The sequence below is a fragment of the Carboxydocella thermautotrophica genome (assembly GCA_003054495.1).
GTDB lineage: Bacteria > Bacillota.
Genome location: CP028514.1, coordinates 340767 through 398437 on the forward strand (window position 1 = coordinate 340767; position 57671 = coordinate 398437).

Here is a 57671-nt window from a genome sequence, read left to right on the forward strand (position 1 = left end):
GTCTTTACGGGAATATTTTCGGGCACGAGCTGGTAGTAGGTACTTTGCTGGCTTTGGCTCCCGCCATTGTTCCCGTGCCGATGCAGCTTTTAGGGGTTTTGACAGGGGCTATCCAGGCTTTCGTCTTTACCCTGCTGGCTGCCAGCTACATCGGTGGTGCTACCGAGAAGCACCACTAACGAGGTTCGAAGTTCGAGGTTCGAACTTTGGGCAGTAATCCTAAGCCTATAAACCAATGAGGCTGTTTAGAAGCGAGTATGGCAAGGTGCCAACAGCGGAGAGGCCGGAGGCGTACTGGAAGTGCGTCGAGGACCTCGGAGCTGGTGGCAACGCAGCCAGACGAAGCCTATAAACAACCGAACTAACCCGGCGTACTGATCCCTTAATCATAATTCCATACAACTTGTAGCCACCTTGGAAAGGGGGGAAACGGAATGGTAGCAGGTCTGATTGCTATCGGCGCTGGTCTGGCTGTTGGTATTGCAGCTGTTGGCGCTGGTATTGGTCAAGGTATCGCTGCTGGCAAAGCTTTTGAATCCATCGCTCGTCAGCCTGAAGTCACCGGCACTGTCCGGACCCTGTTGTTCATCGCCTTGGCATTTATGGAAACTCTGACCATCTATGGTCTGGTAGTAGCACTCATGCTGGTTACTGGCAAAATGTAAGGCGAGAACATTCAGCAGGCGGGGGAGGTCTAACCTCCTTCCGCCTGCAATGGTACCTTGACCCTCACTGAAAGGAGGCAATTGGCTAATGGAATTTAATCTCTCGACCTTTGTCTGGTCGTTTATCAACTTTTTTGTCCTCTTAGCCATTTTAAATAAATTACTCTATAAACCGATGTTGCAAATGCTGGAGGAAAGAAAGAAAACCATTTCTGAATCCATGCAACAGGCTGAGCAGGCAAGGGCCGAAGCCGAACGGATTAAGCAGGAATATGCTGAACAACTGGCTCAGGCCAAGAAGGAATCCCAGGAAATCATCGCCCGGGCTGAGCGCATGGGCGAGGAAATGAGGGAAGAGCTGGTGCGCAATGCCAGGGCTGAAGCCGATAAGGCCCTGAAAGCAGCCCAGGAAGAAATCGCTCGCGAAAAAGCCAAAGCTGTTGCCCAGCTGCGGGCTGAAGTGGCTAACCTGGCGGTGCTGGCGGCCGGCAAGGTGGTGGGCAAGTCCATCACCGTCGAGGACCATGAAAAAATGGTCAAGGAATTCATCGATGAGGTAGGGGATCTCCCATGCTAAACAAGGCAGTAGCCCGCCGCTATGCTGCCGCTTTTTTCAGCCTGGCTCTGGAAAAAGGGCTGATCGACAGCCTGGAGCAGGAGCTGGCCCAGGTAGTACAGACGGTGGAAGAGAATCCTGAATTGCAGCGTTTCCTGGACAACCCGATGGTGGTTGTGGCGGAAAAGAAGAAGCTCGTTGATGAGGTTTTCGGCGGCCGGGTGTCCGACCTGACCCTGGATTTCCTGAAGGTGGTACTGGACAAGCGGCGGGAAGCCTATCTCAAGGAAATTTACAATGAGTATGTGAAACGGGCCAATGAAGCCCGCAATCTGGTGGATGTGGAAGTTACCTCGGCCAGGGAGCTGTCCCAGTCCGACCTCACTGCCCTGGAAGCCCGCCTGGTCAAATTGACCGGCAAGCAGGTACGGATTACCACCAAGGTGGACCCGGCTCTGATTGGTGGTCTGGTGGTACGCATTGGGGACAAGGTAATCGATGGCAGTGTAACCAAGCGGCTGGAGCTCCTCCGGGAAGCTCTTTTGCAAGCATAAGTTGAAGAGTTAGGGGTGAGCGAGTACAATGTCTATCCGTCCGGAAGAAATCAGTTCTATTATTAAACAACGGATTGAACAGTACCGCACCGATGTGGCCGTTACTGATGTAGGAACGGTTATTCAGGTAGGTGACGGTATTGCCCGGGTTTATGGTCTGGAAGAATGTATGGCCGGTGAGCTGCTGGAATTCCCAGGCGGCATTTTCGGCATGGCCCTCAACCTGGAAGAGGATAATATCGGTTGCGTTATTCTCGGTCCTTACACTGGTATTAAAGAAGGCGACACCGTTAAGCGAACCGGCCGTATCGTTGAAGTACCGGTAGGCGAAGCCCTGATTGGCCGGGTGGTAAACGCCATGGGTCAGCCGATCGATGGCAAAGGCCCCATTGTCACCGACCGCTCTCGTCCAGTTGAACGGGTAGCACCTGGTGTTATTACCCGTAAATCAGTGCATCAGCCTCTGCAAACCGGTTTGAAGGCTATTGATAGTATGGTCCCCATCGGTCGGGGCCAGCGGGAGCTGATCATCGGTGACCGCCAGACCGGTAAAACTGCAGTTGCGATCGATACTATTATTAACCAGAAGAATACCGATGTAATCTGTATATATGTGGCTATTGGACAAAAAGCTTCCACTGTAGCCAACGTGGTCAAGACACTGGAAGATCACGGTGCTATGGATTACACCATCGTTGTGGCTGCTACCGCTTCTGAACCTGCACCGATGCTCTACATTGCTCCCTATGCCGGCTGCGCTATGGGTGAAGAGTTTATGGAGCAGGGCAAGCATGTGTTAATCGTCTATGATGACCTGTCCAAGCAAGCTGTGGCTTACCGGGAATTGTCCCTCTTGCTGCGCCGTCCTCCCGGCCGGGAAGCTTATCCGGGTGATGTTTTCTACCTGCATTCCCGTTTGCTGGAGCGCGCTGCTAAATTGAATGATGAACTGGGTGGCGGTTCCCTGACCGCTCTGCCGATTATCGAAACCCAGGCTGGTGACGTTTCCGCCTACATTCCGACCAACGTTATTTCCATCACTGACGGTCAGATCTTCCTGGAGTCCGACCTGTTCTATGCTGGTATCCGCCCGGCTATCAACGTCGGTCTCTCTGTATCACGGGTTGGTGGTGCCGCTCAGATCAAGGCGATGAAGCAGGTTGCCGGTACTCTGCGTCTGGACCTGGCCCAGTACCGGGAGCTGGCTGCATTCGCTCAGTTCGGTTCTGACCTGGATAAGGCCACCCAGGCCCGGCTGCTGCGGGGTGAAAAACTGGTTGAACTGTTGAAACAGCCTCAGTATAAGCCCATGGCCGTTGAAGACCAGGTTATGTCCATCTTCGCTGCCGTCAATGGCTACCTGGATGATGTGGAAACTTCCCGGGTCCTGAAGTTCGAAGAAGAATTCCTGAAGTTCATGCACAGTCAGAAGGCGGACATCGTTGAGGCCATTCGCGAACAAAAGACTCTGACTGATGAGATTAGAGAAAAACTGAAAGCCGCCATTGTCGAGTTCAAGAAGATGTTCTAAGCTGTCCCGGTCTGAATGGGACGAAAAAGGTGGTGAACAGCAGGAATGCCCAGCATGCGGGATATTAAACGACGCATCAAGAGTATCAAGAACACAGAACAGATCACCAAGGCCATGAAGATGGTGGCGGCAGCCAAGCTGCGCAAGGCCCAGGATAAAGTGTTTCAGGCCCGGCCTTATGCCAGGGAACTGGCTGGCACCTTGAGCCGGTTGGCCGGCGCGGCTCTGGACTCCACCCATCCCCTGATGGTAAAACGGGAAGTAAAGAAAGTGGCTTTTGTGGTGGTTACCGCTGACCGCGGTCTGTGTGGTGGATATAATGCCAATATCATCCGGAAAGTGCGGAGTGAAATCAGTGCTTTCAATGATGTCAGTCTGATTTGCGTAGGCCGCAAGGGCCGCGACTTTTTCCGCCGTATTGGTGTGCCCATCATTGCAGAGTTTACCGGTCTGGGGGAAGAGGCTCGCTATCAGGATGCCAAGCTGATTGCGGAGACCATTGTGGACTTATATCTTAAAGGGGAATTTGATGAAGTTTATGTCGTCTATACTGAGTTTTTCTCCGCTCTGACCCAGAGACCGAAAACCATCAAGCTCTTGCCTGTGGAGGCCCCGGCGGAAGAAGGAGCCAAAGTCGACTATATTTACGAGCCCAATGCGGAAACCGTGCTGTCGGCCTTGTTGCCCAAGTATCTCAATACCACCATGTTCAGGGCCATGCTGGAAGCCAAGGCTTCAGAACATGGTGCCCGGATGACTGCTATGGGTTCAGCAACCGACAACGCCAAGGAAATGATCGCCAAGTTAACCTTGAACTACAACCGGGCCCGGCAGGCCGCCATTACCAAGGAGATTTCCGAAATCGTGGGTGGCGCTGCCGCTCTGGAATAAACGCAAGGAGGGAAATGGCTGAATGAACGTCGGTAAAGTCAAGCAGGTTATCGGTCCCGTCGTTGACGTGGAATTCGAGCCTGGCAAGTTGCCTGCTATTTATAATGCTGTTATCATTCGCAGTGCCGACCAGGATAAGCCCACTGCTTATGATATTGATTTGACCCTGGAAGTTGCCCAGCACCTGGGGAACAATGTGGCTCGCTGTGTTGCCATGTCTTCCACCGACGGTCTGGTTCGGGGCATGAAGGCCATCGATACCGGCGCTCCTATCAGTGTGCCGGTAGGTCCTGTTACCCAGGGCCGGCTCTTCAATGTTCTGGGTAAGGTGGTTGACGGCAAGGAGCCCGTTAAATCCGATAAATACTATCCCATTCACCGTCCGGCTCCGACCTTTACCCAGCAGTCCACCAAGGCGGAAGTGCTGGAGACCGGGATCAAGGTCGTTGACCTGCTGGCCCCCTACCTGAAGGGTGGTAAGATCGGCCTCTTCGGCGGTGCCGGTGTTGGTAAGACCGTTTTGATCATGGAATTGATTAACAATATTGCCAAGCAACACGGTGGTATCTCCGTTTTCGCCGGTGTAGGTGAGCGAACCCGGGAAGGGAACGACCTCTACCATGAAATGATGGAATCCGGCGTTATCGACAAGACGGTGATGGTGTTCGGTCAGATGAACGAACCTCCGGGCGCCCGTCTGCGGGTAGGTCTGACCGGTTTGACCATGGCTGAATATTTCCGGGACGAAGAAGGCAAGGACGTGTTGCTGTTTATCGATAACATCTTCCGTTTCACCCAGGCCGGTTCCGAGGTGTCCGCTCTCTTAGGCCGGATGCCTTCTGCCGTGGGTTACCAGCCCACTCTGGCCACCGAAATGGGTGCTCTGCAGGAACGGATTACCTCTACCACTAAAGGGTCTATCACCTCCGTCCAGGCTATCTACGTGCCGGCGGACGACCTGACTGACCCTGCTCCGGCCACAACCTTCGCTCACCTGGACGCGACCACCGTTTTGTCCCGTTCCATTGCCGAGCTGGGGATTTATCCGGCTGTGGACCCGCTGGATTCCACGTCCCGGATTCTGGACCCCAATATCGTAGGTCAGGAGCATTATCAGGTAGCCCGGGGTGTGCAGAAGGTGCTGCAGCGTTATAAGGAACTGCAGGACATCATCGCTATTCTGGGTATGGACGAACTGTCCGAAGAAGACAAGCTGATCGTAGCCCGGGCCCGGAAGATTCAACGTTTCCTGTCCCAGCCCTTCTTCGTGGCTGAAGCCTTCACCGGTACTCCTGGTAAATATGTGCCTTTGAAAGAAACCATCCGTGGCTTCAAGGAAATCATTGAAGGTAAACACGATGACCTGCCGGAAGCAGCCTTCTATATGGTCGGGACCATTGAAGAAGCCGTGGAAAAGGCCAAAACCCTGTAAGGATGTGACGGAAAATGGCCGAGAATACCATTAAACTGGAAGTGGTTACCCCTGACCGCAAGGTGGTTTCCGAGGAAGTGGAGATGGTGGTAGCGCCGGCGGCCGAGGGTTACCTGGGCATTCTGGCCAACCACGCTCCCCTGATCACCAGCTTGCAGATCGGTGTCCTCAAGTACACTGCTGGTGGTCAGGAGCAGAAACTGGCCATCAGTGGCGGCTTCCTGGAGGTAAAAGATAACCGGGCGGTGGTGCTGGCTGAAGCAGCAGAACGTCCGGAAGAAATCGATGTGCAGCGGGCGCTGGCAGCTAAAGAGCGGGCCGAACGCCGTCTGGCTGAACGCTCAGCTGACATTGACATGGTGCGGGCTGAGGTTGCCTTGAAGCGAGCCCTCAACCGCCTCAAAGTTGCAGGTAAAATAGAATAGGTATCGACAACCGGCACAGTATGTGCCGGTTTGTTTTCGGAAAATAGTTCGGGTCAGAACTAATTTTAAGGGGTGGGAATATGGCTGCCAATAGAAAAACACTGCTGGTGAGTATTTTTCTGATGATGGTTGTAGTCCTGGCCGGGGTCAGCGGTTATTACTGGTATGAAAATACCTACTTTGTCAGTACGGAAGATGCCCGCGTAGCCGGAGACATAGTTAAGGTATACCCGCTGCTTGTGGCCAAACTGGCGGAAGTTAGGGCTGCCGAGGGCCAGAAAGTGGTAAAAGGAGAAGTGCTGGCCCGGCAGGAACTGAATAACCTCCCGGACAGCAGTGCGGAACAGACATTGCTGCGCGCACCGGTGGATGGCATTATTATCAGGAAGCAGGGAACAGAGGGAGAAGTGGCAACACCAGGACAGGCTGTCTTCTGGCTGGTTGACCCCCATAAACTCTATGTGTCGGCTAATATAGAGGAGACGAAGATAAGCAGGATTAAACCTGGACAACTGGTGGAAGTTACTCTCGACCTTTACCCCGGGCGGACTTTCAACGGACGGGTGCAGGAAATCGGACAGGCTACTACTGCTACCTTTTCGGTTTTACCCCAGACGACCAGCAGCAATTTTACCAAAGTTACCCAGAAAGTGCCGGTAAAAATTCAGCTCACTGACCTGGAGAATTTACAATTGATACCTGGCACCAGTGCTGTGGTTAAAATCAGGGTCAGGTGATGAATGGTGACAGGTAGAAGGATTGATAACAGCAGAAAGTGGCTGGTTCTGGCGGTGCTGGTGCTGGGAACATTTATGGCTATCCTGGATACCAGCATTGTCAATATAGCCATTCCCAAGATGATGGCCGTGTTTGGCGTAGGGACAGAGCAAATTCAGTGGGTACTTACGGCTTATATGCTGACCATGGGGGCCATTATTCCCCTGACCGGATATTTAAGCGACAGGTTTGGCAGCAAAAAAGTATATATTTGGGCCCTGATAGCCTTTACTCTGGGTTCAGCTTTTTGTGGCCTGGCCTGGAGCAACCCCTCGATGGTAGTGGCCCGGGTTATTCAGGCACTGGGTGGAGGCATGATCATGCCTGTCAGTATGAGCATCCTCTATCAGGTTATTCCCCAGCAGGAGCGGGGGTTGGCGCTGGGGATCTGGGGAATTGCCGCCATGGCGGCACCGGCTATTGGCCCAACGTTGAGCGGCTATATTGTCGAGCATCTGGACTGGCGCCTGATTTTCACCATCAATATCCCCGTCGGGATTGTGGCCGTGATTTTTTCGTTTATCCTCTTACCGGAGATACCGCGCCGCCCGGTGGGCAAGTTTGATTACCTGGGCGTACTCTTTGCTTCTGTGGGTTTGGTGTCTATTCTCTATGTTCTGGGTGAGGGGGCTTCTATTGACTGGAATGATATTAAAAACATCTTTTTACTGATTTTCGGCGGATTTTTCCTCCTGCTCTTTACGGTTAATGAATTAACCCACAGTGACCCTTTGCTGGACTTGCGGGTATTAAAAATAGGGCCTTTTACCTTGAGTATTGTGATAGCAAGCATCACTAATATCGCTTTGTTTGGCGGGATTTTTCTACTGCCACTATTTTTGCAAAATTTGCGGGGATATACGGCAATGCAGACCGGGATTATCATGTTTCCGTCGGCAGTGGCTACCGGGCTGATGATGCCCATTGGCGGTAAACTCCTGGACCGCCTTGGACCAAAACCAGTAGTGATACCAGGCCTGGCCATCCTGGCTCTGGCAACCTATGAACTGGCCCACTTATCGATGGAGACACCGCAAACCACCATTACCTGGTTGCTGGTCCTGCGGGGCCTGGGACTGGGTCTGGCCATGATGCCGGCTTCTACGGCGGGCATGAACGCGGTACCTTTGCCGCTGGTGGCCCGGGCTTCCGCTCTCTCCAACGTGGTGCGCCAGGTGGCAGGCTCACTGGGAATCACTATTCTCACCACATTTATGCAGAGAAGACAGGCTCTGCATTACAGTGAACTGGCTGCCCGGGTGACGGAATTTAATGGCCAGGAACTGTATCTATACTGGCTCTACGGCTCGGTACAGAAGGAAGCCTTGATTACAGCTATCAATGATACACTGGCACTGACGGCTGTTATCAGCTGTGTTGCCCTGTTTTTTGCCTTCTGGCTGAAAAAGGGGCAAACCCCTGCCGGCAAGGAACAGGTGATAATCAGTGAGTAAAGAAAAGCGAACTGTACAGGCAGAGGAAATTAACTTGCTCCTGAAAAGCATTATCGGGCATTTTCGCAAATTTGTCTCCAACCATATTAAAGACCTGGGTTTGACTGTTCCTCAGTTACTATTGTTGCGGGTCCTCTACCAGCAGCCGGAACAGACCCTTTCGGAATTATGCCAGCAGCTGGGATTGGCTAAAAGCACTGTTTCCGATCTGGTAGATCGCCTGGAAAAACAGGAACTGGTTGTCAAGCGTAGAGGAGAGCAGGACCGGCGCACCGTCAGGATCAGCCTGGCGGAAAAAACCATGGCTCTGGGGGAGACTATCCAGGCCATCAAAACCGACTACTGGTCTGCCTTGCTCAGTCAGCTGACACCTGCCGAAGTGGAAGAAATTTTACGGGCTCTGCGCAAGCTGCAGGGATTAATTTCTGCCTCCCCTTCTCATACTAAGGGCGAGGTGAAAGTTCATGATAACAGAGGACAAACAGGCGCAACAGGAACTGGTCCAGCTGGCCCTCAATCTGGGGGAGTTTCCTGACCAGGTATTGGTTCGTCTGACCGATGATGAAGTAAAAGCGAAAGGCATTGACCCCCGCGTTAAAGCGGCTCTACAACAGCCCGAAGCTAAAAGAATGCTATTGCGGGCCCGGCTGCTGGAGGAAGGATATAAGTACTGGGAGCTGGCAGAGCAGGCAGGGGTGGAACCGGTAGTGGTGGAAGACCCTGGCTTTCACCCTGATACGGGTTTAGTTGTGGTACGGGATTAAATTGATGTTTAAATCCTCCTTTTAGCGGGAACACTATCAGTAACGAATAGGATTCCTGAGGAGAAGGAGGAAGGCAAATGCGCAGATTTCTGGTGCTGCTGGGTCTAATATTGGCAGCGGTCTGGCTGGTAAAACACCCAGTCCTGCCTACCCTGGGACAGGGGTTGAGCGGGGAGAACAAACTGATTCTGGCTTTTCGGGAGAGCAAGGCGCGCTTTGAGGACTACACCATTAATGGCTGGGCCAGGGTGAACCGAAAATTTATGACCTTTGCGGAAATGGAGGAACTGGCCTGGCAGGCAGCAAGGGTATTTCCCTATCGGGAAGGGAACCTGCGTCTGGACAAACAGGAGGACACCGGTTTTCGCAGTTTGCGCCTGGCTGGCAAGCTGGGGGAAAAAACGGAACTGGAAATCTGGATCCAGTCCATGGCCGGGGTTAAAACCAGGATAGGCCAGGAGGAAACCGGTCAAGAAGCAGAAACTTATGCAGTTATTACTATTAAAGAACTCGGGGACCTGGATAAACTAAGTCAGGATCGGCTCACAGTGGATGCTGCTTTCAGGAGAATCGCAAGTAGTGCCAAAGTGTCCGAGGTAGTGGCCGGCTGGTTGCCCCAGCTAGTAGACCAGCAGCAGGGGCGGGAAATCGTTGCCTCTATCTTTAAGGAACTGGATGGTAAAAAAATCGAAGGGTATGAAGAAGGGGCAGTGGTCAGCTGGACCGGATACAGTAATGAACTCAAGGATAACCTGCGCCTGGGCAACCGGGTGGTTAACCTCAATGTGGCAGTTCGGACAGTGCCCGGGGAACAGCGCAGTTATCTGGTAATAGGCACCCCTTTGATTACTACCGAATATTAATAAAAATAATGCAGAAGTAGAGGAAGGAGGGGCGCCGGTGGAACGACTGGTGCTAACCGGTGGTACCCCATTATCCGGCCGGGTTCGGGTAGGAGGCGCCAAAAATGCTGTCCTGCCCATCCTGGCCGCTTGCCTCTTGACTGACCAGGTCTGCCAGCTGGAGGATGTTCCCCGGCTGGCTGATGTCCGCACCATGCTGATGGTATTAAGCCGGCTGGGGACGGAAGTGGCCTGGGTTGGACATTCTCATACCCTGGTGGTCAAGACTCCCAGGCTGGAAACGGGAGAAGCACCCTATGAATATGTACGGCAAATGCGCGCCTCTATTCTGGTGATGGGGCCGCTCCTGGCCCGATTGGGTTATGCCCGGCTTACCCTGCCGGGGGGATGTGCTATTGGGAGTCGCCCCATAGACTTGCATTTAAAGGGGTTTCAGGCACTGGGGGCAGAAGTGAGCTGGGGGCCAGGTCAAGTGGAAGTAAGATGCCAGCGCCTCAAAGGGAATACCGTCTACCTGGATTTTCCCAGTGTAGGGGCAACGGAGAATATCATGCTGGCAGCTACCCTGGCGGAAGGGACAACAATTATTGAAAACGCTGCGGAAGAACCTGAAATCGTGGACCTGGCCCTCTTTCTCAATGCCATGGGGGCCAGAATCAGCGGGGCTGGCACAGCGGTGATCAAGATCGAGGGTGTAAGTAAACTGCAGGGAGCCAGGCATACTGTCATCCCTGACCGCATTGAAGCCGGCACCTTTCTGGTGGCAGGAGCGATTACTGGCGGGGAAATAACAGTGGAAAATGTGATTGTGGAACACATCAAGCCGGTGATTGCCAAACTGCAGGAAGCAGGGGCGGAAATCACGGAGACGGCCCAGGGGCTGCAGCTAAAAGCCCCGACCCGCATTAAGGCCACTGACATCAAGACTTTGCCCTATCCCGGGTTTCCCACCGATATGCAGGCCCAGATGATGGCCATGCTGACTCTGGCTGAGGGTACCAGTGTGATTACCGAAACCGTTTTTGAAAATCGCTTTATGCATGTAGATGAACTGCGCCGCATGGGAGCGGATATTAAAATCGAGGGTCGGACCGCAGTGGTTCGCGGGGTGGAGCAGCTGTTAGGGACCCAGGTCAAGGCTACTGACCTGCGAGCGGGGGCGGCCCTGGTCCTGGCCGGGCTGGCGGCCCGGGGGGAAACGGAAGTCATCCATTTACATCATATTGACCGGGGTTATGAACGATTTGCGGAAAAGTTACAAAGACTGGGAGCTAAAATCAACCGCCTGCGCATATAATTTTCCCGGGAGGGGAAGACATGCGCAAAGGCGGTCTTTTTTTAGTTGTACGCAACTATCAAAAAAGTCATGAGCTAATTGCGCTGTCAGATAATCCTGACAGGCCAAGGGATAAGCGAAAGGTCGAAAATAAATTTACCCCAGAAAAAGTGTATAGAAAAGGGTTTTTAGCGCAAAACAAGAGGCTGAGGGAAAAATTCACCCCAGCCTCTAAATGTTGTAAAAATAGGCAAAAGGCATCCACCTGTGGTTTTCATCATTTGCCAAACACAAAAATCAAAAGGGAGAAACAGACGGTCGCCGGGATACAGAAGCGGATTATGGCAGGAAGGAATATAGAGGGGTGCACGAGAACGGTAAGACATGGGAGAAGATCGTGAAATGGTTTGGGTACAAACTGCATCTGATTGTAGACGCAACCTAGGCGGCAGATAGAGGCTATGATGATACGAAACTAATAACAAAGTGCTGGGATAAATACCGAATAAAGCCTGTTATTGACATACGTAACTTGTGGAGAGATGGGGATAAAACTAGGCTACTGACCAATTACAAGAACGTGGCCTACAATTACAAGGGCAATGTATATTGCTATTGTCCGGAAACCGGAACGCAACGAGAAATGAGTAATGGTGGTTTTGAAAAAGACAGAGGTACACTAAAGAAGTTATATCCGGCAAAGCGATACGGAATCAAGTGCCAGGGAATGGAACAGTGTTCAGTTAGTCATGGAATACGTATACCGCTAGCGGAAGACCGTCGGATATTCACGCCGATCGACCGGGCAAGTTATAAGTGGGAAAAAGAATATAAAAAACGCACAGCAGTAGAACGGGTAAATAGCAGACTCGACGTATCCTTTGGATTCGAACTGCATACCATTCGGGGCATGGCCAAAATGAAGCTGCGGTGTGGACTGGCCCTGTGTGTTATGCTAGCAATGGCGATAGGGCGAATCCGGGAAAATCAGGCAGAGAAGATGCGGAGCCTAGTAGCTTAAAAAGGAGAAGAAAAGCATCTCTAATATGGGCAAAAAGTTACAGGCCGGATGATTAAGAAGTCATTTTAGGGCTAGTGGGATTAGTGCGCCCTTTTTTAGGATTTAAAAAAAGAGAGATACCGTTATCCTTGCTAAACAACTGAATGATAATGTTTAAAAAAATTTATTTATAATATTTTTAGCAATTTTCATTCTGAAAAAGGGTACATTGCAAAAAGCATGTCATTAAAATATATTGCAAAAAAAGAAAAATAATGTTAATATGTTATTTGTAAATAAGCATATATTACAAAAAAGGAGCTTTCCTGTAATAAAAAATCTGGTCTTTGAAAAAAGAAGATACCTCGATTAGAATATGTCTGTGCCAGAGGAATGCACAATCGCTAATTCTATTGATGACTGATATTTAACGGCCGATGATGGCAGCAGCGTAAAAAAATACCCACCGCATGAGGCTATAATACGCTGCGCTCTTTTTTGCCTGTCAAGGTAGAAATTAAAATCTTATTGAGGGAGTGGTGTGTATGAAGAAAAGTCAAAGATTAATACTTTTTTTATTAACAATTATTATTTTTAATACATTAACGCCTGTATACGCAAGTGATGCCGATATTTATCGAGCAGCCCTTAATGCAGGGAAAAAGGCAAGAAAAGATCTAAAGATAGGAATAAAGAAAGGCAAAGAAAATTTTATTAAAGGAGCAATAACTGGAATTAAAAGTATAGATAAACAGTTAAAAAACGGAGAGATAAGTGCAGGCACTGTCGGAGTATTATATTTAAAAGGGCTGGTATCTGAGGAGTTTGCCAAAAAACATATGCCGCAAAGGCAATTTAAGGCATTAAAAAAAGCAACACAACAATCAGATCTAATAACGTTTTTTTCGCCTTCAAACTGGGTAGGTGATAGACCGAAAAATATACCGGAGGCTTTAAAACTAATATTTGAAAAATCAACGGATATTAAAGATTTTATTGATACTTATAGGGAATTAAAAGATGATGAAAATCCATTGAAAATCTCAGAAAAAGAATTAAATAAATTTTTAAAAAAGTGATTACAGGGTAAATATCAGGCTGCTAAGCGCATATAATTTTCCCGGGAGGGGAAGACATGCGCAAAGGCGGTCTTTTTTTATTGTTACTGACCACTATCCTGTTTTTACTGCCGATTATCATCGGCTGGATGCTGTACAGGCAGGAACCTGGTTTGCCTGGACCTGAAATCAAAATCTACAGTCACCGAGAACAAAAGGTGTTGACTCTGAGCCTGGAGGAATATGTAGTGGGTGTGGTAGGGGCAGAAATGCCGGCGGCTTTTCACCCGGAGGCTCTAAAAGCCCAGGCGGTAGCGGCCCGGACTTACGCCTGGGAAAGGCTGCAGCGGGCCGGGGAACTGGGGGATTTTGCCCATGACCATGGCGGGGCCGTCCTCTGTGATGACCCGACCCACACCATGGCCTGGCTGGAGGAAAAGGAAATACTGGCCAAATGGCCCCGCAGCCAGGCAGGACGCTATTATCAGAAAATCCGGGAAGCAGTCAGCGCTACTGCCGGACAAATACTTCTCTATCAGGGAAAACCCATTCAGGCTCTTTTTCATGCATCCTGTAGCGGGCTGGGCACGGAATCAGCGCTTGAAGTCCGGGGGCAGGATATTCCCTACCTGGCAGGAGCAGCCTGTCCGAAAACTGAGGCTCAGGATTTTCCGCCTCAGCGTCAGCGTGTACCGGCAGCCATCAGTGTCCTCAGTACCAGTCAGCATGGCACGGTGCTGCAGGCTCAGGTTAATGACCGTTCGGTAGCAGGAAGGGAGATCCGTAATCGCTTTCAGCTGCCATCAGCCCGCTTCCGGGTGCTGGAGGTAAGGGCCGGGGTAAGTTTGCTGGAAATCAGCGGTTATGGCCATGGGCTGGGGCTATGCCAGCGGGGGGCCAATCTCTGGAGCCAGCAGGGCTGGGATTATCAGCGGATATTGCAACATTATTACCAAGGGACAGAAATAAAAAAATTGTATTGACTTTCTGAAAACGTTTTCCTATAATAAAATTAGAAAGGGGGAGGGTAATGCCAGTAACGATCAAAGATGTTGCCAGAGAGGCGGGAGTATCGGTTTCTACCGTTTCCCGGGTACTAAATAACAGCAAACCGGTAAGTTCGGAAATCCGGGCCCGGGTTCTGGCGGCAGTAAATAAATTGAATTTTCAGCCCAACTCCCTGGCCCGCAGTCTGGTTCTGAAAAAAACCAGGCTGATCGGGGTTTTGGTCCCGGATATTGCTAACCCCTTTTTCCCGGTGGCTATCGCCGGGATTGAGGAAATTGCCAGTATGTATGGCTACAATATCCTGTTGTTCAACACTTTCGGGCAGATTGAGAAAGAATTGCAATATCTCAATATTTTAAAGGAAAAACAGGTAGATGGTATCATCAAAATGAGTACACAGGTTACAGAAAAACACGAGGAATATTTTGCATGCACTTCTATTCCTATGGTAGTTACCAGCAATTGTACCGAACGGGAAGATGTGCCCTGTGTAGTAATCGATGATGTGAGAGCTGCCTATGATGCTACCTCCTATCTGATTTCCCTGGGACATAAGCGAATCGGCATGATTAGCGGCCCTCTGGATGACAGTGCCGGACGGGATCGTTTTTTGGGCTATCAGCAGGCAATGCTGGAACACAAACTTAATATTGACTTCAACTTGCTCAAACAGGGGAACTTCAAGGTGGAGAGCGGCAAAAAGGCAATGGAAGAAATTTTGCGGACAGTAGCCAGAGAGGAGTTGCCAACCGCCATTTTTGCTGCCAATGATGAAATGGCGATAGGTGCTATCGGAGTGCTACTGGATAATGGGCTAGGAGTGCCGGAAGATATTTCGGTGATGGGTTTTGATGATATTTTTATTGCCCCTGTATTCCGACCGGCTTTGACCACAGTGAAGCAGCCTATATATGATATCGGGGCGGTAGCCGCCAGAAAACTGGTAAAGCTAATTGAAGGAGAAAAATTAAGTGAAACAAAGACAGTCTTGCCCTATCACATAATAGAACGTAATTCTTGCCGTAGAATATAAATTTTTTTAAGGTGTAGGAAAACGGTTTCCTAATTAGGGGGTGAGATGGCAAATAAAAAGGTGATGTTTAGTTTCATTTAAAAATCAATTTAGATGGAGGAGGAGCAGAAATGTCGAAGTGGAGAAAGGTAACCAGTATCGCCCTTGCCGCTGTCATGGCTTTTTCTCTCACTGCCTGCGGTACAGGCAAGCAAGCAGCAGAAGCACCCAAAACTGAGAACAAGCAAGCTACTGAACAACCGGCAGAAAAGGTAAAACTCATTTACGCTCGGGGTAAAGATGTCACCGGTGCTACCGAAAAAATTGTCGAGGCCTTCGAAAAGAAATACCCCAACATTGATGTGGAATTCCGGGAAATGCCGGCTGATACCGGGCAAAGCCATGACCAGTATGTAACCATGTTCAGTGCCAAATCTTCTGAAATCGATGTTTTTGACCTGGACGTAATTTGGCCTGCTGAATTCGCTCAAGCTGGCTATCTCTTGCCCCTGGATCGGTTTATTGAAAAAGATCAGATTGATATGAGTAAGTACATCAAAGGTGCTGTCGAAGCCGGTAACTACAATGGTCAGCAGTGGACCATGCCCAAGTTTATTGATACCGGTTTGCTCTACTACCGGAAAGATATCGTGAAGCAGCCGCCCAAAACCTGGGATGAGCTGATCGCTCAAGCTCGTCAGTACAAAGGGAAAGGCGGAACTCAGTTTGGCTACCTGATGCAAGCCAAGCAATATGAAGGTCTGGTCTGTAATTTTGTAGAGTTCAATGCTGCTTATGGTGGTAAGATTCTGGACGAAAATGGCAATGTAGTCATCAATAACCCCAATAGCATCAAAGCCTTAAAGAAAATGATGGAAATCGTCAAGTCTGACATTGTGCCCAGGAATATCACTACCTTTACCGAACTGGAATCTCACACTGCCTTCATTGAAGGACAGGCACCTTTCATCCGCAACTGGCCCTATATGTATGCCCTGGCCCAGGACAAAACCCAGTCCAAAGTTGTAGACAAAGTGGCTATCGCTCCGCTGCCGGCAGGGGATGCTGGTTCTGCTGCTACCCTGGGTGGCTGGATGACCGGTATTAACAAGTACACCAAACATCCCAAGGAAGCCTGGGAGTTTGTTAAGTTCATGACTGGTCCGGAAGGCCAGAAGATCACTGCTATCTATGGCGGTTCTGCTCCTACTCTGTTGCCTGTTTATGATGATCCGGAAGTGCAAAAAGCCAGCCCGCTCTTCGCCAATAAAGACTTCATTAATGGTGTAAGTGCAGCTGTGCCGCGTCCTAGTTCCCCCATCTATCCCAAGATTTCTGAAATCATCCAGATCGAAGTCTCCAAGGCTCTGGCCGGTCAGCAAACTGCTGAGCAGGCAGTTCAGAACATGGAGAAGAAAATGAAAGAGGCCATTGGCAAATAAAATACCATGAAAGCGCTGTTGAGGGAGGGATTTCCTCCTCCCTCAACAGCGGGTTTTCATGGTTTTTTTTCTCACCTGAAAGGTTGTAAAAAACAGGAAGTTGGTGAATGCGATGAAACCGGGTAAAGGCAAAGGCTTATCGGAAAAACAGATAGGTTATCTGATGGTATTGCCTGCACTCCTGATGATTACGGTTATTGCCATCTGGCCAGTGCTGCGTTCTTTCTGGCTGAGTATGTTTGATATTCGCCTCAATGACCCGGCCCGGACGGCTGTACATCTCAATTACGGGCTGGATATGGAAAGATATGTGGAAACCATGCCGGCTCTAATCCGGGTGTTAAATAAAAAGAGCGCAGAGGCAGCCGGAGAGGCTCTAACTGCCCTGACGGATTTGAAAACAGCAGCGGAAAATTTGCAAAAGGAATTGAACCGGGATCCAGAAATTGCTAAAAGATATGAAGAGATTGACAAACTGCTCTATGATTTTCAGCCTGTGCCTGAACAGTTAAAATATCTGGAAGTAAAAAAAGAACAAGCAATCTTGATTAAAACCCAGCTGGCCAGTATGCAGGAAAAAATTGATGCCTTAAGCAAAGCTAAAACCATCGAAAAACCCGAGGAAATCCTCGGTCCACTGCAGGGATTGCGGGCAGCTATGATTGAACCAAACTATCTCGGTCTAACCTACTACAAAACCTTTTTCAAGGAGCCCCGGCTCTGGGCAGCTCTATTTAATACCTTTTTCTTTACGGTTGTTTCAGTATTTATTGAACTGGTGCTGGGCCTGTGGATTGCCCTGCTGATCAATAAACAGTTTAAAGGCCGCGGACTGGTCAGGGCAGCAGTGCTGATTCCCTGGGCCATTCCCACAGTAATCTCGGCCTTAATGTGGAAATTTATGTACGATGGACAGAACGGAATCGTAGCCAGGTTTTTTGAAACCATTGGCCTGGTTAATGATATGAGTGTGTTGTTAACCACCAAATGGGGGGCTATGTTCTCGGTTATCTTTGCTGATGTGTGGAAAACTACGCCCTTTATGGCGTTACTCTTATTTGCCGGTTTGCAGACCATTCCTGACTCTCTCTATGAATCAGCGGAGGTAGAGGGGGCCAGCAAAACCCAGCAATTTTTCTACATTACTTTGCCTATGCTGAAATCCACCATTCTGGTAGCGCTCCTGTTCCGGACCCTGGATGCGTTCCGGGTCTTTGACCTGATTTATGTACTAACCGGCGGTGGCCCGGCTAACTCTACCGAAACCATTTCCATCTATGCTTACAAAACCATGTTTGCGCAGATGAATTTCGGGGCTGGTTCTGCTCTCTCGGTCATAGTCTTCCTGTGTATAGCTATTATCAGTTTGATTTTCATCAAAGTTCTCGGCGCTGACCTGATCGGCGATAATCGAGGCAGGTAGGGGGTGGCAGCAAATGATTCAGAAAAAGGCAGGGCCGTTGTTTTATCTCTTTCTGGTGGGTTTCCTGTTTGTAATTATGTTTCCCTTTTTCTGGCAGTTAGTCGCTTCCATCAAACCGCCCGGTGAACTGTTTGGAGACAGGGCATTTAATGTACTGATTGAGAATCCCACCATTGAAAACTATATCCGGGTCTTCAGTGCTCGACCCTTTGGCAGATATCTCTGGAACAGTTTCGTAGTAGCTTCCACTACCACTCTGGTCAGTATTGTTATCGCCTCAATTGCTGCCTATGCTATTGCCTGGGTAAAATTCAGCGGCAAAGCCATCGTACTGGGGATAGTGCTGGCGGTATCCATGTTCCCTCAAATCGCTACCATCTCTCCCATCTTTCTGTTTTTACAGTCGGTGGGACTAACCAATAGCTATCTGGGGCTGATTTTGCCCTATACTACTTTTGCTCTGCCGCTGGCTATCTGGAACCTGACTGCTTTCTTCCGTAAAATTCCCTACGACCTGGCTGAGGCAGCCAAAGTGGATGGAGCCAGTATCTTGCAGACTCTAACCAGAGTCTTTTTCCCGCTGGCCTTGCCCGGGATTTTTACTACAGCGATCCTGGTCTTTATTGCAGCCTGGAATGAATTTCTCTTTGCCCTGACTATCAACACTGAAGAGGCAATGAAAACGGTACCGGTAGGGATTGCCATGTTCCAGGGGCAGTATACCATGCCCTGGGGTGAGATTGCGGCAGCTTCCATTGTGGTTACCGTCCCGCTGGTAATCATGGTATTGATCTTCCAGAAACGGATTGTATCAGGCTTAACCGCAGGAGCAGTTAAAGAATGATGGGAGGAGAGGACGGATGAAAAAAGCCTGGTGGAAAGAAGCGGTTGTATATCAGATTTATCCCCGCAGTTTTATGGACAGCAATGGGGATGGCATCGGGGATTTGCGGGGAATTATCTCCAAACTGGATTATCTGCAGGAGCTGGGGGTGAATGTAATCTGGCTCTGCCCGGTTTATAAATCCCCCAATGATGATAATGGCTATGATATCAGTGATTATCGGAATATCATGACGGAATTCGGCACCCTGGCCGACTGGGAGGAACTGCTGGCCGAGGTCCATAAGCGGGGGATGAAACTGATCATGGACCTGGTGGTAAACCACACCTCGGATGAACATCCCTGGTTTATCGAATCCCGCAAGTCCAGGGATAATCCCTACCGGGATTACTACATCTGGCGGCCAGGCAAGGATGGCCGGGAACCCAACAACTGGCGTTCCTTTTTCAGCGGCTCGGCCTGGGAGTATGATGAAACAACGGGGGAATATTATCTCCACCTCTTCTCCAGAAAGCAGCCGGATTTAAACTGGGAAAATCCCCGTTTGCGGGCAGAAATCTATGAGATGATGAAATGGTGGCTGGACAAGGGGATTGACGGGTTCCGCATGGATGTGATCAATGCCATCTCCAAGGTTCCGGGTTTGCCAGATGCACCCAAACGCAGTGATGACCCCTACCAGTGGGGAACAGAGTATTTCATTAACGGGCCCCGTATTCATGAGTTCCTGCAGGAAATGAAACGGGAAGTGCTGGACCACTATGATATCATGACCGTGGGGGAAACACCCTTTGTCACTCCCGAAGATGCCATCAAATACACTCATGAGGAAAGCGGGACTCTGAATATGGTTTTCCAGTTCCAGCACATGGATGTGGATATGGCACCCAATAGCACTAAAGGGAAGTGGGAGCTCTATCCCTGGAAATTGACGGACTTGAAAAAAATCATCACCACCTGGCAAAAAGAGCTGGAAGGCAAAGGCTGGAACAGTATCTATCTGGAAAACCATGACCAGCCCCGTTCTGTCTCCCGCTTCGCTGATGATGGGGAGTATCGGGTGCCATCTGCCAAAATGCTGGCCACTTTCCTGCTCACTTTGCAGGGTACACCCTACATTTATCAGGGTCAGGAAATCGGCATGACCAATGTCAAATTCGATTCCATTGAAGACTACCGGGATATTGAAACCCTGAATATGTACCGGGAGGAACTGGCGAAAGGAAGTAAGCCGGAGGAAATTCTGCCCTTGATTCATGCCAAGGGCCGGGATAATGCCCGTACCCCCATGCAGTGGGATGCCAGTGAAAATGCGGGCTTTACCGGTGGTCAGCCCTGGATCAAAGTCAACCCCAACTACCGGGAAATCAATGTGGCCCAGGCCTTAATGGACCCCGATTCCGTATTTCACTATTACAAGCGCTTGATTCGCCTGCGCAAGGAAATGCCGGTTTTCGTATATGGTACCTATGACTTGCTGCTGCCTGAAGATGAACAAATCTATGCTTATACCAGAACCATGGGAGAAGAAAAACTGCTGGTGGTGCTGAACTTCTCCGCGGCTACCCCTCTTTTCACCATGCCGACAGAACTGGAGCGGTTTAGCCAGCGGCAATTGCTGATTGCCAGCTACCCGGTAAGCGATGAGGAAAGCAGGGAATTCCGGCTCCGTCCGTATGAAGCCAGGGTTTACTGGTTCAGTTATGGCACAGACAGGAGGTAATGGCGATGGCCAAAGTCCGATTTGAACATATCTACAAGCGCTATGGCCAGCAAACCATTGTTAAGGATTTCAATCTCGAAATCAAGGATAAGGAATTTCTGGTGTTTGTCGGTCCTTCCGGTTGTGGTAAATCCACTACCCTGCGCATGGTGGCCGGTCTGGAGGAAATTTCCGAAGGCAATCTATATATTGACGACCGGCTGGTCAATCATTTGCCACCGAAAGAACGGGATGTGGCCATGGTATTTCAGAACTATGCCCTCTATCCCCATATGAATGTTTATGAGAACATGGCTTTTGGATTGAAATTGCGGAATGTACCCAAAGAGGAAATCGACCGCCGGGTGCGAGAGGCAGCCCGCATTTTGCAGATCGAACATTTGCTGGACCGCAAGCCCAAAGCCCTCTCCGGCGGACAGAGACAGCGGGTAGCTATGGGACGGGCCATTGTGCGGGAACCCAAAGTCTTCCTGATGGATGAGCCCCTTTCCAACCTGGATGCCAAACTGCGGGTGCAGATGCGGACGGAAATCATCAAACTGCACCGGCGGCTGGAGTCCACTATCATTTATGTTACCCATGACCAGACGGAAGCGATGACCATGGGTGACCGCATTGTGGTGATGAAGGATGGGGTGATCCAGCAGGTGGATACACCTTTAAATCTCTATCACCATCCCTGTAATAAATTTGTTGCCGGGTTTATCGGTTCTCCGGCCATGAATTTCCTGGAATGTACCGTTAAACTGGAAGGTGAGACGGTCTCCCTGAATTTCGGTAATTTCGAGCTGGCAGTGCCCCAGGGGAAAGGGGAAAAATTGCAGAAGTATATTAATCAGCGGATAATTTTCGGGATCCGGCCCGAGGACATTCACGATGAGGCGGTGGTGCTGGAAGCATATCCCCACAGCCAGGTGGAAGCGGTCATTGATGTGGTAGAACTGATGGGGGCTGAAACTTATCTCTATCTTTCTGCCGGCACCCATAACTTTACCGCCCGCCTGGATGGTCGTTCCCAGTATCGGGCCGGGGAAAAAGTACGGCTGGCCATTGATATGAACAAAATGCATGCCTTTGATAAAGAAACCGAAGAAGCGATTTTGTAAAGCGGGTGACTGCTAATGATAGTTTGTATCGGCGAGGCTTTAATAGATTTTGTGCCTGCTGTTTCCGGGCAGGCCCTGCGGGATGTGGAAACCTTCAGTAAAAAAGCCGGAGGAGCTCCCGCCAATGTAGCTGCCGGCATTGCCAAACTGGGGGGTAAAGCGGCCTTTATTGGCAAAGTGGGAGCTGATGAATTCGGCCGCTTCCTGGAGAAAACCCTGGCGGAACTGGGGGTTGATACCAGCGGAATGCTGTTTTCCGAGGAGGCCAACACCGGCCTGGCCTTTGTTTCCCTGCGGGCTGACGGGGAGCGGGATTTCCTCTTTTACCGCCGCCCCAGTGCCGATATGCTGCTACGGCCCGAGGAAATCCGGGAGGACCTGTTAGCCCGGGCCCGGATTGTTCACTTCGGTTCCGGCACTCTGATCAACGAACCGGCGGCTTCTGCCACTCTGGCAGCGGTAAAACGGGCTAAAGAGCTGGGGGCGTTAGTTGCTTTTGATCCCAATCTCCGCCTCAACCTCTGGCCTTCAGCTGAAATGGCCCGGGAGCGGATTCTGGCAGCCCTGCCACTGGCTGACCTGGTCAAGGTCAGTGAAGAAGAGCTGGAGTTTCTTTCTGGCCATGCGGGGGAGAACCGGGAGGCAGCCTGCCAGCAGCTGCTGGCTGCTGGACCCCGTCTGGTGGTGGTAACCCTGGGGGCGAAAGGCGCCTTGCTCTGCAGCCGGGAGCAGGTACTGCAGCTGAATGGGTTTGAGGTGACGGCCATTGATACCACCGGGGCTGGAGATGCCTTCTGGGCAGCTTTTCTCACCCGGCTGGAGGAAATGCTGGTAACCGGACGGCAACTGTCCGGACTAACTGAAGGGGAGTGGCAGGAGGTCCTGACCTTTGCCAACCGGGTAGGGGCGCTGACCACTACCCGGCCGGGGGCAATTGCTGCTATACCCACCCGGGCGGAGGTGGAGGCAGAACTGGCAGCAGCTCCTGTAACTAGTGCAGACTACATTCGTCAGGTGACTGTTGAGCTGCCGGAAGGGCTGCTGGGAAGAAGCGCTGCTCTATTTGTCCAAACAGCCGGAAAATATGAGGCGTTATTGAAAATAGGCTACCAGAATAAACTGGTGGATGCCAAAAGTATTCTCGGGGTGATGGTGCTGGGGGTGCGACCAGGGGAACAGGTAACTCTGTATGCCGACGGCCCGGAAGCAGCCGAAGCCCTGGAAACACTGACTTCTTTCTTACAAGGCAAGACAGGGAGCGAAAGTTGAGATGAAACAACAGACAGCAACACCGATTTACCCCCTCGATGAATGGAAGATCATTGAAGAGAGATTCCGACCTGAATATAATCTACGCAATGAATCCATCTTCGCCACCGGCAATGGCTATATCGGGATGCGGGGAAATTTTGAAGAAGGCTATGAGGGCCCGGAAGGGACCTCGGTGAATGGCACCTATCTGAATGGTTTTTTTGATTCAGAGCCCATTATTTACGGGGAAGAAGCTTATGGCTATGCCAGAAACCGGCAAACCATGCTGAATGTAACCGATGGCAAAATCATGCAGGTATTGGTGGATGACCAGCCTTTCAGTCTCTTTCGTGGGCGCATTCTGGCTTACCGGCGGGAACTGGATTTAAAGACCGGTTTGCTTACCCGTGAGGTGACCTGGGAGGCCCCTGCAGGCCAGCAGGTACGCTTGCGCTTTCAACGTCTGGTATCATTACAACGTAAACACCTGGCGGCTCTGACCTGTGAAGTGGAAGCTCTCAACTTTAATGGGGAAATTACCTTTATCTCCGCTCTGAATGGAGAGGTGCGCAACCAGGTCAGCAAGGGGGACCCCCGCACCGGTTCCGGTTTTCAGGGACAGGTCCTTTTGACGGAAGGGAAAGGGGCTGAGGGTGACTTTGCCGCCCTCCGTCAACGAACCAAAACTACCGCCTTTGCCCTGGTCTGTGCTATGGAAAATGCGATAGAGGCCAGCCGGGAAGGAAAGCGGGAAAAGGTTGAAGCAGAGCAACTGGTGGGCTTTCGTTATACCCTGCCGGTGAAGCAGGGGGAAAAAGTGAGACTGGAGAAATATTTGGCCTATTATACCTCCCGGGATTATCCGGAAGGGGAATTGCTGACTCGCGCTCAGGCAACTGTAGAGGAAGCTAGGAACCTCGGCTTTACTGCCCTGGCAGAGGAGCAACGCCAGTATCTGGCTGCTTTTTGGCAAGTAGCAGATATTGAAATTAAAGGTGATGCCGCCCTGCAGCAGGGACTGCGTTTCAATGCCTTCCAGCTGCTGCAATCCGCTGGCCGGGATGGCAGGACCAATATCGGAGCCAAAGGTCTGACTGGTGAAGGCTACGAAGGCCACTATTTCTGGGATACGGAAATCTATATTCTGCCCTTTTTCCTCTATACCAGTCCGGAAATTGCCCGGTCGCTGCTGGCCTATCGCTATCACATTCTGAACAAAGCCCGGGAGCGGGCCCGGCAAATGTCCCAGCGGGGGGCCCTCTTCCCCTGGCGGACCATTGATGGGGAAGAGACTTCCGCTTACTATCCGGCCGGTACTGCCCAGTATCATATCAATGCTGCCGTCATCTATGCCCTGAAAAAATATCTGCAGGCCACCGGGGATCTGGAGTTTTTCCTGCAGGCCGGGGCGGAAATGCTGTTTGAAACCGCCCGCTTCTGGGTGGACCTGGGAGATTATATCCCCAGAAAAGGCAACCGCTTCTGTATCAACGGGGTAACCGGCCCGGATGAGTATACAGCCATTGTCAATAACAACGCCTATACCAACCTGATGGCCAAAGACCATCTGGAGTTCGCTGCCCGCATGGCGAACTGGTTGCAGAGGGAATATCCGGAGCAGTACCAGGTCCTGGCGGCCAAAATCGGGCTTCAGCCTGAGGAAGTGGCGGCATGGCAGCGAGCAGCCGGGCTTATGTACCTTCCCTATGATGAAGAACTGGGCATTCTGGCCCAGGATGATTCCTTCCTGGACAAGGCGGTCTGGGATTTTGCCGGCACTCCGGCTGATAAATACCCCTTGTTGCTCCACTATCACCCCCTGGTGATTTATCGCCATCAGGTGCTGAAGCAGGCTGATGTGGTACTGGCCCTCTTCCTGCAGGGCAACCGTTTCTCCCTGGCGGAGAAAAAGCGCAACTATGATTATTACGAGCCCCTGACCACCCATGATTCATCTCTCTCGCCCTGTATTTACAGCATCATGGCGGCTGAGATCGGGTACAAGGACAAGGCTTATCATTATTTTATGCAGACCGCCCGCCTGGATCTGGATGATTACCATGGCAATGTCAAGGATGGTCTGCATATGGCGGCCATGGCCGGGGCCCGCCTGGCCCTGGTCTGCGGTTTTGGCGGCATGCGGGAATATGACGGCAAGCTTTACTTTAATCCCATTATACCGGAGAAATGGGAGGGCTATAGCTTCAAAGTCCGGTTCCAGCACCGCCTGTTGCAGGTGCAGGTGACAGCCGAAGAGGCAGTCTATACTTTACTGACAGGAGAACCCCTGACCATCTACCATCGACAGCAGGAGCTGCAGCTGCTCGCTGGTCGGCCGGTGGCGGTCAGTATCAAGCCCCGCCTGGAGGCGGTGATTTTTGACCTGGATGGGGTAATCACTGATACCGCCGAATACCACTACCTGGCCTGGAAGCGGCTGGCCGAGGAGCTGGGGCTGGCCTTTGACCGGGCCCTGAATGAACAGCTGAAAGGGATTGGCCGCAAGGAATCCCTGGAGATTATCCTGCAGGCCAATGGCAAAACCGCGGCGGAAGCGGAAAAGGAAGAGTGGATCGCCAGGAAAAACCGGTATTATCTGGAGCTGCTAGAGCAGCTAACGTCGGCGGCGGTGGCACCAGGGGTGCTGGCCCTGCTGCAGGAGTTGAAGGCTCATGGGATCAAGATCGCTCTGGCTTCAGCCAGCAAAAATGCGCCGCTGGTGCTGGAGAAACTGCAACTGACCCGGTATTTTGATGTAATTGTAGATGCGGGCGCAGTAAAAAAAGGCAAACCCGATCCGGAGATTTTCCTGACCGCTGCCGAACAGCTGCAGGTGCATGGGGGAAACTGTCTGGGAATCGAGGATGCTGCAGCCGGGATTGCTGCTATCAAGGCTGCCGGGATGGTAGCGGTCGGTGTAGGCGATAAGGCAACTCTCCCGGCAGCGGATCTGGTAGTCAAAACAATGAATGAACTGAATTTGTCTAAACTGCAAGCATGCTTTACAGGTGTCCGTTAAGGCACCTGTTTTTCTTTTGCTTTATGTTTAAGAGATATAAAAAAAGGGAAAAATCAAGGATAAGGAGGTGGTTTTTATGAGCTGGTGGAGAAAAATTATCGACTGGCCCTGGTGGCCGGATGCTCTGGAAAGGCAAAAGAACTGGCGGCGGCGCTGGCTGCTGGGCTGGAGTATCTGGGGGATAGCTATTACTGGCTTGGTCCTGGCGGGTACATATGCCTGGTGGTTTAACCGGACTTATCAGGATCATGTAACTGTGACCCGGGCGGTACAGGATGACCTGAGCAGCACTGCCACATGGGTTAAACCGGCGACGGTGCTGGCCCGGCAAACCGGAGAGGAAACGCAAGCTAAGCGGGCGGTAGAGCCTGCCCGGTCCCGGGAGGAAAAAAAGAAAAAAATTTCCCGCTACCAGGTATACACCCGGACACAGGTGGGGAATAATATAGTAGGGAAGGAACTCCCCTCTCCCAGATTTCCGCTGGCAGGTGGACAACTTATTTTCGGCTATGGCCAGATTTACTGGCCGGTTTTCGGGGACTACCGTTTCCACCACGGGGTGGATATCCGCCCGGCGGAAAACAATAACCTGGTGCGGGCGGTGTGGCCCGGTCAGGTCAAGGCCATTCGCGATGGCAGTGAAGGACCGGAACTGGTCCTGAGCCATGCCCAGGGTTGGGAAACGGTATATGGCAACCTGCAGGGCATCAAGGTGCGAATGGGTCAGCGGGTGGAAGGCGGCCAGGTCTTAGGCCTGGTAGCACCGGGTGAGTTGCTCCATTTTGCTGCCAGCCAGCGGGGAGAAGCGGTGAATCCTGCGGTTATCTTCCCTTAACAAGCTACCCTCATTCTTTTCATATCCCCTATCCCCTTTCTTGGCAACCGTTCTGGTTGCCTTTTTTTTATTCTTCCTTTGATGAAACGTTCTTCGAATATTGAACATAATCTGTAACAATAGGCGCTCCAAGAGCCCGGTTAGTTTCGCTTGAAAGGAGTCATAAGCTATGGATGACAGGTTTGAATCACGATTTTTTCGTCAATCAGATCCCAAAATGAAAGAATTCATCTTTACTCTCCCCCCAGCATGGTGGAGCCGTTGTTATGAATACCCCTGGGCCAGTAAGTTTGTTGAATCCAGTGATACGGTACTTGATGCTGGCTGCGGTATTAGTCATCCCTTTAAATTCTTTCTTTCCGATACATGTCGCGAAGTGCATGCCTGTGACATTGACGAACGCATTTTGTCATCCACCGCTATCCTCCAGGAGATTGAAGCGGACTTTGGTCAAGAAGAGGTCACTAAATTTCCCTTACGTCACTTTGATAACATCCACTTTGCTAAAGCGGATCTGGCTAAACTTCCTTATGAAAAGGGAAAATTTGATAAGATATTCTGCATTTCCGTCCTGGAGCACTTAAATACGAAGGTGATGCAGTCTATTCTAAAAGAATTTAAAAGGACCCTTAAAGATACAGGCTTAATTATTTTGACTTTCGACTACCCAACGATTAATTTAGATACTTTCATAAACATAATCACTGAAGTTGGCTTAAAATTTAATGGATCTGTTTCACTTACACTGCCAGATGACGCAGTCTTTAGTGATCTATATGGCCGACTCTATTGCTATCGTGCGGTTTTAAGAAAAGGTTAGCACTTTGAGACGCTATCAACCTGGCTTTTTGCTATATTACCCGACAAGTGGCTTCTTTTCTCATTCCCTGCAGCATATATATCTATTAGCAATGGCTGTAGGGGGGTTGAGGACGGGATGCAAGAATACATCAGGAAACGGGTCCTGGATATCAGCAATTATATTCTGGAGTCGGGGGCAACGGTGCGGCAGGCAGCCCAGGTCTTCGGCGTCAGCAAATCCACCGTGCATAAGGATATAACCGAGCGGTTACCGACCATTAATAAACGCCTGGCAGCCCAGGTCAAAAAAATCCTGGAAAACAACAAGGCAGAACGTCATATTCGGGGCGGGGAGGCGACCAGAAAAAAATATCAGGAAAATGCTGAATAACAGTAAGAAAAAGAGGATTTTCCCCTTTTTAGTAGAAATAAATTATATTTAGACGAAACTGGGCGTAATAGAATATTTGAAAGGGGAAAAGAAGAGAATGTTCGGCTTCGGCATGGATATCGGTGTGGATCTGGGCACTGCCAGTGTGCTGGTATATATAAGGGGGAAAGGGATTGTTTTGCACGAACCCTCTGTGGTCGCCATCAACAAGGATACCGGCAAAGTGATTGCTGTCGGGGAGGAAGCCCGGCGCATGATCGGGCGGACCCCGGGCAATATTGTGGCTATTCGCCCTTTGCGGGACGGTGTTATCGCCGATTATGACGTAACGGAAAAAATGCTGCGCTATTTTATCAACAAAGCCGTCGGCCGCAAATTTATTTTGCCTTTTTTCCGGCCCCGCATTATGGTGTGTATTCCCTCCGGTGTAACGGGGGTAGAGGAACGGGCAGTCAGACAGGCCGCCATTCAGGCCGGGGCCAGGCAGGCGGCGCTGATTGAGGAACCCCTGGCAGCAGCCCTGGGGGCAGGGATTGAGATTTCCGAACCCAGTGGCTCCATGGTGGTGGACATCGGCGGGGGTACCACCGATATTGCCGTTCTTTCCCTGGGGGGCATAGTGGTGAGCAAATCCCTGCGGGTCGGCGGAGACAAGTTTGATGAGGCTATTATGCGCTATATTCGGCGAGAATTCAACCTGATGATCGGAGAGCGGACGGCAGAAGAGCTGAAAATCCAGATCGGCACTGCCTATCCGGCCGCCAAACGGGATAACAGCGTTTACGAGATTCGCGGTCGGGACCTGGTTTCCGGTTTGCCCAAGAATGTGCAGGTAACCAGCCAGCATACCTATGAAGCACTGCAGGAAGCGGTGGAACAGGTAGTAAGCTCGGTCAAGGAAGTGCTGGAAAAAACCCCGCCGGAGCTGGCGGCAGATATAATGAACAAGGGAATTGTCATGACGGGGGGAGGTTCTCTCCTGCATGGCCTCAGTACCCTGATCAGCAAGGAGACAGGCCTGCCGGTCTATATTGCCGATGATCCTCTTTCCTGTGTAGCCCTAGGAACAGGGAAAGCCCTGGTTAACTACGATGTAGTAGCCAAAAACAACCGGTCCTATCGGAAAGTGCTGTAAGCGGTGGTGATGGAGAGTGAAGCGGCAGCGCTGGCTAAGTTTGATATTGTTGCTGCTGGTCTGGCTGGGGACAGGCTCAGCGTTAAGTCAGGGGGCAGAGGTGGCCCTGGTGGTGGAAAGCCCACTGGAGGGAGCAAGGGTAACCACTGGTCAGATTGATGTCAGGGGCTATCTCAGAGGCAGTACAGAGCTGACAGTTAACGGCAATACCGTTAGTGTAGGCAGTGACGGTTCCTGGATCACCCAGATCCAGTTGACTCCGGGTGCCAACCGGATCGAGCTGGTGGCACGAATATCAGGTCAGACGCTCAAAAAGTATCTCAACCTGTTTTACGCCGATGGCTTGCCGGTGATTACCATCAACCAGCCGGCAGATCAGGGGCTGGTGCGCGCCTCATCTCTCAACTTGACGGGAGAAGTGGCGGAAGGAGTGCTGGCAGCGGTATATCTCAATGGCAGCCAGCAGTCGGTGACCACCGGAGTAAATACCTTCAATCTGACTCTGTCCGGCTTGAAACCGGGCGCAAATAACATTAAGGTTTCAGCAGTGGACTCCGAAGGGGATAGCCGGGAAAAAAACCTGACCGTCTGGTATGATGACAGTCCGGCACTGGAGGTAACTGAACCCGGTCCGGGACAACAAATTAATGGTAACACTGTGGTGGTCAAGGGGAAGGCCTGGAATGTGGACAAGCTGCTAATCAATGACCAGCAGGTATCTGTCAGTGGTAACAGTTTCAGCTACACCCTGGTGGTCAATGATAAGACCGATAAAATCACTCTGGTGGGCAGCAAAGGCAACCGGTCGGTTACAGTTGAGATTCAGGTCAAATATGCAGGCAAGCCGGAGCTGGTTATTGACAGTCCTGGTTCGGGCAGCAAGGTCTATAGCAATGTTATCAGTATCAGTGGGCATCTGCTCGGCCTGGCTGATTATAGCGGACTGGAGGCTGTGGTCAACAAAAATAAATATTCTTTCAATACCAGGGGGTACTTTACTGCAGACAATATCCTGTTGAAGCCTGGCAAAAATACTGTTAAAGTTGAAGTAAAGACGGCAAATTTAACTTTAAGCAAGAGTATTGATATTTACTATATTGAACAACCGCAAACAGGGGCCAGTATCCGCCTGCAGCCTGCTATCAGCGGCGGTAACTTCAAACTCTGGGGCGGAATGGTTCAATTGACGGTACCGCCCGGGGTATTCAGCGGCAATGAATACCTGCGGGTCAGGAGCGAAAATCCCCGGGACTATACTATTTCCGGAGGTGGTCGGGTTTTTGCCGGACCGGTGCTGAGTATCGAAGGACTGGGGGAACAGGGGGTAACTCTGACGGTTAAAACCGCGCCAGGTCTCAGTTCGGAGCAGGGTCGGCGCCTGGACCTCTATCGCTATAATGGCGATGGGAACTGGGAGCCGCTGGCGGGAGTGGCAGACAGCCGCAAAGGAACAGTAACTGCCTGGCTGCCGGGGAATGGAGTTTATGCGGTGCTGGCCGATGTCAGGGTTTATGCCGACGTAGAGGGCCACTGGGCCCAGGAGGATATCGAAGCCCTGCTGGCTCGTGGTATCATGTCACCGGACAGCAGTACCTCTTTTCGTCCTGACCGGGCCTTGACCCGGGCCGAGCTGGCAGTAATTCTGGCTAAGGCGCTGGGACTGCAGCCCTTGAACAATAATTATCTTTACTTTACCGATTTGTCGACCGGTGATGCCCGTTACCCGTATATTCAGGCGGTAATCAGGGCTGGTTACATGAAAGGTACAGGCAATGGGCGTTTTAACCCTTATGGTACGGTAACCAGGGCGGAGTTTATGACCATCCTCAGCCGGGCCGGTAACTGGGCTGCTGCCAGGGATGGTGGGACCAGCCCCGGGTTCAGGGATTGGGCCCAGGTGCCCTGGTGGGCTAAAAATGCCATAACTGTAGCTCTGCAAAAGGGCTATATCAATGGGGTGAAACCGGGAGTGTTAGCACCCCGGGCGGCTATTACCAAGGCCCAGGCTGCCAGGTTGCTGGTCAAGATGATGACGGAACTGAAGCGGATTTAAGCGGGGGAGGGGTTGGTTTGATCAGAGGATTATATACAGCAGCGTCCGGGATGGTGGCCCAGCAAAAACGCATGGACACCATCGCCAATAACATGGCCAATGTCAATACAGCCGGTTTCAAGCGAGATGAGACTGTCGTTGAAGCTTTTCCCCAGTTGCTGCTGAGCCGGCTCAATGACCCGGGAATTCCGGGGGCGGATAAAGGGGATGTACGGCCGCTGGTAGGTGGGCTGGGCACAGGTGCCCGTTTGCAGGCAGTGCTGCCTATCTTTACCCAGGGACCCTTGCGCCAGACGGAGGCACCGCTGGATGTGGCCATTGCCGGGAATGGCTTTTTCGTGGTTCAGACTCCTGCCGGAGAGGCCTACACCCGCAATGGCGCTTTCCAGCTGGATGAACAGGGGTACCTGGTCACCTCTGCCGGTTACCGGGTGCTGGGGCAGGGGGGACCGATTCGGGTCCAGCCCGGCAGCAAGGTGGTTATTGATGAACAGGGACAGGTAACAGCCAATGGTCAGCCGGTAGGAAAGCTGCGGGTGGTGGCTTTTGCCAATCCCCAGGCCCTGCAGAAACTGGGGGACTCCCTCTTCCAGGGGACAGGAGCAACCCCGCTGGCGGAACCGGTGCTGCGTCCCGGTTTTCTGGAACAGTCCAATGTCAATCCGGTACTGGAAATGGTGAATATGCTGACGGCTATGCGGACCTATGAAGCCGGGCAAAAAACCATTCAGGCGGAAGACCAGCTTTTGGAGAAAGCTGTTAATGAAGTAGGCAGGGTATAAGGAGGGAGTCGGAATGATACGGACTTTATGGACAGCGGCCAGCGGTATGACGGCCCAGCAGGCCAATATTGACAATATCGCCAACAACCTGGCAAACGTCAATACCACCGGTTACAAAAAGACTTCAGTGGAGTTTCAGGATCTGCTTTATGCCAATCTGCGGGAAAACGGCCGGGTGCTGGCTGATGGGACCACTTCCCCGATTAATTTCCAGCTGGGCATGGGGGTAAGGGTGGCCGGGATCAGGACAGAGTTCAGCAAGGGCAATCTGCAGGCTACTAATAATCCCTTTGACCTGGCACTAACCGATGACACCTTTTTTGAAATCCGTCTGCCCAACGGCCAGGTCGCATATACCAGGGATGGCTCCTTCAAAGTTAACAGTGAAGGGCGGATTGTCACAGTAGATGGCTATCAGCTGTCCTTGCAGAACAAGACGGCCGATGAGGTGCTGATCAGCGATCCGGAAGCGGTATCCATTGCGGAAAATGGCAGTATTGTCATGCCCAGGAAAACTGCAGTATCAGCAGATATTTATATTCTCAAGGATGCCAAGACTCTGGTGGATAATGGCACTGGATTTTTCACCGGCGACTTTGAACAATGGCAACCATCAGACAGTCAGCCCAATCCGCCCAAAGACCGCTATTTCAAAGTGGAAATGCCCGATGGCAGTGAAGCCTATGTGCGGGCCGGCAGTTTCAAGGTGGACAGCGAAGGCAATATTGTCACCTCCCTGCAGGTTGCTGATGGCAATGGGGGGTTTAAACCCGCCAAGCTGGTCAGTTCCTCCCTGCCGGAAGTGGACAAGGGGGTAGTTCAGGTGGATGTAGGGGATGATGGCAAATTCGTTCTGACCCAGGAAGTGGGCCTGATTCGCCGGGTGCGTTTCACCAACCCGCAGGGTCTGGAGAAGAGGGGCCAGAACCTGTATTTCCCCACCGCTGCCTCTGGTCCGGCGGAAACCGTGTCTGAAGACCAGGCAGGGGTGATGAGTGGCTTTATTGAGACTTCCAATGTCCAGGTGGCTGAGGAAATGGTGAAGATGATTATGGCCCAGCGGGCTTATGAGCTGAATTCCAAGGCGATTCAGACCGCAGATGACATGATGCAGGTCGCCAATCAGCTCAAGCGTTAAGGGAGGGATAGCCGGTGACAGTTAATGGTATCGGTGGGACCTCTCCGCTGAAGCTGGCCCGGGAAGCGGTCAAGAGTACCGTTCCGGGTGAAGGGCAGGAGTTTGCCCGGGTGCTGGAACAGGCGGCCAAAAGTGCCGATGACAAAAAACTGAAAGAGGCCTGCCAGCAGATGGAGGCCCTTTACCTGCACCAGCTTCTGCAGAGGATGAGGGCTACTGTTCCCAAAGGAGGACTGTTCCCGGAAGATAATGGAGAGGAGATCTTTCGGGATATGCTGGATGGGGAACTGGCGGTGCAGATGAGCAAGGCCGGTGGGATTGGTCTGGCAGAAATGTTGTATCAACAGTTGAAACCGCAAAAATAGCTATTCTGCGGGAATAAAAACTGTTCCAGCTGGTTAACCTGTGTTCTGGTGATTTAAATGCAAATTAGCAGAAGAATCTGTATAGTGATGGTGCTGGTCGTTATTCTGAACATTTCTAGCGCTGCAACCGGCTGGAGCAGTGAACAAACTATCAATGAACCAGTGGCTATTTTCTGGCATAATGGCCGAGAACTAAAAGCTCTTACTATTCTGGTCATGAGAGCTGATGGCAGCAAAGCGGTGATCGGAACCGTCCCTGTTTTCGCCTATTATGCCAGTCACCGCGGAGGTCCGGGCAGCCGGGGGCTACCGCAAACGGTGGGAGAGATGTTTGCTGCTCAAGGCCGGGCTGCGGTACTAACAGCGGTAAGTACCTATCTGGGCCTACCGCTCAGCAAGTATGTAGCGATTGAGCAGAAAGCTTTTGCCAGCATGTCTGAACTGGTTGGACCCACCACCATCAATGGAAAAGAGATTACCATGGCAACGGCCTTTGAGCAAACCCGGCTGGGGATCAGACATGATGATCAGCAAGTGGTGAGAGCTTTTAGTGCCAAGCTCCGCCAACCGGAGGAATGGTGGAAACTGCCCCGGCTGGCCTATTTACTGATCGGGGCTGTAGATACCAATCTGACCATGCAGGAGCTCTGGCAATATTATTCCCTCTACCGGCAAATCGGACCGGAACGAACTTACAAGGAAGCCGTTCAGGGTAAGGATTTCTATATTGATGGTGTAAAATACCGGGCCATTTCTCCCCGGGAATGGCAGGAATTCTTCCCCCGCCTGTTGAAATAACAGGGAAAGGGGGTTTTTGTTTTGCGGAAAAACAGGATTCTAGCACTCTCTTTTCTACTGATCATGGCTGGATTGGGATTAAGCAAGAGCGGCTGGGCCAGGCCCGGGGATGCGGCTGACCCACTGGTAACCAAAAGCTATGTAATGAAGGTGATTTCAGAAAACTTCAATCCTATGGCGCAGACTCTGGCGTCTGTAGATAGCAAACTGGATGATTTATTACAGCGTACTGTCAGTGCCCAAAAACAACTGGTGCCCTTCAGCGATGTTTATCAGGCGGAGTACAGCCCGGCTATTGCCCGGATATACCATCTTGGTCTGATCAAAGGTTATCCGGATGGTACTTTCAGGCCCAATGGACCGATTAGCAGGAGTGAAATGGCTACCCTGCTGGTAAGGGCGAAAAAATTAGCATTAACTACCCGGAAAATCTATTTTAAAGATGTGTATTCCGGCTACTGGGCTTATCAGTATATCGCCACTGCTAAACTATCCGGACTGGTTACCGGTTATCCTGACAATACCTTCAGGCCAACCCGGCAGGTGACTAGAGGGGAAGCGGCTGCGCTCATCTATCGGGCCTATGCCAAATCACTGATAGCAGTGCAATCGGCGCCTAAATACAGCGATATGACCAAACACTGGGCCCGGCCTTATGTGGATTATCTGACTAAAGCAGGGGTGATTCCGGTGGAAGCGGGCGGCAAATTCAATCCCGATGCCCCGGCCACCCGTTTATGGGTGGTGGAGGCCCTGGCAAAACTACAGTAGAGAGGAGCAAAGCCCAATGAAAAAGAGAATGGCCCTGATAATTGCCCTGGCAATACTCGGAACAAATACGGCTGTAGCCTGGGCCCGGCCGGGGGATGCCAGTGACCCGCTGGTAACCAGGAGCTATGTTGACAAACAGGTGGCTGAAGGGCTAACGCCTCTGGCTGACCAGATGGACGCACTGCAACAGAATCTGGACCAGTTGCTGGTAAGAAGCACAGCCTTACAGCAACAGCTGGCCGAACTGTTGCTGAACTTCAAAGATATAGCTGCCATACCGGAAAAAGTGGCCATAATCAAGGCAGTCAAGCTGGGCTGGATGCAGGGCAATGCCGATCGCACCTTTAGGCCCAAAGCTGCCCTGACCCGCAGGGATCTGGCCCTGTTTCTGGTCAGGGCCAAAGGAGTGCCCCTCAGTAACACAAAGGCAAAATACAAAGATGTGAAGGCCAGCGATCCGCTGGCCAGGGTGATGGTAACCGCAGCAGAGAAAAAGCTGCTCCCGGCCCGCAGTCGCACCTATTATGGTGCCAACCAGGGTGTCACCAGAGCCGAGCTGGCCTATTACCTGGCCCGCAATTTTCCGGAACTGATGCCCAGGGCGGGTACCAAAATGCCGTATGTAAAGGATAGCAACCGTCACTGGGCTAAAACTTCGATCCAGAAGGTAGTGGTTAGTGAGCTGATGCCCCTGGACAAGCAGGGGAAGTTTTATCCCAACCGGCTGCTGACCAGGGCGGAAGCGGCGGCGATCATGGCAAAAGTGGCAGCCAAGAAAAATTTATAAAAAATTTTCCTCCGACCCCCAAAAAAAGACCCCTGCCTGACGTATTTATATAACGTCAGGACAGGGGTTCAGTTTTATGGTTGATGTAGCAGAAATTTAAATTAAAGCCATTGACTGGACTGCCGTTGCTGGCTATAATGGAAAATGTAGCCTAATGGCTACAGGGGGACTGAAAAGATTAAATAAAAAAAGAAGTGTAAAGGGGGATATGAAAAGAATGAGAATCAAGAAGTCTATGGCTACTTTTGTGGCCGCCACCATGCTGTTCGGTTCCACCGGCATGGCATTCGCTTCCGTGGATGACAGCATCAATCGTCTGAATGGCGTAGGTCTGGTTAAGGGTTATGCTGATGGCAGCTTCAAACCGGAACAGAACATCACCCGGGCTGAATATGCCGCTATTGCCGTACGGGCCCTGGGGCTGGAAGCGGCTGCTCAGTATGCAAAAGGACCTACCAAGTTCAAGGATGTACCTGCCAATCACTGGGCCTCTGGTTATATTAATGTAGCAGTTGACCAGGGGATCATTACCGGTTATCCCGATGGTAAATTCAGACCTGATGCGAATGTAACTGCTGCTGAAGCCATTGCCATGATGGTACGGGTGCTGGGTTATGAGCCTGTTCTGACTGGAACCTGGCCGACCAAGTATATCTCCAAGGCATCAGCTCTCGGCTTGTTGGACAATGTTTCCATTGACAACTTCAATGCTCCTGCTAAACGGGGAGATGTATTCGTTATCGCTGATGATGCATTGGATGTAAAACCGCTGGAACAAAAAGGTTATGGTGACACCAAGACTTACGAAGAATCCACCAAAACCCTGCTGGAACTGAAACTGAAAGTAACCGAGAAAAAAGACATGGCTGTGGGTGCTTCTGTAGTTCACGATGGTGTTGCTGCAGACCAAATCAGCGTCAATGGTTCTGTCTATGACCTTGTAGGTACAGTAAATCCTTTTGACTTCTATGGTCTGAAAACAAAAGTCTGGTTTAACAAGGATAATGATGTAATTGCTGTTAAGGCTGATGAGGAAGAAATCTTTACTGATAAGATTAAGAGTTTTAGTGGTAATAAAGTTGTATTCTATGGTAAGGGTGAAAAAGAACTTGCTTCTTCTGTAACCCTCTACAACAACTTTGCTGCAGGAACACCGGCAGTACTTGGTTCCAATGTTAATAATGGTGATGTAGTAAAAGTTGTACTGGATGATAAAGGCAAGATTATTAAGTTTATTAAGTTTGCTTATCCCAACACTGACTACGTAAAAGAAATTGATGCTGCTAACAAGAAAATTACTTTCAAGCGGTCTGGTAGCTCCATTTCCTTAAAGGATAAGGATGAAGACTATATCCAGATCTTCAAGAACGGTAAAAAGGCAACTCTAGCTGACATCAAGGTTGGCGATGTAGTATCTTATTATTATAATGGTGACAAATATTTGATCGCAGCTACAGATGCTGTTGTAAGCGGTAAGCTGACCTCTGTTGCTGATGCAGCAGGCAACAATGTAAAACTGGTTGTTGGCGATAAAACTGTATATACTAATGGAACCGCTGAATATACAACGAATAACGGCGATTCCTTCAGCGTAGCTACAACTGCTAACTTGAACGATGACCTGGTTGGCCAGAATGTTACTGTGAAACTGGGTCTGAATGGTGAGGCAGCCTATGTTATCAGTGACAAGGAAGCTACCAGCAAGACATTTGATGTTCTGGTCAGAAATATTACCAAAGAAACTACTTATAGTGGAAACACCAATTCCACCAAGACCTATATCAAGGTAACCAAGTTTGATGGTACCATGCTGGTATATGAAGTTGATAACGATGACTACAGCACTGTTGGCGATATGGCTAATGGATATGTAGGTCTGAGTACTGTTATTACTAGTCCCGATACTGCTGAAATCAATCCTAAAGACTTGGTCAAAATTACTTTAAATGACTCAGGTAAAGTATCAAAGGTTGTTGCTATAGATAGTAACACGATAAAAACACCAACTAATATAGATAAAGATACAAATGTACTTTATGTAAATGGTACACCTTACATTATTACCAGTGACACCAAGGTTATCAAGTCCAAGAAATTGGGTGGTGGCTCTTCTACAGCTTATCTTGATGAAACTGAATATGTAACGTGGGATAATGCTGAAGATTATGTAGCACAAAATCTAACTAATACTAAAATAGTTATTGATGGTTCCAAAGTTAAATATGTCTTCTTGGATTCTACTACCGCCGTTGCTTCCGACTATAAGTGGGGTGTTGTTGTAGGCAGTAAGTTCGGTATCGGTGGCGGAGACTATGCGGTTAAAATCAACATCGATGGTACCGAAAAGCAATACACACTGGATGTAGCAAGTTTTACCTATTCTAACCAGCCTATTATTTTCAAACTGAATGCAGATGGAACTAAATTGAATTTTGCAAATGGACTAGTTGAAATGGGTGGTTTGGAAACAGTAGAGAAAGTTGAAACCGTAGGCGACAAGGTAATTATCACCATGACTAATGGGAACCAGCGGATTGGCATTGCCTCCAAGGTTAAATACTTTGATAAATCTGGAGGTAAGAACATTACTCCGATTACTGGAGTCTCCAGCGGAGATAATGTACGGGTCTATGAATTCCTGGACAAAGATGGAAAATATCAGTCACCGACGGATGGCATGATTGACTTTGTAGTGAAAGAATAACAACAAGGGGCTAAGCCCCTTGTTTTTTTGTGCGCCCGGCATGGGCGTTGTCTATAGGGTGAAAGTCCCGAACGGCGAAGGTAGCAGTAGCCGTAGCTTAAGACAAGGGTCACCATCCTGATGAAGGGCCGAACACGAAGTGAGGGCTTGGCTTGGTACGTTCGAGAGAGACTCAAAGACAGCAGAAAAACCCATATGGGGCCTGCCATGGGGAGGAAGCGGTGAATCCGCAGGGGACCCATGGAGGGCCGAGTGTAACTCCGGCACAACCCGGGAACACATCCCGCGAAAGTGATGGTAACGGTCAGAAGGAGAAGGTTGTGGCCAGACAGAACATGCTGGCAACTCTAAGACGGGTAGAGGTGATCAAAGGTGCTCCAGGAATTGACCAGGTCACGATAAAAGACCTCAGGGACTATGTACGGGAGCACTGGGACAGAATTAGGGAAGAACTTCTCACGGGACCCTATAAACCGCTTCAGTTACGGGTTCAGACCCGGACGCAGGGGACATGATGCGGTCAGACAGGCAAGGAAGTACGCAGAGGAAGGATACACCTGGGTGGTAGACATGGAACTGGAGAAATTCTTCGACCGGGTAAACTATGACATCTTGATGGCCCGTGTTGTCCGCAAAGTCAAAGGCAAGCGGGTACTAAAACTTATCCGCCGCTATCTTCAGGCCGGTGTAATGGTCAACGGGGTAGTAATGGACACCGATGAAGGTACTCCACAAGGAGCTTTGGCCAAAAGCCACGCTAGTGAGCGTTAAGGAAAAGACGAGGCTAGACCTCTGATAACGTGTCGAAAGCGTAGGGACGTCATCAAAACCAGGGGGTAGTAGTTAACTTGGGATAAGGCTGGAAGAAATCTGTTTACTGACCAGATGATGACCGGCATGAAGTTGGCGTGAAATTAGTACAGGCTTCTGTGAGGAACGTGGGAACCTGCACTTCGATGCCAAGAGAAAACTCCAAGCGGAGGACCAGTAAGGACGAAAGTATCGACGCGAAACGCAGGGGCGGAACAATCCGCAGTAGTGATGAAGCTCCCGTAATGGGTGTGAAGCGAAGGGATTGTATTATCCGGTTTTGAACAGCGGTCAACCGCAAGGGAGGAACCAATGAGCAAAACAAAGCCTTATGAAATCTCCAAGTTAATGGTACTGGAGGCATTCCAGAGAGTAAAAGCTAACAAGGGCGCTGCTGGAATTGATGATGAAAGTTTGGAAGCTTTTGAGGCAGATTTGAAGAACAACCTCTATAAGATTTGGAACAGAATGTCTTCCGGCAGCTATTTCCCTCCACCGGTTAAAGCAGTGAAAATTCCGAAGAAAAGTGGGGTACTCGCATACTTGGCGTGCCCACACAGTGGCCGATCGGATGGCGCAGATGGTGGCGATAATCTACTTCGAGCCATAAGTTGAACCCTACTTTGGTGCGGCCTCCTATGGATACCAACCGGGGAAATCGGCCGCTGATGCCCTAGCTGTCACCGGCAGCGGTGCTGGAGGTACGACTGGGTACTGGATTTTGACATCAGGGGGCTGTTTGACAATATCGACCACGAATTGCTGATGAAGGCAGTCCGCAGGCACACCGACAATCCGTGGGTCGTCCTCTACATTCAGAGATGGCTCAAGGCACCGTTTCAAATGCCTGATGGCACGGTCAAAATTGCAGAAGGGAACCTAAATTTGTTTATCCACCGGCAAATGGGGATTCTTTCTGGGGCGGATAATGGGAGTCGGATGAGCTGAGAGGGTCACGTCCGGTTCTGAGAGGGCCTGGGTATAAGACTCCCCAGGGCTACTTACTGTAACTTCTATGTTCAAAGCAAGCGAACCGGAGAACGGGTTTTTGGGAATGCCAAATCGTTCCTGGAGAAGAAGTTGATAACTTCTCGAAGCAAGGCCGAGAGGGTTTCGAACCGCATCAAGAGCATTAAAGCCTGCCTTGGAGGCTGGATAGGATACTATGCGCTGGCGGAAACGCCGAGCGTATTCCAGGAAATCGAGGGATGGCTAAGGCGAAGGCTACGGATGTGTGTCTGGAAACAATGGAAGCGTGTCCGAACCCTATACCGTGAACTGCGGGCCCTGGGCCTACCGGAGCGAGTTTTACATATAATGGCTAATGCCCGTAAAGGCTACTGGCGTATGTTTCGACAATTAAATAACGCCCTGAACAATGCCTACTGGCAAAGTCAGGGCCTAAAGAGTTTAACTGAACGTTATCATCGCATTCGTCAAGCTTGGTGAACCGCCGTATACCGAACGGTACGTACGGTGGTGTGAGAAGACGGGGATAATCACCCCCTCCTACTCGATTACAGAAAAATGCAATTAATAGGATAAAATGGTTTTTCAAAAAGGATTTTTTAGTTTTATGTCGAATGTATTAAGTATTATGCAAGATTATATTTTATGGAAGTGATTAGATGGCAATATTGATAATTCCGGTTTCATATTTATTAGCCTTCTACCTGAGATTTAGCGGTGCTTACGAACAGGCTAACCTTGAATCTTTGCTTACCAGCTTACCCTGGCTTACTTTGTGGGGTTTTTTGCTCCTTTATATCTATGATTTCCTTCCTTATCGACGTTTAGATCGGGAAGAGCGCTTGGCCTCAATTATCCTGGTAGTCGCTCTGCAGTTGTTAGGTGGCATGGCCTTGTCTTTTTTTCTGCGTTCCTTTGCTTTTCCACGTACAGTCTTCCTATTAGCTTCTATCTTTCAGCTATTGGGATTGTGGTTAAGTAGCCACTATCGTGATCAGCAGCTAAAGTCCAATTTTAATGACATTATTTGCCTGCCGTCTCATTTGACTCCAACTGAACAAGCTATTATGATCCTGTCCGCTTGGCAGGAAGGGAAAAATGTTGAACTAATTCCAACTTTAGAGCAGCTTCTGGTTCTGGGTGGAAAACTGGAGCGCTCCGGGACAGAATTAAGAATCATCCTGCGACCTCAGGTCAGGATGCAGGGCTTAAAACGTTTACTGGATTTAATTATATCTTTGCCCCTATTGCTTCTTTTGTTGCCCTTATTTATTATCATCTCCATTTTGGTTAAAATTGATTCTCCAGGGCCGATTCTTTACCGTCAGCAACGAGTTACGATTGGCGGGAAAATATTCTGGCTATATAAATTTCGCACTATGCAAGTTGATGCTGAAGCTGTTACTGGGCCAGTTCTAGCAACAAAAAATGACCCTCGAATTACCAGAATAGGTAAGTTGTTGCGACGAACAAGGCTGGACGAATTGCCGCAGTTATGGAATGTATTCAAAGGTGAAATGAGTTTGGTAGGTCCCCGTCCGGAAAGACCTGAATTTGTTACAATTTATCAGCAAAAAATTCCTGGGTATGAATTGCGTCATCTGATGCGAGCTGGTTTAACGGGACTGGCTCAAGTCAGCGCAGGATATGATTTACCAGTAGAGGAAAAGTTAAAATATGATTTGGCTTATATAAATAGCTGGTCAATCTGGGAAGATATAAAAATACTGTTTAGGACTTTACGAACAATATTTTTGTTGAACAGAGCTCACTGAAAAGTAGGAGGAAAGCAGTTTGGTAAAAATCATGCATATATCTGAAGCTATAGCTTTTGGAGGTGCTGAGAGGGTTATTTGCAGTTATGTTACGGCTTTAGCTAAAGATAAGAATTTAGACATTATTTTAGTTGTTCCTGATAAGTATTATAATGATTTTTTTAGAAATATATGTTCAAATGAAGTTAAACTAATCCCGTATAATAAAAATTTTTTTTCAAAGCTAAGTTTTAATAGATTTAAATTAATAAAGAATCTAATTGTAAAATATAAACCAGATATAATTCATACGCATGACCCGAGAATGCTTATTGCTGTGTCCCTAATGAAAAAATTTTTTACTATAAAGCATTTTCATACTCAACATTCCAAAGAAGTTTGGAGAAAAAGTTATTTGATTGAGAAATTGTTTAATCTTAACGCAGATCATTATATAGCAGTTTCTTCGGAAGTAAAGAATTTCTTAATAAATAAACGTGGAGTAGATACAAATAATATATCAATTATTTTTAATATAAATATTCACAATAAACAAAGTGAATATAAAAAAAGCATCGGTAAAAATCAAATTATTAAGTTGATAGCGGTTGGTCGTATAGAGAAAGAAAAAGGATTTGATTTATTACTTAAGGCTTTAGCCAAAATCAAGGAAAAAATTTCTGATAGAAATTTTGAATTGTTTGTTGTTGGTTCAGGATCAATGTTACCGTATTTGAAACAACTGACTGTTCAATTTGGCTTAGTAGAAAAAGTGAATTTTATAGGTTGGAGAAATGATGTATTTGATTTATTATTGGCTTCAGATATATTTATTTTACCTTCAAGAAATGAAGGTATGCCGCTTTCATTAGTTGAAGCAATGACTGCCGGATTACCATCTGTTTGCTTTGATGTATCCGGTGTTAAAGATTTAATTAGAAATAATATTGAGGGAATAGTATGTAAACCTGAAGATATTGATGAATTAGCTGATGGAATAATTAAGTTAATTTTAGATGAGAAACTACGTTTTGGTATTGGAGAAAGAGCTAAACAGCGAATAGATGAGCTTAGCAAAAAAAATAACATGGCAGATAGACTGATAAGATGTTATTTTGGAGGATAACATGCAACGAAGAAAAAAAATTATTATTTTTTATGAGCATATAAATAGAGAATTATATGTTGCATTATCTTTAAAGAAAAAGTTAGAAGAATTTTTAAGTGTTAAAGTATATGTATTGTCTATCGTATTTGAATATTTTAAAGCATTATTTATAAAAGCTGATTTAGTAATTATGCCATGGATGTATGACCACATTGATTTCTATTATTATTGCTATATTTTTAAAATTAAAAACCCAAAAATGAAGATACTCAATTTACATCACGAGCAAATAGGTACGAAGGAAACCATAAAATTTTTGTTACCTAAAGATAAAATATCAAAACAAGTTTATCACTTAGCTTGGGGACAGGATTTTGCACAAAAACTATTAACTATTGGAGTAGAACGAGAAAAAATTTTTATTACTGGTAATCCACGAACAGATGAGTTTTTTAATTGTAATGTTGATAAAAAGAAAAAGGAATTAGCAATAAAATATGGGTTGGATTTTAAAAAGAAATGGATACTTTTTGCCGATAATTTAGCTGGTATAGCAAATCTAACTGACGATGAGGTTAATAATTTAACTAAAAGAGGAATTAATTTTTATCAGTATAGAAAAATTGCAAGAGAAACATATTCTGAAACTATAAAGTTTATAAATAACTTAGCATTAAATTTGTCTCAGGAATTTGAAATCATTTTCCGTTTTCATCCTGGGCATAATGATAACCGTAATCTGTTTAATTTAAATATTAAAATTATTAATGATTTGAGTATTTATGATTGGTTCCCATGTATTAATGTTTTTTTAACCTGGAATAGTACCAGTGTTTTTGAAGCTATTTTATGTGGAGTAGAGAATGTATTTAGATTTGAACCATTTACTATACCAGAAGAATTTAAAATTGAAAAAATGAAAAATATACCTGTAGTTACATCAGCAGAACAATTAATATTCCTTTTACAAAATAGAGCGGAATTTAATTTGGAAATAGTAAAAAAGGAATGTGAAGAAGTTTATGGGCCCGTTGATGGTATGTGTTGTAATAGGATTGTTGATATAATTAAAAAGATTATATATTCTGATGAAGAAACTTTGCACAATGAAAAGATACAAGTTAAAAGAATTTTAAGTGCAGTTAAGATAGGAATATATCAATGGCTGGCATATCTTTTCGTTTTAACAAACACTATAGATTTAATAAAATGGCCAATTCCACAATATAAATTAAAAAATGATTTTCCAAGGTGAAAAATATGACTAGAGTAGTTTTTTTGCGTTCTAATCCTGTTTTTCCTGATCCGAGAGTGGAAAAAGAAGCTCAAAGTTTATCAGAACTCGGTTATCAAGTTACTATTGTATGTTGGGATAGAATTGGTAATTTACCTATTAAAGAAAAATATGAATTTGGTGAAATTCAGCGTTTAACTATAAAAGCTCCATATGGTAAGGGTCTAAAAAATTTTGCCAATTTACTTATTTGGCAGTTTTCTTTATTTAAATGGCTTATTAGAAATAACAATAAATATGATATTATACATGCTTGTGATTTTGATACTGTATTACCTGCAATGTTTATAAAATTTATAAAAAATGTTAATGTAATCTATGATATTTTTGATTTTTATGCAGATATGGTTCGGAATGTACCAAACAGTATTAAAAAAATCATAAAAAGAATAGACTACTGCGTTATTAATAAAGTAGACGGTGTAATAATTGCTGATGAAAATCGCTTAGAGCAGATAAATGGTTGTAATCCTAAACGTATTGTTGTTATTTACAATAGTCCACCAGATTTTTTCAATGAGTTAAAATTAAAATACGATAAAAAAGATAAAAAATTTCGTATTGCTTATATTGGTATTTTACAAAAAGAACGAGGACTTTTAGAAATGATTGATGTAGTAAAGAAAAATCCTAATTGGCATCTAGATATTGCAGGTTTTGGAGGAGATGAACAATTAATTTTAAAAGAAATATTGGATGCAAATAATATTATTTTTCATGGTCGATTGGATTATTTAAAAGCACTAGAATTAAGTTCGCAAGCAGATGTATTATTTGCAACCTATGATCCAGATGTGATAAATCATAGATACTCGAGTCCTAATAAATTATTTGAAGCAATGATGTTAGGAAAACCTATAATTGTTTGTGAAGGAACTGGGATGGATAAATTGGTTGTAAAGCATAAAATGGGATTAATTGTAAAATATGGTAATAAACATGTTTTGGAAAAAGCTTTAAATGATTTGTATAACAACCGAGAATTATATAACCAATTAAGTTATAATTCCAGAAAGACTTATGAAAACTATTTTAGTTGGCAAAAAAATAAAATAAAACTACAGAAATTTTATAAAGATATTATAAATAATTGAACTGAAGGAGTGAATACACACCATTCTCCGAGAATTAATTTGGAGGGAATGTAAGTGAAAATTTTAATGCAAAACAGACCAGACCCTTTTATTATTAAAGGTGGAGAAACGGTTCAAATGCTTCAGACCAAAAAAGCCCTTGAAAGGTTAGGGCATATTGTAGATATTTCTACAGAATTAGAACCCAATCTGGAAAGTTATGATGTAGTTCATCTTTTTAACTTAACTATGGTAGGTTATACCTATATACAAGCTTTAAATGCAAAAAAATGGAGAAAACCTGTAGTTTTATCAACCATATATTTTAATTTGGATGAGTTTGAATCCAAAGGAAGAGTAGGCTTACTTAAATTAATAAATAATATATTCGATTTGGACACAAGAGAGAGATTAAAAGCCATAGCTCGGTCAGTTTTACAACCAAGATCAGCTAAAGTCTACTTAAGGCAAGCTTTTACTGGGTATATAAAACAACAACGCGAACTTTTAAAAATGGTTGATGTAATTTTGCCTAACTCTAAACTAGAACAAGAATGTATATATAAGGATTTTGCGCCTTTAAAACCATATTGCCATGTTGTACCTAATGCAGCTGAAAATATTTATTCTACGGGATCAGCGGAACGGTTTTATGAAAAATATGGAATAAAAAATTTTGTTTTATGTGTTGCTAGAATAGATAATAGAAAAAATCAATTAGCTTTAATCGAGGCCTTAAAAGATACGGGATTAACTGTAGTATTTGTTGGCGGTGTGAGTCCAAAACACCGTAAGTATTTTAATGTTTTTATTGATAAAATCAGGAACAATAAAAATTTTATTTATTTTGATGAGATGCCAGCTGAGGAATTAGCCGATTTATATAAAGCTGCTGAAGTGCATGTTTTGCCAAGTTGGGTAGAGACTCCGGGTCTTTCAAGTTTAGAAGCTGCGCTGGCAGGCTGTAAAATAGTCTCTACTAATAGAGGATCAGCTCCGGAATATTTTCAAGAGTATGCCTGGTATTGTGATCCGACAGATATAGTTTCTATACGCAAAAGTGTTTTGGCAGCATATGCTGCGGAGAGATCTTTAACATTAGCACAATATATCAAGGAGAAGTTTAACTGGGACAGGGCTGCAGAAGAAACAATTAAAGGATACATGGCCGCATTAAAAATAAATAAATTTTAAGGGGTATTTACTGATGTTATTATATAGTTTATTAATGATAGCACTGTTTTTATTACCAATAGTCAAATGGGAACCGGCGCCTTTTGACATTTTAATGGGAGTTTCTTTTTTACTTTACGGCAACCAGTGGAAAGGAATTTTTGTAAAAAGAGAGATACAAATGTTTAGCTTTTTTTTGTTAATGGGTGTGATTGCAGATCCCCAGCACTTATCAATAACAGTGCCATATTTTTTAAAAACTGCTTATATTTTTTTCACTGGAATACTGCTTTATTCTGTCTTTATTAACAAAGAAGACATGTTAGTTAAAATTATATCTTTAGGTGCTTTTTTTTGGGGTGTAGTTGTATTTGTTGCTTATTTGAGCGGGTGGACTTTGGTACAATATGATACTTGGCGCTTACAGGGATTTTTCAAAGATCCTAATGTTTTTGCTGCCTTTTACGTGTTTATTTTTTATATTAGCTGGGTTAGGCAAAATATTATTTTACTTTCATTAAGCCTGTTCCTGATTTTGGCTGCTATGTCGAGAGGGGCATGGCTTAGTCTTGCGATTGGCAGTATAATTTTAATTAGCTATTCCTGGCGAAAGGAACGGACTTGGTGTATACGTGCTTTATTTCATTCGGCTTTAGCTACTGTTTTTTCTTTAATATATTTTCTTTTTTCTGATCGATTTAGCTTTTTCCTGGGTAGAAATAGATTACAGCCATATGATGTAGAACGATTTGCTAACCAAAAGGCTGGTGTTGAAGGGATACTGGGGTCCAATCCAATCGTTAACGACTCATTTATTAATAAACTTTTAGGATATGGTCATGGTACATATGAAGTATATCATCAAATGTCGGCCCATAGTTTGTATGTTCGTATGTTATTTGAAAATGGCTTGGTCAGTTTGATTGTATTATGTATAGTTTTTATTATTTTACTTAAAATGAGCTGGCAAAAAGTTGATCATTGGACAGGACGTTTATCATTGGTATCTTTAACCGGATTTTTAATAAACAGTTTTTTCATCGATACAATTCACTGGCGACATTTTTCAGTTATATTAGCATTGTTACTAAGCATCTATTATCAAAATAAGAAACATAAATTGGATAGAAAAACAGTTGGAGATAATGGTAAAGTAATTGGTAAGGAGTATTAGTAGCTATGCAAATCTGGCATCTTATTACTCTGGCTGAATTTGGTGGTGCCCAAAAACTGGTTTATACATTGGCGCGTAATCAAGCCACACAGGGGCATCAGGTTACCGTAGTTTCTTCAATCAGGGGCGAACTGTGGGACTGGATTGAGAATTACAAGGGGATAAACACTATTAAAATTCCGAGCCTTGTCCGGGAAATCTCTCCTTTGAAAGATCTGATGACTCTAAGTCAGTTATATCAGCTGTTTTGCCGCCATCGTCCGGAAGTAGTACATTGCCATTCTTCCAAAGCAGGGATACTGGGCCGGCTGGCAGCCAGATTGGCCGGGGTACCGGTCAAAGTGTTTACTGTACATGGTTGGAGTTTTTATGCTCCGGAAAACCAATTACTACGCAAGTTTTATGTTTGGTTGGAGAAATTAGCAGCTCGCTGGGGTGATGCTTTGATTTTTGTTTCTGAGGCCGACAGTCGTGCTGCCAGTGCGGAAGGAATTGCTTCCAAGATAAATCTTACCATCCATAATGGGCTACCGCTAAGAACAAAACAAGATAAAAGGCAATCACGCCGTCTGCTCAACTTGCCTGAACATAGGTTGATCATTGGCACTGTTGGCCGACTAAGTACTGTTAAAAACCCTTTGTATGTTCTGGAAGTACTGGCCGTTCTTGCTGCTGATACGGATTTTTTGTTTATCTGGGTTGGTGACGGGCCAATGGCTGAAGCGGCCCTTCGCAAGGCAGAAGAACTAGGGATTGGCGAACATTGCCGTTTTGTCGGTTATCATGAGGACCCTGCTCCCTGGCTGGCGGCCATGGATATTTTTGTTTTGTTTTCTCGCTTTGAGGGCTTACCCCTTGTTATCATCGAAGCCATGCAGCAGGGAGTACCGGTAGTGGCTCATGATGTAGGGGGCATTGGTGAAATGATTAGCAACGGAATCAATGGCTTCCTGGTCCAACCGGGCGATCAAGCGGCAGCTGTAACCAGGTTAAGGGAAATCAGCGAGTCCCCCGCCTTGGCGACAGAATTGGGTCGTCAGGGGCGGGAACTGGCTCTGGCTAAATTCTCTCAAGAAATCATGCTGGAAAAATATATGGCTGTTTATAAAGATTTACTGGCTGGGAAGGAGAGAGAAAATTGACCGGGGGACTGCAAGCGGCATTCATATTAATTTTTATTAGTATCATTTCCTTCTTGACATTTAATCGGGGCGGCTTTTTTGCATTCGAAGCGATGCCGGCAGCAGCTGCCATTTTAGTAATGTTTTTGGTTGTCTGGTTTCTGGTTAAGTCTATCAGCGAACGGGGAATGGCCATTTTGGGAGCAACAGCTCTATGGCTGGCAGTTTGGATCTTGTCCTTGAGCAGGGCAGCGCATATAGGATTAGCTTTTGAGGAACTGTTGCGTAATGCCATGTATATTGGTTCATTTTTATTGATTTACTTGGGGAACAGGGAGGAAAAATTCCGGTTATTAGCTGTAGTTTTATTGTTGGTTATCGGTGTATGTGAGGCTTTATCCGGTTTGGGTACTGCATACGGAACCTTTGATTTCGCCTCTGCTTATAATGCGGAATTGCGGCGAGTGATGGGAACTATGCAGTACCCGAATGCCCTGGCAGCATATTTAAGTATGTTGTTTATCCTCGGTCTATATCTTTATTCAGCGCTAAGCCAGCGCTGGCTGAAAGCCGTTACAGCCGCTGCTAATTATCTGCTTTTTACCGGTATCTTATCTGCTCAGTCCCGTGGGGCAATTTTAGCCTTGTTACTTATACTGGCACCAGCGCTGGCTTTTTGGCCACGCAATTCCCGTCGACAAGTACTATTTCATTCTCTATTTACGGTAGGCGTGGCCTTTGCTGTTGCCAAATGGACTGTCAATTTTTCCGGTGCTGTCAGCAGCGGGCAACAGTGGTTGGGTCTTGGTGCAGGTGTTGCTATAACAATTCTGTTGGTTTTTCTTAAATTTTCTCTGAACTGGCAAGAGCAAGGGGAAAAATATAGCAGAATTCTGGTCTTTACTGGCACGGTTACCGTATTGCTGATCGGAGCCTATTTTCTCCTCCGTTCAGGAGGCCTGTTGGAACGGTTAACCAATATTAATTTTCAGGATCAAAACGTCCAGGAACGCCTGGTTTTCTATCAGGATGGATTGAAAATGCTGAAAGACTATCCCCTCACCGGTGCCGGTGGGGGCGGATGGCGGACCCTGTTTGAAAAGTACCAGAGTTACCGCTATGTTTCCCGGGAAACCCACAGTTATCCGCTGAAAGTTCTCGTGGAGACAGGTATTATTGGCTTCAGTGCCTATTTGTTAGTATTTGGCGGTTTCTTTGCTCTTTTGTTCAGGCAATGGTGGCGGGCTAAAGCTTTACCACCTCTAGCCTGGGCCGGAATGTGGGCTGTGTTGCTGGTTACCTTGCACAGCTTTATCGACTTTACCCTTTCCCTCTCAGCTATTACTGTTACTATGTGGATAATCATGGCCTTGACCTTGGCAGAGCTGGAAGAAAAGGAACCCCTTCAGCCCAAGAGCCAGGGGTTATCCTGGGCCGGGGTAGCCATTACTTTGGTTTTAATAATATTTGCGGCGAAAATCAGCCTGGGAGAAAGATATTATCGCACTGCCCAACAAGCGTTTCAGGCTCAAGATTTATCAGCGGCAGCTGCAAAAATTCAGCAGGCTATAGCTTATAACAGCTGGAAAGCGGAGTATTATCGGGAGCAATTTGTCATCTTGCTGGCATTGGCCCAGCAGCAAAACAATCCCTCGTATTTTGCTGAAGCAGTCAAATCTGTCCGGAAGGCGGTAGAACTGGATCCTTATTCTGCTAATAATGTACTTAATTACGGCAAAGCCTTGTTGCTGGAAGGTCAGATCGAACAGGGGCTTAGTGAACTGGAAAAGCTGACAACCCTTGCCCCCTACGATATTCGCACCTGGGAAGTTCTGACCGAAGCCTACCATAATGTAGCCCAGTACTACCAGCAACAGGGCGAAACAGCGAAGGCAGAAGCTTATCGGGCCAAAATGCAGGAAGTTCCCCGGCGGATGGAAAAGGTCTGGCAGCAAGTACCGGAAAAATACAAGCGAATGTGGATAGCCTGGCCCAAACTTGAGGTAACAGATTATATGAAAAAACTGTTGGTAAATTAGGGAAAACTCCGGCCGTAGGCCGGAGTTTTTTGCAGGAAATTACAGAAGATTGTCGAAGTTATTATGATTAATAATAATTCGTTATGAAAGGAGCGGAGCAAGATGGGGTTCAAGAGAAGAAGATGGCAGCTGGTGGCCTTGTTTTTGAGTGTATTGATATTTTGGACCCAGGTTGCCTGGGGGGCTTATGGCAGCACTCTTTATCCTTTATATGAAATCTATCACCCCAATGACCCGACTTTAGCTCCGGGTAATGCCGAAAATTACAACGGTTATCTCTATTACACCGGTTTCAATCAGACAGTCAAAGTCGCTGTTGATTTAAACGATTGGCTGATGAACAACGATTTAGGTGGAGCAACTATCAGTGAAGTATATGCTGACTTAAGCAGTATCGGTATGGACAGCCATTATTTGTTAATTGATAACGGATATAATAATTTTACCTTGCAATTCCCTCTGCCTGATTTGAATGCAGAAGCCCAAACCTTCAGTTTGCCCCTCATGGTCCAGATCAATGGGGAGAGTAGTCCACGCCTGGCTGGAGAGTATAATCTGCTGTTAAATTACAATTTTCCAGGCGGTTGGCAGCTGTCGCCTGACCCGCGGATACAGACCGATATGGGCCTGGGCTCCATGACTTCCTTTCAGGTAAACAGGCCCGGAGTCGGTTCAATCAAATGGTGGCCGGCAACGACATTATCCCTGGTGGATCCTGTGCTGATCAATAGCTGGCAGGATTGGCAGAGGGTTTGGCTGGAGCCAAAAATCATCGGTTATGGCCCTGATTATTTGCTTACAATGCCTAACCGCCTGGAAATCGTCATGGAAGATGTCTATTTTGCTGCAGGGACAGGAGACCCGGACATTGTTAAACTTACTCCTGATGGTTCCGGTGGTTGGTTAAAAAGCGGACCACTGGATGCTACCGCTTTTGTGGTAGCACCGGGCTGGGATGCTCAGGACAATCAGGTTAACTTTACCGTCGACCAGCCGGGCATTTATGCCTTTCCGCCCAGTTTGCGTGTGGATCTGCCGGTAGAGGATACGGTCTATTTGACAGACTCGGCTCAGGCTCAGGTGACGATCCAGGGCCAGGTTCAGGACCTGAAAGCTACCATCCAAATCTACCTGGATGCTGAACCAGTGCCGCGAGCTACACCCGGATTAAACAACGATGGCACCTTCACAGCAACTTTAAACCTGGCAGGTCTGAATGATGGTACTCATACCTTGAAAATAAAGGCCCTCTCTACCAATCCCATACTGAATGAGGAAATCAGCAAAACAGTGATTACCGACTTACAACCACCCGCTGTCACCGGAGTAGCTGATGGCCAGACTTATACCGCGCCGGTGACCCCGGTTTTTACTGAAGGAAGCGCCCGGCTCAATGGGCAACCATTTCTTTCCGGGACGACCATAACTGAGAATGGGCAATACCAGCTGGTGGTAACAGACAGTGCGGGGCATGTCACTACCATCACCTTCACTATTGCCATCCCTGCTTCCGGGCCTGCAGCGGGCGATAGTTCCGGCTCTGGCTCAAGCTCTGGGGGTGGGTCCAGCTCGGGTTCTGCCTTGCCTGCCGGATTTAATGTTCCTGCTGAACTGCGGGCGGGAATTACCATCAGCCCGACTGCAGTCACTGGCAAAGAACCCGGGATCAATGCTGGCATTTGGGATATCACTTATAATGGTTCATTAAGCCAACCGGCCGCCATCACCTTCCCCCTGCAAACACAGCTCCAGGATGGGCAAGGGGCTGGTGTCTGGTATTACAGCCCTCTGGCTAATCGTTGGCTTCCTATCGGCGGCCAGTTGGGAGCTGATCGGCAAACCATTACTGCTAATCTGAACCATTTCAGCCGTTATGGTGTGTTCCTGCGCCCCAACAGCTTCCCGGACCTCCCGGCTCAGCACTGGGCGGCAGCCACCATCTCCGGCTGGGCAGGTCAGGGACGGATTCAGGGCTACCAGGGTAAGTTTGAACCGGAACGCACCATGACCAGAGCCGAACTGGCCTCCTTGCTGGTACGGTTGCTGGCCGTAGAAGACGATGGCCGGTCCTTGCCTTTGCCTGCCGATGTCCCTGCCAGTCACTGGGCAGCCCGGGATATTGCCCTGGTGGTGAATAAAGGCTGGCTGCTGGGCTATAATAACCGCTTCCGTCCCCAGGAGGCGGTAACCAGAGAGGAACTGGCCGTGGTTCTGGCCAGGCTGGCTGACCTGGGAGCAAGTGCCGATCTAAGCTCCTTCAGTGATAACAGGCAAATCTCTCCCTGGGCCCGCGCGGCGGTAGGACAGGCAGTTAAACAGGGATTAATGAACGGGCGCAGTCACAGCTCTCTGGCTGCTCGGGCAGTTGCAACCAGAGCAGAAGCTGTAAGTTTGCTGTATCGCTGGAACAAAAAATTTGGTATCAATGAATAATTCCCCCTTGCTCAGAACAAATGTTTGCGATATAATTAACATGAAGCTATTGGGAAGGGGGGAGGATGGTGGACAAGCTGGACAGACTGGAAGAAATGATGCGCCAGGTCATTGTCATGCTTGCCGGAATGGATGCCAGAATCGAAAAACTGGAAAAAGAAGTTGCTGAACTAAGACAGGAAGTCAATCTGCTGAAGGCACAGATGGCAGAATTTGTTGCTCTTAAACCGCAAATCGAGGAACTGATTGCCTTAAAACCACAAATCGAAGACTTTATCAAACTTAAACCAGAAATTGAGGAATTTATCAAACTTAAACCAGAAATCAAGGAACTGATTGCCTTAAAACCGCAAATCGAAGACTTTATCAAACTTAAACCAGAGATTGAGGAATTTATCAAACTTAAGCCAGAAATCAAGGAACTTATTGCCTTAAAACCGGAGATTCAGGAATTCATCAAGCTTAAGCCAGAGATTCAGGAATTCATCAAGCTTAAGCCAGAGATTCAGGAATTCATCAAACTAAAACCAGAAATTCAAGAATTTATCAAACTAAAGCCAGATATCCAGGAATTCATCAAGCTCAAGCCTCAAATTAAAGAACTGGTCGCCTTGCAGCCGGATATCCAGGGACTGGTAGCATTAAAACCAGATTTAGAGGCTCTGGTTAACATGAAACACAAAATCGAAGAAAGCCATACCTGGCTTGGTACCATTTACGAAGGACACCGGTTTCAACGGGCGGAAATGGACCGCGTGAACATCAAGCTCGCCAGAGTAGAAGGTGCTCTCACCGGAATGGCCAGTAGTCTGGAACCTTATCACAAAACAGCCCCCTGACCCCAGGGGGTTTTTTTCTCCCTATTGACCGACAGGTCGGAGTAGTATATACTGGAAACTAGAGACCGACCGGTCGGTCGGAAGGGATAAATGCAGGGAGGGGATAAGAGCATGTTCAGAACTGGTTTAGCGTTCTTGCTAGGACTCACACTGCTGGTAGGAGCAGCAGGATGTGGAAGTAAAGCCAAAGAAACAGCCACTGCCAGTGAGGCTGTACCGGTTGAGGTGGTAACCGCAACCGAAGGGCCCATTTCCCAGACCATTACTATTGCCGGTAAGGTGGTGCCCAAACAGGAGATAGCCCTGGTGCCCAAAGTGGGCGGCAAAGTCAGCCGGGTAACGGTGGATATTGGCCAGAGGGTAAAAGCTGGCCAGGTGGTAGTAGAGCTGGATGCCAGTGACCTCAAAGCCCAGATTGCCGCCACTGAAGCGGCAGTGCGTCTGCAACAGTCTTTGCAAAAGCAGGCCGAAGTCAACTACCAGGACGCCCTGAACAACTATAACCGGATCAAATATCTCTATGATCAGGGGGGAGCTTCCCAGCAGCAGCTGGATGCAGCCAGGGCCAACCTGGATCGGGCCCAGGCGGCCTACAGCCCTGCCGGGGGTGGCAGTTCTGCTGCCCAGATCCAGCAGGCCCAGGCGCAGCTGCAGGCCCAGCGGGTACAGCTGGCCAACTTCACCCTGACTTCACCCATTAATGGGGTGGTAACAGCCCGCAATATCGATCCGGGGGAAATGGCATCACCGGGAGTGCCGGTCCTGACCATCGTGGATGACAGTACCATGCTGGTAGAAGTAGGCCTGATGGAAAACCAGATCAATTACGCCCGGCCAGGACAGACAGTGGAGGTAAAAATCACAGCCACTGGCCGTACCTATCAGGGGGTCATCCAGTCCATTAGTCCGGCTGCTGACCCGCGCAGCAAATCCTATTTAACCCGGATTGAGATCAATAACGCCGATGAGACGGTCAAAGGCGGCATGGTAGCGGAAGTGACATTGGCAGCCCAGGAGAAGGATAAGGCCTTGCTCATACCCAAAGCAGCCATAGTGGAAAAGCTGGGGGCCAGATATGTTTATGTTGTGACCGGTAACAAGGTGGACGAAGTCAAGATAGAAACCGGTTTGAGTGATGCCGAGAAGGTGGAGGTGCTTTCTGGAATCAAGGCTGGCCAAAAGGTGGTTATCGCTGGCCAGAACCTGCTGGCTGATGGTACTGAGGTACAGATCAAGGCAGGAGGCCAGAAACAATGAGGATCTCCGACCTTTCCATCCGGCGCCCGGTTTTAACTGCCGTAGTATTCATTTTTATCATCATAATGGGCCTGGTTTCGGTTACCCGTTTGGGGCTGGACCTTTATCCTGATCTGAATTTCCCGGTTGCTGCGGTTGTGGTTAATTACGAAGGGGTGGGACCCCAGGAGATTGAGAACCTGATTACACGCCCGGTGGAACAGGCTATGGGTACAGTCAACAATATCGATCATATTACCTCGGAAAGCCAGCCGGGCTCATCCCTGGTGCTGGTCTGGTTCAAGTGGGGCACTGATATGAGTGAAGCCGCCATCCAGATGCGGGAAAAATTGGACCGGATCAAGCCTGTGCTGCCCAGGGACGCCGATACCCCCATGGTGCTGAAAATGGACCCAACCCAGATCCCCATTTTGCAGCTGGGGGTGACTGGAGGTAAAGACCTGGCGGATTTGCAACAAATCGTGGAGGATAAAATCCAGCCCCGACTGGAACGACTGGAGGGGGTAGCCTCGGTAGTTACCACCGGGGGTTATACCAGGGAGATTCTGGTGCAGCTGGATAGCAACAAGTTACAGCAGTATGGGCTCAACAGTACCCAGATTGCCGGCATTCTGCGTCAGGAAAACCTGAGTCTGGCCAGCGGGGAGCTGACTGATGGCGGCAAAATCCTGTTTGTCCGTACTCTGGGAGAATTCAGGAGTATTGATCAGCTAGCCAATCTGCCGATTCCTCTGCCCCAGGGTGGCTCGATTGCCTTGAAGGATCTGGCTCTGGTCAAGGATAGTAATAAAAAAGTGCGTCAGTATACCCGTATCAACGGGAAGCCCAGTATTGGGATTCATATTCTGAAACAGACCGGGACCAATATTGTGCAGGTAGCCGACCGGGTCAATGCGGAACTGAAGCAGTTACAAAAAGAATTAAAAGCGGACGGGGTCCAGATCAGCATAGCGGTGGATAACTCCAAATTTATCCGGGATTCCATCAATCAGATCAAACAGCATTCCCTGGAGGGCGCTGTTCTCTCCATCATCGTGCTGTTGCTGTTTTTACGCAACTGGCGCAGTACCATCATTGTTGGCCTGGCCATTCCCATTTCAGTGGTTTCCACCTTTGTCTTGCTCTATTTGAAAGGCATCACCCTTAATATGATGTCGCTCGGGGGACTGGCCCTGGGGATAGGGCGGATGGTGGATGATTCCATCGTGGTGCTGGAAAATATCTATCGTCACCGGGAGCGGGGCTTGAGTCTCATTGAAGCAGCCCGCCAGGGCACAGCCGAAGTGAGCAATGCTGTTATCGCTGCTACTCTGACGGCAATTGCCGTATTTCTGCCCATGATTTTTGTGGAAGGCATTGCTGCTGAACTGTTCCGGCAAATGGCTTTAACCGTTTCTTTCTCCCTGCTTTGCTCCTTGCTGGTATCTCTGATGCTGGTACCTATGCTGTCCTCCAGATTTTTGCGTCTGGAGCAGGAGAAAAATCGGCATGTGGTCTGGTGGGACCGGATGCTCAACTGGTTTAGCGCGGGTCTCAGCACACTGGATGATCGTTATCGGGATTTACTGGCCTGGAGTCTGGGCCACCGCAAAACAGTGGTCCTGCTGGTAATCGGGTTGCTGGTAGCCAGTGGGGCACTGGTGCCGGTAATCGGCATGGAGTTTATGCCCAAAACCGATACAGGAGAGATAGCTGTAGACATTAAGCTGGCCAAAGGAACGATACTGGAAAAAACCGCAGCTGTAGCCGAGTATTGTGAGCAAAAAGCCCTGGAGCTGCCGGAAACGAAAGTGATTTTTACTTCAGTGGGACCTTCCGGTCGGGGAGGGATGGTCAATCTCAGCGGGCAATCGGAAAATGCCCAGATTCGCATCAAGGTAGGCGCTCGTTCTGAACGGCAGCGCAGTACTGACGAAATAGTGGAAGACTTGCGCCGCCGCATCGGGGTAGTGCCTGGCGCTAAAATTTCCGTCAAAATGTCAGATGCCAGCCA

Annotated in this window: 54 protein-coding genes and 1 pseudogene (2 of these 55 cut by a window edge); all 55 read left to right on the forward strand. The window is 48.2% G+C overall.

The window, feature by feature from the left end; all coding sequences use genetic code 11:
• Positions 1–179, forward strand: the final stretch of a protein-coding gene (gene atpB, locus CTH_RS01750) for a F0F1 ATP synthase subunit A (RefSeq protein WP_078666126.1). The gene continues 496 nt to the left of window position 1, outside the view; 179 of the gene's 675 nt are visible here — the last part of the coding sequence; the start codon falls outside the window, past its left edge; it ends in the stop codon at positions 177–179.
• A 255-nt stretch (positions 180–434) separates the two neighbouring features.
• On the forward strand, positions 435–665 hold the full coding sequence (gene atpE, locus CTH_RS01755) for an ATP synthase F0 subunit C (protein ID WP_078666125.1): 231 nt from the start codon (positions 435–437) through the stop codon (positions 663–665).
• Positions 666–753: 88 nt separating this feature from the next.
• Positions 754–1242 carry a F0F1 ATP synthase subunit B gene (atpF, locus tag CTH_RS01760; RefSeq protein WP_078666124.1) on the forward strand — a complete coding sequence of 163 codons (489 nt, stop codon included), beginning with the start codon at positions 754–756 and terminating at the stop codon, positions 1240–1242.
• A complete protein-coding gene (locus CTH_RS01765; protein ID WP_078666123.1) occupies positions 1236–1775 on the forward strand; it encodes a F0F1 ATP synthase subunit delta in 540 nt (179 codons plus the stop codon). Before atpF ends, CTH_RS01765 begins: the two co-directional genes overlap by 7 nt.
• A 28-nt stretch (positions 1776–1803) precedes the next feature.
• Positions 1804–3306, forward strand: a complete 1503-nt coding sequence (gene atpA / locus CTH_RS01770) for a F0F1 ATP synthase subunit alpha (RefSeq protein WP_107752836.1) — start codon at positions 1804–1806, stop codon at positions 3304–3306.
• 45 nt (positions 3307–3351) lie between these two features.
• A complete protein-coding gene (gene atpG, locus CTH_RS01775) occupies positions 3352–4197 on the forward strand; it encodes an ATP synthase F1 subunit gamma (protein ID WP_078666121.1) in 846 nt (281 codons plus the stop codon).
• Positions 4198–4219: 22 nt separating this feature from the next.
• Entirely contained in the window at positions 4220–5629 is a 1410-nt protein-coding gene (gene atpD / locus CTH_RS01780) for a F0F1 ATP synthase subunit beta (protein ID WP_107752838.1), read from the forward strand.
• Positions 5630–5643: 14 nt separating this feature from the next.
• The gene (locus CTH_RS01785; RefSeq protein WP_079906806.1) at positions 5644–6054 is read left to right on the forward strand and encodes a F0F1 ATP synthase subunit epsilon; all 411 of its coding nucleotides are present in this window, start codon (positions 5644–5646) and stop codon (positions 6052–6054) included.
• An 80-nt stretch (positions 6055–6134) separates the two neighbouring features.
• Positions 6135–6791: an HlyD family secretion protein gene (locus CTH_RS01790; RefSeq protein WP_078666118.1), complete on the forward strand. Its 657-nt coding sequence runs from the start codon at positions 6135–6137 to the stop codon at positions 6789–6791.
• Positions 6792–6794: 3 nt separating this feature from the next.
• Entirely contained in the window at positions 6795–8285 is a 1491-nt protein-coding gene (locus CTH_RS01795; protein WP_079906803.1) for a DHA2 family efflux MFS transporter permease subunit, read from the forward strand.
• Positions 8278–8820 (forward strand): MarR family winged helix-turn-helix transcriptional regulator, encoded by a 543-nt coding sequence (locus tag CTH_RS01800; protein WP_078666116.1) that lies wholly within the window; start codon positions 8278–8280, stop codon positions 8818–8820. The genes CTH_RS01795 and CTH_RS01800 overlap by 8 nt, the downstream gene beginning before the upstream one ends.
• On the forward strand, positions 8750–9049 hold the full coding sequence (locus tag CTH_RS01805; RefSeq protein ID WP_078666115.1) for a DUF1694 domain-containing protein: 300 nt from the start codon (positions 8750–8752) through the stop codon (positions 9047–9049). The genes CTH_RS01800 and CTH_RS01805 overlap by 71 nt, the downstream gene beginning before the upstream one ends.
• Positions 9050–9126: 77 nt before the next feature.
• Positions 9127–9912 carry a YwmB family TATA-box binding protein gene (locus tag CTH_RS01810; protein WP_107752840.1) on the forward strand — a complete coding sequence of 262 codons (786 nt, stop codon included), beginning with the start codon at positions 9127–9129 and terminating at the stop codon, positions 9910–9912.
• A 37-nt stretch (positions 9913–9949) separates the two neighbouring features.
• Positions 9950–11209: a UDP-N-acetylglucosamine 1-carboxyvinyltransferase gene (gene murA, locus CTH_RS01815; RefSeq protein WP_078666113.1), complete on the forward strand. Its 1260-nt coding sequence runs from the start codon at positions 9950–9952 to the stop codon at positions 11207–11209.
• 20 nt (positions 11210–11229) lie between these two features.
• On the forward strand, positions 11230–11589 hold the full coding sequence (locus CTH_RS14325) for a hypothetical protein (protein ID WP_174183019.1): 360 nt from the start codon (positions 11230–11232) through the stop codon (positions 11587–11589).
• Positions 11590–11831: 242 nt separating this feature from the next.
• Positions 11832–12209 carry a transposase gene (locus CTH_RS14330; RefSeq protein WP_318262728.1) on the forward strand — a complete coding sequence of 126 codons (378 nt, stop codon included), beginning with the start codon at positions 11832–11834 and terminating at the stop codon, positions 12207–12209.
• A 524-nt stretch (positions 12210–12733) separates the two neighbouring features.
• Positions 12734–13267 (forward strand): hypothetical protein, encoded by a 534-nt coding sequence (locus tag CTH_RS01825; RefSeq protein ID WP_078665223.1) that lies wholly within the window; start codon positions 12734–12736, stop codon positions 13265–13267.
• Between the two features lie 56 nt (positions 13268–13323).
• The gene (locus CTH_RS01830; protein ID WP_107752842.1) at positions 13324–14229 is read left to right on the forward strand and encodes a SpoIID/LytB domain-containing protein; all 906 of its coding nucleotides are present in this window, start codon (positions 13324–13326) and stop codon (positions 14227–14229) included.
• A 47-nt stretch (positions 14230–14276) separates the two neighbouring features.
• Positions 14277–15287 carry a LacI family DNA-binding transcriptional regulator gene (locus CTH_RS01835; protein WP_107752844.1) on the forward strand — a complete coding sequence of 337 codons (1011 nt, stop codon included), beginning with the start codon at positions 14277–14279 and terminating at the stop codon, positions 15285–15287.
• A gap of 110 nt (positions 15288–15397) precedes the next feature.
• Positions 15398–16708, forward strand: coding sequence for an ABC transporter substrate-binding protein (locus CTH_RS01840; RefSeq protein WP_079906664.1), 1311 nt, complete (start codon positions 15398–15400; stop codon positions 16706–16708).
• Positions 16709–16820: 112 nt separating this feature from the next.
• Positions 16821–18131, forward strand: a complete 1311-nt coding sequence (locus CTH_RS01845; protein WP_079933535.1) for a carbohydrate ABC transporter permease — start codon at positions 16821–16823, stop codon at positions 18129–18131.
• Between the two features lie 13 nt (positions 18132–18144).
• On the forward strand, positions 18145–18975 hold the full coding sequence (locus CTH_RS01850; RefSeq protein WP_200803472.1) for a carbohydrate ABC transporter permease: 831 nt from the start codon (positions 18145–18147) through the stop codon (positions 18973–18975).
• A gap of 16 nt (positions 18976–18991) precedes the next feature.
• The gene (locus CTH_RS01855; protein WP_107752846.1) at positions 18992–20698 is read left to right on the forward strand and encodes a glycoside hydrolase family 13 protein; all 1707 of its coding nucleotides are present in this window, start codon (positions 18992–18994) and stop codon (positions 20696–20698) included.
• Between the two features lie 5 nt (positions 20699–20703).
• Positions 20704–21804 carry an ABC transporter ATP-binding protein gene (locus tag CTH_RS01860; protein ID WP_107752848.1) on the forward strand — a complete coding sequence of 367 codons (1101 nt, stop codon included), beginning with the start codon at positions 20704–20706 and terminating at the stop codon, positions 21802–21804.
• Between the two features lie 15 nt (positions 21805–21819).
• Positions 21820–23073, forward strand: coding sequence for a PfkB family carbohydrate kinase (locus tag CTH_RS01865; RefSeq protein ID WP_318262729.1), 1254 nt, complete (start codon positions 21820–21822; stop codon positions 23071–23073).
• A 1-nt stretch (position 23074) separates the two neighbouring features.
• On the forward strand, positions 23075–26074 hold the full coding sequence (gene pgmB / locus CTH_RS01870; protein ID WP_107752850.1) for a beta-phosphoglucomutase: 3000 nt from the start codon (positions 23075–23077) through the stop codon (positions 26072–26074).
• Between the two features lie 76 nt (positions 26075–26150).
• The gene (locus CTH_RS01875; RefSeq protein ID WP_107752853.1) at positions 26151–26909 is read left to right on the forward strand and encodes a M23 family metallopeptidase; all 759 of its coding nucleotides are present in this window, start codon (positions 26151–26153) and stop codon (positions 26907–26909) included.
• A 169-nt stretch (positions 26910–27078) separates the two neighbouring features.
• A complete protein-coding gene (locus CTH_RS01880) occupies positions 27079–27729 on the forward strand; it encodes a class I SAM-dependent methyltransferase (protein WP_078665213.1) in 651 nt (216 codons plus the stop codon).
• Between the two features lie 117 nt (positions 27730–27846).
• Positions 27847–28101: a sporulation transcriptional regulator SpoIIID gene (gene spoIIID / locus CTH_RS01885; RefSeq protein ID WP_078665212.1), complete on the forward strand. Its 255-nt coding sequence runs from the start codon at positions 27847–27849 to the stop codon at positions 28099–28101.
• Positions 28102–28198: 97 nt separating this feature from the next.
• On the forward strand, positions 28199–29236 hold the full coding sequence (gene mreB / locus CTH_RS01890; RefSeq protein ID WP_078665211.1) for a rod shape-determining protein: 1038 nt from the start codon (positions 28199–28201) through the stop codon (positions 29234–29236).
• Between the two features lie 16 nt (positions 29237–29252).
• Positions 29253–31289 (forward strand): S-layer homology domain-containing protein, encoded by a 2037-nt coding sequence (locus CTH_RS01895; protein ID WP_078665210.1) that lies wholly within the window; start codon positions 29253–29255, stop codon positions 31287–31289.
• Positions 31290–31306: 17 nt separating this feature from the next.
• On the forward strand, positions 31307–32071 hold the full coding sequence (gene flgF, locus CTH_RS01900) for a flagellar basal-body rod protein FlgF (RefSeq protein WP_107752855.1): 765 nt from the start codon (positions 31307–31309) through the stop codon (positions 32069–32071).
• A gap of 13 nt (positions 32072–32084) precedes the next feature.
• Positions 32085–33209 (forward strand): flagellar hook-basal body protein, encoded by a 1125-nt coding sequence (locus tag CTH_RS01905; RefSeq protein ID WP_107752857.1) that lies wholly within the window; start codon positions 32085–32087, stop codon positions 33207–33209.
• 14 nt (positions 33210–33223) lie between these two features.
• Positions 33224–33574, forward strand: a complete 351-nt coding sequence (locus tag CTH_RS01910; RefSeq protein ID WP_107752859.1) for a rod-binding protein — start codon at positions 33224–33226, stop codon at positions 33572–33574.
• 84 nt (positions 33575–33658) lie between these two features.
• Positions 33659–34372, forward strand: coding sequence for an LCP family protein (locus CTH_RS01915; protein ID WP_159073795.1), 714 nt, complete (start codon positions 33659–33661; stop codon positions 34370–34372).
• A 21-nt stretch (positions 34373–34393) separates the two neighbouring features.
• Entirely contained in the window at positions 34394–35143 is a 750-nt protein-coding gene (locus CTH_RS01920; protein ID WP_078665205.1) for an S-layer homology domain-containing protein, read from the forward strand.
• A 16-nt stretch (positions 35144–35159) separates the two neighbouring features.
• On the forward strand, positions 35160–35930 hold the full coding sequence (locus CTH_RS01925; RefSeq protein WP_159071785.1) for an S-layer homology domain-containing protein: 771 nt from the start codon (positions 35160–35162) through the stop codon (positions 35928–35930).
• Between the two features lie 208 nt (positions 35931–36138).
• Positions 36139–38634: an S-layer homology domain-containing protein gene (locus CTH_RS01930; protein ID WP_159071786.1), complete on the forward strand. Its 2496-nt coding sequence runs from the start codon at positions 36139–36141 to the stop codon at positions 38632–38634.
• A 320-nt stretch (positions 38635–38954) separates the two neighbouring features.
• Positions 38955–39149, forward strand: a complete 195-nt coding sequence (locus tag CTH_RS14335; protein WP_242979097.1) for a hypothetical protein — start codon at positions 38955–38957, stop codon at positions 39147–39149.
• 46 nt (positions 39150–39195) lie between these two features.
• Positions 39196–39405 (forward strand): hypothetical protein, encoded by a 210-nt coding sequence (locus tag CTH_RS01935; RefSeq protein ID WP_477021181.1) that lies wholly within the window; start codon positions 39196–39198, stop codon positions 39403–39405.
• 351 nt (positions 39406–39756) lie between these two features.
• The gene (locus tag CTH_RS14495) at positions 39757–40059 is read left to right on the forward strand and encodes a hypothetical protein (protein WP_348980838.1); all 303 of its coding nucleotides are present in this window, start codon (positions 39757–39759) and stop codon (positions 40057–40059) included.
• A 465-nt stretch (positions 40060–40524) separates the two neighbouring features.
• Positions 40525–40668 (forward strand): annotated as a pseudogene (locus CTH_RS14500) (group II intron maturase-specific domain-containing protein); the annotation flags it as partial.
• Between the two features lie 6 nt (positions 40669–40674).
• Positions 40675–40893 carry a hypothetical protein gene (locus CTH_RS14340; protein WP_242952044.1) on the forward strand — a complete coding sequence of 73 codons (219 nt, stop codon included), beginning with the start codon at positions 40675–40677 and terminating at the stop codon, positions 40891–40893.
• A 179-nt stretch (positions 40894–41072) separates the two neighbouring features.
• Positions 41073–42188, forward strand: a complete 1116-nt coding sequence (locus CTH_RS01955) for an exopolysaccharide biosynthesis polyprenyl glycosylphosphotransferase (protein ID WP_078665200.1) — start codon at positions 41073–41075, stop codon at positions 42186–42188.
• Positions 42189–42207: 19 nt separating this feature from the next.
• The gene (locus tag CTH_RS01960) at positions 42208–43293 is read left to right on the forward strand and encodes a glycosyltransferase family 4 protein (RefSeq protein WP_078665199.1); all 1086 of its coding nucleotides are present in this window, start codon (positions 42208–42210) and stop codon (positions 43291–43293) included.
• Position 43294: 1 nt separating this feature from the next.
• Entirely contained in the window at positions 43295–44530 is a 1236-nt protein-coding gene (locus CTH_RS01965) for a CDP-glycerol glycerophosphotransferase family protein (protein WP_078665198.1), read from the forward strand.
• Positions 44531–44535: 5 nt separating this feature from the next.
• The gene (locus tag CTH_RS01970; protein WP_078665197.1) at positions 44536–45663 is read left to right on the forward strand and encodes a glycosyltransferase family 4 protein; all 1128 of its coding nucleotides are present in this window, start codon (positions 44536–44538) and stop codon (positions 45661–45663) included.
• A gap of 54 nt (positions 45664–45717) precedes the next feature.
• Entirely contained in the window at positions 45718–46836 is a 1119-nt protein-coding gene (locus tag CTH_RS01975) for a glycosyltransferase family 4 protein (protein ID WP_078665196.1), read from the forward strand.
• 13 nt (positions 46837–46849) lie between these two features.
• Positions 46850–47989, forward strand: a complete 1140-nt coding sequence (locus CTH_RS01980) for an O-antigen ligase family protein (protein WP_078665195.1) — start codon at positions 46850–46852, stop codon at positions 47987–47989.
• Between the two features lie 5 nt (positions 47990–47994).
• Positions 47995–49131 carry a glycosyltransferase family 4 protein gene (locus CTH_RS01985; protein ID WP_078665194.1) on the forward strand — a complete coding sequence of 379 codons (1137 nt, stop codon included), beginning with the start codon at positions 47995–47997 and terminating at the stop codon, positions 49129–49131.
• Positions 49128–51149 (forward strand): O-antigen ligase family protein, encoded by a 2022-nt coding sequence (locus CTH_RS01990; protein ID WP_078665193.1) that lies wholly within the window; start codon positions 49128–49130, stop codon positions 51147–51149. Before CTH_RS01985 ends, CTH_RS01990 begins: the two co-directional genes overlap by 4 nt.
• A 102-nt stretch (positions 51150–51251) precedes the next feature.
• Positions 51252–53582 carry an S-layer homology domain-containing protein gene (locus CTH_RS01995; protein WP_107752863.1) on the forward strand — a complete coding sequence of 777 codons (2331 nt, stop codon included), beginning with the start codon at positions 51252–51254 and terminating at the stop codon, positions 53580–53582.
• Positions 53583–53650: 68 nt separating this feature from the next.
• Positions 53651–54421, forward strand: coding sequence for a hypothetical protein (locus tag CTH_RS02000; protein WP_143311820.1), 771 nt, complete (start codon positions 53651–53653; stop codon positions 54419–54421).
• Positions 54422–54532: 111 nt separating this feature from the next.
• Positions 54533–55678 (forward strand): efflux RND transporter periplasmic adaptor subunit, encoded by a 1146-nt coding sequence (locus tag CTH_RS02005; protein ID WP_159073796.1) that lies wholly within the window; start codon positions 54533–54535, stop codon positions 55676–55678.
• Positions 55675–57671: the 5' portion of an efflux RND transporter permease subunit gene (locus CTH_RS02010; RefSeq protein WP_078665189.1), read on the forward strand. The gene runs 1129 nt beyond the window's last position; only the first 1997 of its 3126 coding nucleotides appear in the window; it begins with the start codon at positions 55675–55677; its stop codon lies beyond the right edge, outside the window. The genes CTH_RS02005 and CTH_RS02010 overlap by 4 nt, the downstream gene beginning before the upstream one ends.

Bases quoted from the DNA above. Each gene is read 5' to 3' on its own strand.
- atpE (WP_078666125.1), top strand. From the start codon at position 435: ATGGTAGCAGGTCTGATTGCTATCGGCGCTGGTCTGGCTGTTGGTATT.
- atpF (WP_078666124.1), top strand. From the start codon at position 754: ATGGAATTTAATCTCTCGACCTTTGTCTGGTCGTTTATCAACTTTTTT.
- CTH_RS01765 (WP_078666123.1), top strand. From the start codon at position 1,236: ATGCTAAACAAGGCAGTAGCCCGCCGCTATGCTGCCGCTTTTTTCAGC.
- atpA (WP_107752836.1), top strand. From the start codon at position 1,804: ATGTCTATCCGTCCGGAAGAAATCAGTTCTATTATTAAACAACGGATT.
- atpG (WP_078666121.1), top strand. From the start codon at position 3,352: ATGCCCAGCATGCGGGATATTAAACGACGCATCAAGAGTATCAAGAAC.
- atpD (WP_107752838.1), top strand. From the start codon at position 4,220: ATGAACGTCGGTAAAGTCAAGCAGGTTATCGGTCCCGTCGTTGACGTG.
- CTH_RS01785 (WP_079906806.1), top strand. From the start codon at position 5,644: ATGGCCGAGAATACCATTAAACTGGAAGTGGTTACCCCTGACCGCAAG.
- CTH_RS01790 (WP_078666118.1), top strand. From the start codon at position 6,135: ATGGCTGCCAATAGAAAAACACTGCTGGTGAGTATTTTTCTGATGATG.
- CTH_RS01795 (WP_079906803.1), top strand. From the start codon at position 6,795: ATGGTGACAGGTAGAAGGATTGATAACAGCAGAAAGTGGCTGGTTCTG.
- CTH_RS01805 (WP_078666115.1), top strand. From the start codon at position 8,750: ATGATAACAGAGGACAAACAGGCGCAACAGGAACTGGTCCAGCTGGCC.
- CTH_RS01810 (WP_107752840.1), top strand. From the start codon at position 9,127: ATGCGCAGATTTCTGGTGCTGCTGGGTCTAATATTGGCAGCGGTCTGG.
- CTH_RS14325 (WP_174183019.1), top strand. From the start codon at position 11,230: ATGCGCAAAGGCGGTCTTTTTTTAGTTGTACGCAACTATCAAAAAAGT.
- CTH_RS14330 (WP_318262728.1), top strand. From the start codon at position 11,832: ATGAGTAATGGTGGTTTTGAAAAAGACAGAGGTACACTAAAGAAGTTA.
- CTH_RS01825 (WP_078665223.1), top strand. From the start codon at position 12,734: ATGAAGAAAAGTCAAAGATTAATACTTTTTTTATTAACAATTATTATT.
- CTH_RS01830 (WP_107752842.1), top strand. From the start codon at position 13,324: ATGCGCAAAGGCGGTCTTTTTTTATTGTTACTGACCACTATCCTGTTT.
- CTH_RS01835 (WP_107752844.1), top strand. From the start codon at position 14,277: ATGCCAGTAACGATCAAAGATGTTGCCAGAGAGGCGGGAGTATCGGTT.
- CTH_RS01840 (WP_079906664.1), top strand. From the start codon at position 15,398: ATGTCGAAGTGGAGAAAGGTAACCAGTATCGCCCTTGCCGCTGTCATG.
- CTH_RS01845 (WP_079933535.1), top strand. From the start codon at position 16,821: ATGAAACCGGGTAAAGGCAAAGGCTTATCGGAAAAACAGATAGGTTAT.
- CTH_RS01850 (WP_200803472.1), top strand. From the start codon at position 18,145: ATGATTCAGAAAAAGGCAGGGCCGTTGTTTTATCTCTTTCTGGTGGGT.
- CTH_RS01855 (WP_107752846.1), top strand. From the start codon at position 18,992: ATGAAAAAAGCCTGGTGGAAAGAAGCGGTTGTATATCAGATTTATCCC.
- CTH_RS01860 (WP_107752848.1), top strand. From the start codon at position 20,704: ATGGCCAAAGTCCGATTTGAACATATCTACAAGCGCTATGGCCAGCAA.
- CTH_RS01865 (WP_318262729.1), top strand. From the start codon at position 21,820: ATGATAGTTTGTATCGGCGAGGCTTTAATAGATTTTGTGCCTGCTGTT.
- pgmB (WP_107752850.1), top strand. From the start codon at position 23,075: ATGAAACAACAGACAGCAACACCGATTTACCCCCTCGATGAATGGAAG.
- CTH_RS01875 (WP_107752853.1), top strand. From the start codon at position 26,151: ATGAGCTGGTGGAGAAAAATTATCGACTGGCCCTGGTGGCCGGATGCT.
- CTH_RS01880 (WP_078665213.1), top strand. From the start codon at position 27,079: ATGGATGACAGGTTTGAATCACGATTTTTTCGTCAATCAGATCCCAAA.
- spoIIID (WP_078665212.1), top strand. From the start codon at position 27,847: ATGCAAGAATACATCAGGAAACGGGTCCTGGATATCAGCAATTATATT.
- mreB (WP_078665211.1), top strand. From the start codon at position 28,199: ATGTTCGGCTTCGGCATGGATATCGGTGTGGATCTGGGCACTGCCAGT.
- CTH_RS01905 (WP_107752857.1), top strand. From the start codon at position 32,085: ATGATACGGACTTTATGGACAGCGGCCAGCGGTATGACGGCCCAGCAG.
- CTH_RS01925 (WP_159071785.1), top strand. From the start codon at position 35,160: ATGAAAAAGAGAATGGCCCTGATAATTGCCCTGGCAATACTCGGAACA.
- CTH_RS01930 (WP_159071786.1), top strand. From the start codon at position 36,139: ATGAAAAGAATGAGAATCAAGAAGTCTATGGCTACTTTTGTGGCCGCC.
- CTH_RS14495 (WP_348980838.1), top strand. From the start codon at position 39,757: ATGAGCAAAACAAAGCCTTATGAAATCTCCAAGTTAATGGTACTGGAG.
- CTH_RS14340 (WP_242952044.1), top strand. From the start codon at position 40,675: ATGTGTGTCTGGAAACAATGGAAGCGTGTCCGAACCCTATACCGTGAA.
- CTH_RS01955 (WP_078665200.1), top strand. From the start codon at position 41,073: ATGGCAATATTGATAATTCCGGTTTCATATTTATTAGCCTTCTACCTG.
- CTH_RS01965 (WP_078665198.1), top strand. From the start codon at position 43,295: ATGCAACGAAGAAAAAAAATTATTATTTTTTATGAGCATATAAATAGA.
- CTH_RS01970 (WP_078665197.1), top strand. From the start codon at position 44,536: ATGACTAGAGTAGTTTTTTTGCGTTCTAATCCTGTTTTTCCTGATCCG.
- CTH_RS01980 (WP_078665195.1), top strand. From the start codon at position 46,850: ATGTTATTATATAGTTTATTAATGATAGCACTGTTTTTATTACCAATA.
- CTH_RS01985 (WP_078665194.1), top strand. From the start codon at position 47,995: ATGCAAATCTGGCATCTTATTACTCTGGCTGAATTTGGTGGTGCCCAA.
- CTH_RS01995 (WP_107752863.1), top strand. From the start codon at position 51,252: ATGGGGTTCAAGAGAAGAAGATGGCAGCTGGTGGCCTTGTTTTTGAGT.
- CTH_RS02005 (WP_159073796.1), top strand. From the start codon at position 54,533: ATGTTCAGAACTGGTTTAGCGTTCTTGCTAGGACTCACACTGCTGGTA.